Genomic DNA, 56,671 nt, shown 5'->3' on the forward strand with positions numbered 1-56,671 from the left:
CCGATCAGCCGCAGAACCCGAGAGATCGGGACGATAGCGGCTTCAAGCGAGGCCCGCTCGAACGGCGGGAGTGTCTCGTCCGAGGGCCGGTTGCCGTTGTGGAGCCGGGCATCCTCGGCGGCATCGAGAAGGTCGTAGAGACGCCCTTCGAGCCAGGCGACCTGTGCCGAGTTGAACCCGAAGGTCGTGTCTCGTTGCACGAGCACCGCTCGTCGCCAGTGGTCCTTGTTCTTCAGATGGTCGCGGAGCCGCGTCCGAACTCCTGCTGGTGCCTTTCCGACGTAGCAGCCCCAGGACCCGTCAGTAGCGGGTGGGTCCAGCAGGACGTAGACGCCGGGCCGGTCCCATTCCTCGATGCTGATCCGCAGGGCGTAGTCACGCTCAACGATGGCGAACCGGAGTGCTGCGTGTTGGTCGAATAGCACTACAGGGTCCGCCGCCGACTCTGGGAGGAGTGTCGTGATCGGGAGCGCGTCGTCGTGGGTTCCAGACATGTCGTGATTATCGACTTAGTACGAGCGCTTCTGGATGGTGTGCCAGCGTCTCGGCTGCACCTTCATCATCCCGAAGGTCGTCGAGCGCGCTTGATTGCCAGAAGTAGGTCCACCACATCCCGCTGGTATCCCAGATGCGCTGCTCGCTAAGGCGGTCGAAACCTGCGGGAACCTTGACCGCGCTTCCTGTGCTGAATCGAACGTGCCGGTCGTGGGGAAAGCGGCGTCCTTGCGAAGGTGTTCCCAGCAGGACCTCGACTCGTGAGAGTCGCCCTACCTTGAGCGGGGCCCATCGGTCTCGAACTGCTTCAGCAACTTTTTGCGGGTCGAGGCCGCGCGAGTGGCGTGAGTTCGCGAGGAGCCGGACCGTTGCCCCGCCAGCCATGACACTGTCGAGATGCTCCAACATCCAGACAACGTGGTCCCCGCCCCTCGCCTCGTTAGCGAAGAGGTAGCCGTCGAGGATCGTGGCCGTCATGGCTCCCGTTGCCATGGGCTCCAAGACCGTTGACCAGAACTCTTCGCGGTCGCTTCCGTGGGCGGCGACTGGGTGGTCGTGCAGTTGCTGGATACGCGCGAGGGCGGGCGCGGTGGGCGCTGCCGCTGCGACGGCAACATCCGGGGTGCACCCCGGATCGCTGAGGACTCCGGTGTCTCCGGGAACACCGAGCGCTGTCGAGGCGGCCTCGGCTACGACGGCGATCTCGGCGTGGCGACCCCACCCGGCTCGGAGCAGATCGATGGCGTCCACCGTGGCTAGGGAGGTCTCGCTCGGTGGATCCGCGAAAACCACGCGCCCTGATTGTCGGAACTGCCCTAGTAACGCAGTCCACTTGGCGCGTGAGGTCGGAGGTATCCCTCCTGTCTCTTTGACAGCACGAACGAACTCCAATGCCTCCTCGGGGCTTGTGAAGACCAGCCGCCCGTGCGACCGCAGACTTTCAATGAGCGCCCCGTGGAGAGCAGTGGCGACGGGAGGCGGAATTGCGCCCATGTCGAGGGCGTTTGAGGCGACGGCGACGCGTGCGTACATCAGAACTCCCCGAAGAGTTCGTCGAGGCGCTCGTCGAAGAACCCGTGGGGCCATTCGTCCAGGAAGTCACCTTGGTCGTTAAGCCGGAGGGGCTTGACGGTGGTCTCGCCGTGCGTGTTCTGGTCGACGTAGACGACGGACACGTTGCGTGGGTCGAGGCTGCCCTCTCGGATGCGTCTCTGCACCCTCAGCATGAGGTGCTCGCTATGGGTTTCGACGATGAGTTGGTTGCCCTGCCCGCCCTCTTGGGTGGTGTCGATGAAAAGGTCTGCCAGCCGCGCCTGGAGGCGCGGGTGCAGGTGCGTTTCGGGCTGCTCGATTGCGACCACACTGTCACGACGGGAGAGAAGTTCCACGACGATGGGAAGCACTTGGCTGATGCCGAACCCGACATCGGCCGGGGTGACGTTGACGCCACTGCGACTGTCGAACAGGGAAATGGCGACGAGGTCGCCGACGAGGTGGGCGGAGTTGCCTGCGTTCACCGGAACCACGTCGAGCGTGTAAGGCACCTCAAGCCGTTTGAGCCACTCGTTGACCTGGGTGACCACGGTGGCGTGGTCGAACAGGTAGATGGCTACATGGCGACCATCGCCGGGGGTGGAACTGGTGTCGGCGCGGTCGTAGACGCGTTGCGGCGCTGAACGCAAAGGGCCGAGCCAGACGAGACTGTGAAGGAGTTGGGCCACCTCTACGGAGATTCCTCCAGCGAGTTTGGCAGTCCGGTTGACATACGAGTCGACAATGCCTTGTTCATGATTCGAAATGCCGGACCGGGATGGGCGAAGCAGTACATCGCTGGTGGGCATGATGCCGCTAGCGCGAACCTCGATGGCATCAACGCCGTCACGTTCAAGGATGCGCAACGCTCGCTTCGCGTTCTGCTCGCGTCCCCTGAGCCGTCGGGTTTGCTCTGCCTCATCGCCATCTTGGTGATGGCGAGCATCAAAGGGGTAGAGCAGGGTGCCACTCGCGACTCCCTTGAATACCTCCTCCAGTTCCGAGCGGTTGAGAGTAAACCCGGTAGCGCCGGGGTCCTTCCGAAAGGCCAGCCGATAATCGCCGAACTGGATGGATACCTGTGTCACCCCGCCCTGACCGGACGCGTCGGTTTCGAAGACCCATCCCACATGTCTTGCAAGCGTCGGATCTGGAGTGCCGGATTCCGGAATCCAGGTCGGAAGGGTGCCGTAGGTCAGAGCGATACTCACCGGTTTGTCGCCATGTCGGTGAACGAGACCTCGAAATCCGCCCGCGTTGAGCAGCGACCCTTGCGTGACGAGAGCGTCGGCGGCGAGGGATTGCTTCACGAGCAACAGTGACTGCACAAGTGTCGACTTCCCGGCGGAGTTCGCGCCATACACCAGCGTGAGTGGTGCAAGCGGCACTTCCGTCGGTGCCCCGAAAGCCTTGAGGTTGGCGAGCGCGACCTTCGTGAGGAGTGTGCGCTCCGGGGCTGGGTGGGAGATCTGCTCCTCGGGGGGCTCTTCCAAGTAAAGGCCGGGGTTCAGTCCTCGGTCGAGGTGCAGTTCGTTCAGATTGATGCTGCGGGCGACGTGCTTCGGGGCGGCGACGGTGCCGGTCTCGCGGTAGCCGGTAACGATGTCGACAAGTGTGGCGATGGCGTCAGGAGAGATCTGGACCTGTCCGTCGTCGGTGTCCTGAACCAGCGTTTGCGCGTCGATGAGCGCCAGTGACTGTGGGGTGTCGCGCGTTCTGGGTTCGCGGAGCAGCCACAACGCGGTAGGGATGCTGGTGTGCCGGAAGATTCCAGTTGGCAGCGAGACGATGGCCTCGACTGCGCCTCTGCGGAGCAGGTACTCGTAGTTCTCGTGGTTGCGGGGGACCAGGCTGCTACCCGAAAGAACGAGTGCTGCGCGCCCGCCCGGTCGAAGAGCGTCGAGCGCCAGCAGGACCCACGGCATGTCGCCCTTGGATGCTGCCGCCTTACCTGACAGTGTCCCGCCTGCTAGATCACGGATGGTGTCGCGCTGCGGGTCTGTGAACGTCAGGCCCCACGGAGGCTGAGCGAGCACGACATCTGCCAGCCCAGTTTGGGGTTCACTGAAGGCGTCGGCACACCACACTCCGAATCCGCTGCCGGTTTCGACGCCATGAATCATGAGGCGCATCGACGCGCGACGGGCAACTCGTTGGTTGATGTCGAACCCGGAGACGCTGACGTTCGGTTGGACTCGGGCAGCCGTCAACAATCCGGTGCCGTTGCCGCACACGGGATCGAGGACAGAGTCACCCGGACGGACGGTGAGCGCTGCCATCAGGTCCGCGAGGAATTGTGGCGTGTCCGACTCTCCTGACTGCTTCCCGAGCCGCGAGAGAGCCCCCAGTGTTTCGTCGAACGCGTCAGCGATCTCCTCCCGTTGCTTCGCGGTGTCGAGGGCCCACGGGATCGAGTCGTCGATGATGTGCAGGATCTCGCGCAGGGTCTGCCGGTAGGCGTCCGCGTCATCCAGCCGCGATTCGCTGGACGTCTCCCGGAAGATGTCCAACTGGGCGAACCGGTGTGCAAGTTCGTCGTCGTTGCTGGATGCGGCTAGTTCTCGCCAACGCTGCTCGCCGTCGGCCTGCGTGGTGAGCCACCGCACGAACAGTGCGTGCAGCGCGAGGTCAACGCCTCGCTCGACCCCCACCCCTCGGGTCGCGTTCATCAGCGCCCAACTGAGGCGATTCACGTCGCTGCTCACGCGGGCTGCTCCTCGGCTTTGATGTTCTCGTGGACGAGTTCGCCAAGGAGGTGGACGAGAGCCAACTTCACCTTGTCATCGGTGAAGAAGATGTCGGCCATCTTGTTGTGGCTTGTCTGGTTTCCGAGGACCGCTTCGACGACCGCGTCGTTGAGGTCGGGTGACTCCATGAACTGCTTCTTGGAGTTGTTGCTGGCCTGAGTCTGGATGGTGTCGTCATCCATGAGGACGGTCACGACGCCTTCGACCCAGGACTGTTGTTCGGCGGGGGTGAAGTCTTCTCCGGCAAATAGGTCGTTGACCTTGGAGAGGATCTCGGCAAGCCGGACCATGCGGGGGTCGTGGGACTGCCCGGAGCCGGTGGCGGTGATGGGCTTCAGCGCCTTGGCTTCGCCGGTGCCGAGGTCGAGGGCCTGGTCGCCGGTGCGGGATTGCTTGATGTGGGTGAGTTCGACGGTGGAGAAGTCGACTGGCTGTGTGCGGTTCTTGGCTGTGATCTGGCGGGCGAGGAACCGGAGGTAGAGGGAGCGCTTCTCCAGGTCGGTGTCTTGGTAGTTCACGATCTGGGAGAGGAAGTCGTAGAGGCGGACGAAGGACCCGAGGTCCTTGCGGAAGATGTCGAGTTCGTCGATCTTGGCCTTGTCGTCCGCCTCGTCGGCGGCGTCGTACTGGGCGTTGAAGCGGTCCTTCGCGGCCTTCAAAGGCGCTTGGATGGCGGAGTTGCCCTTGCCCCCGACGTACGCCTCGGCGAACGCGTTGACCTCGTCGGTGGTGTAGATACCGGCGTGGTCCAACTTGGTCTGCAGGTCGTGCACGAGGTCGGGGTCGGTCTCCCCTTCGATGGTGGCGGTCTCGTAATACTGCTTGAAGTCGGCGAGGATTTCGGCTGGGTCGTTCACGAAGTCCAGCACGTACGTGGTGTCCTTGCCGCCTGCCGGGAAGATCCGGTTGAGCCGCGAGAGGGTCTGGACGGTCGTGACTCCGGAGAGGCGCTTGTCGACGTACATGGCACACAGGAGCGGCTGGTCGAACCCGGTCTGGAACTTATTGGCCACGAGCATGACCTGGAACTGGTCGGTCGCGAACGCTGTCGGCAGGGACCTGCCCTTGAGTGCGGGGTTGAGGTTGCCCTCGGTGTACGGCGGCGCCGCGCCAGGGAATGTGACGCCGTCGACTTCGATGGATCCGGAGAACGCGACGAGGGTGGCGATGTCGTTGTAGCCGCGCTTCTTGATGTAGGCGTCGATGGCTTCCTTGTACCGGACGGCTGCCTCGCGCGAGGAGGTGACGACCATGGCCTTGGCGTGGCCGTCGAGGAGGTGCCGCACGTTCGTGCGGTAGTGCTCGACGATGATCTGGACCTTCTGGGCGATGTTCGTGGGGTGCAACGACACCCACTTCATCAGGCCCTTAGTCGCTTCGGCTTCGTCGACGACCTTGACGTCGGACAACTTGGTCGTACCGGCGGCAGCGGTTGCCTTGGCCTTCTCGGCAATCCGGAACGCGGTGTCGTACGTGGTGTAGTTCTTGAGGACGTCGAGGATGAAGCCCTCTTCGATGGCCTGTCGCATCGTGTACTCGTGGAAAGCACGGGGGATGCCGTTGGCGTCCTTGCGCCCAAACAGTTCCATCGTCTTCTGCTTCGGGGTCGCGGTGAACGCGAAGAACGACAGGTTCGTCGACTCGGACCGTTCTTCCATTTCGGCAGCGAGGAGCGCCTCGGTGTCGATCTCGCCGCCGTCCGCGAGTTCGGCCTTCTCCTCAGCGGTGAGGACCTTCCGCAACTGCTGGCTGGTTCGACCTGTCTGCGACGAATGCGCCTCGTCGGCGATGATGGCGAACTTCTTGCCCGCGAGGCCCTTGTTGGCGGCGATCTCTGCCATCGCGAACGGAAACGTCTGCATCGTGACGATGATGATCAACTTGCCGTTGACCAACTGCTGAGCGAGCAGCCCGGACTTCGAGGTCTGCCCGGACTTGCGAGCCTCGTCGATGTTGATCCTCGCGACCGTGCCGTCGGTGCCTTCGATCTGCTTGATGGCTGCCTGCAACTGGTCGTCGAGGACGGTGCGGTCGGTGACGACGATGACGGAGTCGAAGACCTTCTCGTTGTTCTCGTCGTGCAGCGTGGAGAGCCCGTGGGCGGTCCACGCGATGCTGTTCGTCTTGCCCGAACCGGCGGAGTGCTGCCCGAGGTAGCGGTGTCCCGGCCCCTCGCCCTTGACCGTGTTGAGGATGTTGGTGACCAACTCCCACTGGTGGAAGCGCGGGAACAACAGGGTGGTCTTCTTCGACTTTGCGCCGGTGATGGGGTCGACGTCGTCTTTGATCTCGACGTGGAGAAACTTCCCGATGATGTTCAACCACGCATCCCGGTCGAGCACCCGCTCCCACATGTACGACGTGGACGAGTTGCCCTCGACGACCGGGTTACCCGCTCCCCCGTCACGGCCCATGTTGAACGGCAGGAAGAACGTCTCCTGTCCCGCCAACTTCGTGGTCATATAGACCTCGTCGTTCGACATCGCGAAGTGCACCAACGCACGAGACCCGAACGCCAGCAGCGGCTCACCCTTCACCGGGCGGTCGTCACGGTACTGCTTCTTCGCGTCCTCGACCGTCTGCGTCGTGTCGGTCTTCAACTCCACCGTCGCGACTGGAAGGCCGTTCACGAAGAACACCAGGTCAATCGACTCAGCCGGGCGCTGCTTCGAGTAGTGCACCTGACGCATCACCCGGACGCGGACCTTGCCGTACCGCTCCAGCGTCGCTCTATTCAGGCTGGTGGCAGGCTTGAACTCGCACATCTGGAACTTGCCCGGCGTTCGCTTGAACCCCTTCCGGAGCACGTTCAGAGTGCCGCCGCCCGACTCCAGTGGAGCGTCGAGGGCCTTCACCAGCCGGTCGAGGAACTGTGTCTTCGACTTCTTCTCGTCCGCCACTGAGGCGCCGGGCTTGATGACCTTCGCCAACTCATCCGGCTGCGTGTCCTCCAGCCAACCGAAAACGTCCTCAGGAAACAGCGCCCGGTCCTTGTCGTAGCCGTCGCCGTTCTTCGAGTACAGCCACCCGTGCGTGGCCAGGTACTCGCAGAGTTCCCGCTCGAACTCGCTCTCGTGCTCCTGAGCCATCGTCAGGCCACCTCTCCCCGAACATCAATCTGACCAGTCACGGCAGCCTTGATCAGTGCTGACCGGCGCTCCTTTGCAACCGCGACAATCCCAGTCGCCTCCTCAATGAGGGCATCAATTCGTTCCACCTGCTCGTTCAGGTAGTCGGCGATCTCTCGCTGCTCATCGACTGGCGGACACGGCATGAGGAACTTCCGAACCTGCCACTCACTGACGTGCGGGATTGACACCCCTGTGAACAGCGGATTCAGGTAGTCGAAGAAGGCGTGCGTCTGAAAGAGGTAGCGGAGATAGGCCCTGTCGGCCGCGTCAGTCGGACGAATTCGCAGCACGCGTTGAAGGAGATATGCCGGAAGGTCGTGTTCGCCAACGAACGCGATCCGCACACCGCCACTAACGAAAGGCCGATCCATGCCCAGCAAGATGTCATCAGTGGCGAGCAAGAATTCAGCCGACGCGCCACTGAAGTCGGGGTCCCACCGCACTACGTCGGTCCAGTCCACCCGTCCAGGCTTGATGTTTATCCCTCGAAGCAGTCTCACATGACTCGCATCGGTGCTGAACCCATCGCTCGGGAAAGCCCACCCGGCGAGCGTGTTCGTTACATGTCCGAGTTGGAGAACCTTCCACGGCGTTGGCACTGGCGGGAGCCAGGCGATGTCGCGATCCGACCGGGGGGCATCTGACAAGCCTCGGAAGACCGCTCGCTCTATGACGGCTGCCCGCCTCTCGCGCAACACATCTACGAGTCCTTGCTGCTCGGCAATCAAGTTGTCAACCTTGGCCGTTTCTCTATCGAGGTAGGCAGCGATCTCTCGTTGCTCGCTGATCGGCGGTACCGGGCAGCGGACCGCCGCGAACTGTGCCCCTGACACCTCCATGAACGTCGTCCCCCGCCCCTGCGCGACGAACTCAGGGGTCGCGGCTACGAGCGCGTACGTCAGGTATCCGGGATCCATCCGGGCCGAGGGGACAAGCGCGCGGCATCCCTGATTGAAGGCAACGGTGGTCACCGTTCTTGCCACGTATCCAATCGGGGCTCGGACGGACATGAGAACCGTTCCAGATGGAACCAATGATGAGTTCGCCTGCGCGGCCCCCAAAGTGACGCTTCGGTCCGTAGTGACTACCTCGGCTCCCACAACAGGGCGGAGGTCCGGCGGTGTGATGAACGGGATCTCACCACCCCAATTCGCATCGTCGGCGGGCGGCGTTCCACCACCCACGACCTGTCCCAGCCTCCGAAGGGGGAGGTAGTTCCAGTCGGCGGGCAGCGACGGGCACCAGTTATCGCCGGTCGACTGCCGGGCCCGTGTCACGACTCGACCTCGCGGAGCAGTTTCAGCACGCGTCCGATTCGGGCTTCGAGATCGTGGTCAATGTCTTCGAGCGTGCGAGGTTCCTGGTACTTATGGAAAATGCGTGTAAACGGAATCTCGTAGCCAACCTTGGTCTTGGACATGTCGATCCATGCATCGGCGACGTGCGGCAGAACCTCGGCGTCGAAGTACCTCGCGACTGTCGGACCGCGCCCGCCAGCACCATCCGTGTTGCCGTCATATGTGAACGGCACGTTCTCGGTGTCGCGGAGCGCCGGGTTTGGTTCGGCTTTGCCGTGCTTGTCGTAGCAGATGTCGGCGTTGTCGTCGTGTTCGCCGAGGGCGAGCCATAGTGCCTTCCGCTGCGACGTCGTGAGGGCGATGTTGTGGTCGCGAAGGTGCGGGTTGAGGGCCTTGAGGAAGATCTCGCGGTTGGAGTAGGTAGCGGTGCCAAACGCTTCTAGGCACTCGCGGAGCCTGTCAAGGTTGAGGGTCTTGGCGGCAAGTGCGCGTTCGATGCGGTCAGGGGTGCAGGTGAAGTTGAGCCGCAGTGGTCGTTCGACGGTGATGGTCCAGTAACCGAACTGGTCGTTGGTGAGAGTCTTGGACCGGTCGTCGTCGCCCGGCATTTCGGCGTAGAGCCGGAGGATGGTTTCGCGATGCTCGTCGGTGAGTTCGCGGTTCTTGGAACCGAGGCTCTTGCGCATCTTGGTGTAGAGGTCGGTGCCGTCCATGAGTTGGACCTTGCCGACGCGCTCGGGCTGCTTGGTGTTGTCGAGTAGCCAGATGTAGGTAGCGATTCCGGTGTTGTAGAACATGTTGGTTGGCAGGGCGACGATGGCTTCGACGAGGTCGTTTTCGAGGAGCCAGCGCCGGATCTCGCTAGGCCCGGATTCCGCTCCACCCGAGAAGAGCGGAGAGCCGTTGAGGACGATTGCTGCCCGTCCGCCGCCATCGCCGACTGGGCGCATCTTGGTGGCTAGGTGCTGGAGGAACAGCATCTGTCCGTCGCTGATAGGCGGAAGCCCTCCTGGGAAGCGGGAGTATGCGCCGCCGTGGGTGTACTCGGCCTTGACGGCTTCTTCACTGGCCTTCCAGTCGACGCCGTACGGCGGGTTCGAGAGGCAGTAGTCGAAGGTCTGCCCCGCGAACAGGTCGTCAGCGAGGGTGTCGCCGCGCTTGATGTTGGCGGCGTTCTGACCCTTGGCGATCATGTCGCTCTTACAGATGGCGTAGGACTGGTCGTTGATCTCTTGCCCGTAGAGGTTGAGGCGGGCGTCGGGGTTGCGGGTCTTGAGGTGTTCGTCGGCGACGGAGAGCATGCCGCCGGTGCCTGCGGTGGGGTCGTAGACGGAGCGGACGACGCCCTTGTCGGTGAGGGCGTCGCTGTCTTCGGCGAAGACAAGGTCGACTGCGAGGCGGATGGCGTCGCGTGGGGTGAAGTGTTCACCGGCAGTCTCGTTGGAGGCTTCGGCGAACTTGCGGATGAGTTCTTCGAAGAGGTCGCCCATCTCTGCGTTGGAGACGACGTCGGGGTGGAGGTCGATGTCAGCGAACTGTGAGACGACGATGTAGAGACGGTTGTTCTCTTCGAGGGTGGCGATCTCGTTCTCGAACTTGAACCGCTCGAACACGTCGATGTTCGAGGAGAACTTCGAGATGTAGTCAATGAGGTTGTCCCGCAGCCCATCGGGGTCCTTCTTGAGCCGGGCGAGGTCGTAGTCCGATGTGTTGTGGAAGTTCAGCCCGAACTGCTTGCGGACCTTGACGTCGAGGATCTCGGGACGGGTTTCGGCGTCTGCGAGCGCTCGCACCTCGTCACGGGTGGGTTCGAGAACGCAGTCGAGGCGGCGGAGGATCGTCATCGGGAGGATGACGTTGCCGTATTGGCTGGGTCGGTACACGCCTCGCAACTGATCTGCGATGCTCCATACGAAGTTTCCGAGGTTGCTCATCTTCTCCCAATCCGTTTCGGCTTGCCGTCCATCTATCGGCACACATGCCGCGTACTGGACGTCGGCCGACTCAGGCGGACACGGTCATACGTGCCGTCAAGTCACATGGAACCCTAGGCAATCTCGCCCACCGTCGCGCGGGAACCGGCGGTACGCCCGCGCATCAACCGGGCACCCGCGAAAGTGAGGGTCAGGAGAGCGTGACGGTCACCGACAGTCCGACAAGTTGCGCGAGGTGGTTGAACGTCCTGAGGTCGACCGCGACTTCGCCGCGTAGGTACCGCGCGACCGTCTCGGCTTCCTTCTTGCCCAGTGCGGCGGCGAGCGTCTGGTCGGTCTTTTGGTTGACGCGCTTCCAGTCGCGGACCTTTAGGGAGAGTTCGTGTTGCTGCTGGGCGGCGGCCAGTTCCCACTCATCTCCGGGTGGTGCGGGGTTCCAGGCGGGGTGGAGTGCGTTGCCGAAGTGACCTGGTTTGCTGAGCCAGGTGTACGGAGCGGGCACGGCAGCACGCTAGGACGCATCTAGGGTCGGACCACACTGAAACCAGGACATACTGCTTTGCAAGTGGCCTGCACCTCTTCTAGTGTGGCAACTTCCCGAGTTGGTGCGGGATGGATCGATGTCCCGGCTCGTGAGAATCCATGACACGTCCCGAGGGACATCAGCCGGGGCCGCCGAGGTCGGCCACCGGTCCACCAACGTTCGAATGTTTGTTCGACACGTCCTGTCCTTGTGTGGTAGGACGTCGACATGCGTCAGCGAGTCGAGCACAGATGGGGGCCGGGTCTCCCCGGCAGTCGTTCTGTTCTCGGCCCTGTCGTGTCTGTGCCCTAACACGAGGCGCTTCTGGGTCGTCGGTGTCTTCCAGGAGTTCTGCCCGTGCCTTCACGCGACCCGTCGGGTCGTGGGGGCCGTCGGTTGCGTCTTGTCGACCTCCACGAGCCCGCTCCTCAACCTGCCGTCCCATGCTCTGACGACGAGCGCGCCGATGCGCCGCGCCCGTACTCGTCAGGTCCTGCGCCACGCCCTCTGCCTCAGCCTTCGGTCCCCGCTGGTGTCGATGGTCGCCGGGGCGACGTCTCTGACCTCGACTGGCCTTCGCGTTGGTGGGCCGAGCACGAGTGCCCTGACCGTCGCCGCTGCCCTCACGACCTTCCGTTGCCGGGTTGGTGGGTTCTGATGGCGAAGCGTGGTGTGCCGTTCCACCCGGACTCCGAGCAGGCGTTCCAGATGGCACTGAAGCGGATCCGGAAGTACAAGGGTTCGCAGCCGGTGTTCGATGAGGCGACCCGGTTGATGGTGCAGGGCATCGTGATCGATGCGCTGGTGATTGCGCCGCAGCCGGTCACCGAGGGTTGGGTGCACACGACCCTGATGACGGTCGGCAGGTTGGTGCGGTGGGCTCGGACGAACTCGGAGCCGTTGGAGCGTGAGCACCTGCTGGACCTCCACACCCGGAACCGGTTCCTGAACCTCGGTCTCGGGCACATGGAGGACACCTCGGTGAGGAACTACCGGACTCGGCTGGATCTCATCGCGACTGCGTTGTCGGGTGTGCCGGTCGGTCCGGCGACGACGCGGAAGTTGTCCAAGGGTGAGCCGGTTGACCCGCTCACCTCGTCCGAGGTGGCAACGCTGTGGGTGTGGGCGCTGGGGCTGCGTCCGATCACCCGCCGTCAGCGGGTCGTGGCGTCGATTGTTCTTGGCCTCGGGTGTGGCCTGCGGTCGAGCGAGCACGTCCGGGTGGGCACCGAGGACGTGACGGTGGATGCCGACGGTGTGCACGTGCTGGTGCACGGCGATCATGGCGACCGACTCGTGACCTGCGACCAGGCGTGGGAGGAACGGCTCCTGGACTTGCTCGTGGCGACACCTGCCGGGCACCTGCTGAACAGCCCGTGGCGGACCATGCCCGCGTCTGGTCCTGGCCTGTTGAATGCGATCCGGGAAGCGCAGGCGGCATACCCGCCGCCGGTGCGGTTCTCGCCCCGGTCGCTGCGGAACACGTGGTTGGTGTCGCGGCTCGAAGCGGCCGCCGTGCCAACCCTGATGGAGGCAGCAGGAGTCGAGACGCTGGAGGCGTTGCGCCCGTTCCTCGGGCTGGTAGCGAAGCCCTCGCCTGCGGCACGCGCTACTTCGCTGCGTGGCAACTTCGGGGGTGCACGATGAGCCGCCGCAAGAGCACCCGCCGCCCGCTGAGCAGGGCCAAGCGGCTTCCGAAGTTGCCGGACGGGCACGTCACAGTTCGGGAGATCCGACAGGTGCTGGGCACGGGCACTGTCGCCGACGTCGCTGCGCTCCTGCCACCGCAGCCCGACACCAACGAGATCGGCCTCGACGCACCCGAGGAGGTCATGACTCGGATTCCCGACCGAACGGTCGAGGTCGCCGACCGGTTCGTCGCCAAGTCCGGCATCTGCACCTTCGTCGACACCGCCTACGACGCCATGAAGGAGAAGTCTGGACGCGAGATCGTGCTCACGAGTCGTGCGATCTTCGTCGCGATGCGGCTCGCGACCCGGGACTCCCGTCCCCTGCTCCTAGTCGAGATTCGCGACATCCTCTACCGCCGCTTGTCGACCCCTATGCGGCGACTCCTTGACATTCCCGACGACCCCTTCCCGACCGACCCCGACGAGGCCCGCAAGTGGCGCGCTCGGACCGTCGCACAGGTCAAGCGCGCCTTCCACCGGATTCTCGCGCCCATCGACCCATCGGTCATGCCGAAGAACCGCATCATGACCGCCGAGCGCGCGAATCAGTTGAAGAAGGACCTCTCGCTGTCCGAGCAGCACGAACGCGCCGTGGCACTGGACTGGGTTACGGGTCAGGTCCTCGAAGCCGCCTACCAGCAACTGCCCGAGCGGGTCCGCGCCCGCCGAGAGCAGCGGGAGACGTACTACTGCATCGACGGCACTCCCCTGCAGTCGTTCGCGCGTGCACGTGGACTCAAGAGTGGCTACATCTCCACCGACCCCGACAGCGGGCGTTACTTCCGCCTCGGCGACCACGCTGAACCGGGAGATGCAAACGCCTCAGCAGGCAAGAGCACCACGGGGCAGAAGGCCGTTGTCTTGAAGTCCATGTGGGCCCGCGAGTTGAACCTCATCACCACCGCCGACGCGTCCCACCCCACCCGGCTGTACATGCCGACCATCGGCATCGCTGCCACCACGGACCGTCCCGGCGTCGACCCTGCCGGAGCAGCCCGCCGTCTCTTCGCCGACCTCGCAGGCCGCGATCACCAGCCCGGGAAACTCGCCGGAGACATCCTCTACACCAACCAGAACGAAGCGAAGTTCCAGTCTCCCGCTCGTGAGGCCGGATACGACCTTGTGCTCGGCTACGGCAAGGACCAGACCGGACTCCAAGGCACCCACGAGTCCGGAGCGATGATGGTCGACGGCGCGTACATGGCGCCCTGCCTCCCAGACGACCTCATCGGCATCATGACTGATCGGCGCAATGGCGAAATCACCCAGAAGGAAGCCGCCCAGAAGATCAAGGCCCGCGCCGAGTACCGGATGCGCACCAAGCAGAAGGCCGACCCCTCGACCGGCGTCCGCGAACGACTCTCGTGCCCAGCGGCTGGACCCAGCCCCACCGCCATCTGTGAACTCAAGTCCAAGTCCAAAGAACCTCGACCCACCAGACAGCCCGACGGTGCGGTCGTCGACGTGCGCCGCAAGATCAAGCACAAGAAGGTCCTCACCAACGGCGTCGCCCCGAAGGTATGCCAGCAGGAAGCGATCAGCCTCGCGCCAGCCGATGGCGCGAAGTTTCGTCAGTCGATGACCTACGGCTCCGACGAGCACACTGCCGTCTATCACCGGCTCCGCCAGTCTCAGGAAGGGTTCCACGGATCTGCGAAGGACGACGCACAGGTAGCGCTCGCCAACCCCGGCCGTCGTCGCGTTCGCGGCTGGGCCGCCCAGCAACTCTTCGCTGCCTTCCTCATCGCCGAGACCTCCACCCGACGCATCCTGACCTTCCTGCGCAACGCCAAGACCGACCACAACGGCGACCTCTACGTCGACCGACGCCCCATTCCAGGCGTCGAATACGACCCCACGGTCCTGACGACCGGCAGCCTTCCCGGTGCACCACCCATCGGCGAACCCGACGACGGAGAGGCGGCCTGACCGCCCGAGAGCCACCACACCAGCAACACCCCAAGCGCCCTGTACCAGGTGACCCCTGGAACAGGGCGCTTGAGGCATTTTCGGCCCGGTGCACAGTGCACCGGCACCGGGCGGCCGGGCTCCGACTCCTCGATCTGACCCAGAAATGCCGAAAACCGCCTCCGGGTCCCGAGTTCTCGGGCCGGAAGCGGTTCTCGTTGACTTTCGTCTTCCAGGATCTCGACTTTCGTCTTGACCCCCTGGCGGTGGCGGAGGGATTTGAACCCTCGGTGGGCTTGCACCCACAAACGCTTTCGAGGCGTTCTCCTTAGGCCGCTCGGACACGCCACCGCCGGAGAGAGTACCGGAGGCGGTCGGAGCGGACGAAATCGCCCGGGTCCGGATGAGCCACCACGTGTAACGGGGTGTTGTGGCTTCTTCCGGCCCGTTGTGACGGGTCAGCAGCTGCCACAACACCCCGTTACAGCTGTGGCGGCGCCCAGCCCGGATCGCGTCCCGTGGCGCCGAGCAGCCGGTCGAGCGCGGGCGCGTCGGCCGGGACGGGGACGGGCGGGCCGAAGGGCCCGTCGCCGGCGTCCGGGGGCGTCTCGAAGCTCTGCGCGAAGGCAAGGCACGCCTGCACGGCGGCCTCGTCCTGCTCGTAGCCCTGGCCGGTGGCGCGGGCGATGTCCCAGCCGTGCACGACGACCTCGTCGAGCGCGACGAGCACGGCCACCTCGGCGGGCAGCTCGATCGGCCCGGCCATCGTCATGCCGTCGTACGCCGCAGGGTCGGCCCACGCGATCGCGAGCCGGTCGAGCGCCTCCGGGATCTCGGCGCGCCAGCCGACGCCGAGGCGGGAGCCGTCGAACGTCGCCCGGCCGCCGCCGGGCGGCTTCTCCTTCGTGGCCGCGAGCGTGAACGCGAGGGACAGGCCGTCGAGGTGATGGAGCAGGTCGGCGACGTTGAGGCCGGTGCACGGCGTGGGAGCGGTGAGCTGGGCGTCGTCGATGTCCGTGACGACCTTGATCACCGTGCGGACGACAGGCGTGAAGTCGATCGGGTCCATGCACCTCTGACCCGCCGCGTACCCCGGATTCATCGCGGCGTTGTCATGACAACGGCGCAGGTGTTGACACGACAACCAGCAGCCAAGAGGCTGGCGGGCATGCCGGAAGCACTGCTGAGCGACGACGACGGCGCCCTCTGGGAGGCCTGGCGGGTCGCCGCCGACGCGTTGGCGCAGGTCGGCGCCGACGTCGCCCGCGAGACGGGGCTCTCGGAGCCCGACCTCCTGGTGTTGACACGTCTACACGATCTCGGCCGCGGCCGGCTCCGGCAGAGCCACCTGGCCGCGTCCGTCGGCTGGCACCGCAGCCGGCTCTCCCACCACCTGCACCGCATGCAGGAGCGCGGCCTCGTCGAGCGCGCCGAGGTGTCCGGCGGCGTCGACGTGTCACTGACCACGATGGGCCGCGCAGCGCTCGCGCGGGCCCGGCCGGTGCACGCCGACGCCGTACGCCGTCACCTCGTGGCGGCGCTCCCCGCCCGCGACCGGCAGCGGCTGCGCGCGATCCTGGAGCGGCTCACAGCGCGGGGATCGTGAGCATCGACGGGTACTGCTCGGAGTTGTGGATCGTCAGGCCGGCCAGGTGCGCCGGCAGGTCGGGGACGGTCGGCAGCAGGTGCGGCACGTCGAAGGCCTGCACGGCGATGCGGAGCCGGTGACCCTTCGCCAGGCGCGCAGCGGTCGGGAAGACCTCGACGTCGACCGGCGCGATCTCGCCGCTCGCGAGCGGCTTCTTCGCCTCCCGCGTGAACGGGTGGAAGGGCTGGATCACCTGGCCGTCGAGGTAGCGGGTGCGCCCCTCGTCGAGCGCGCGGTGCGACACGACCTGCCAGCCACCGGTCAGCCGGGTGACGGTGCCGTCGGGAGCGACGTCGGACACCGAGACCGACAGCATCCCGTCGCCGCTGGCGCTGGAGGTGTAGAGCCGCGCGTTGATCGGGCCGCGCAGCCGGAGCGGCTTCGTCAGCGGGTCGGACTGGAACACGACACCGGTCTTGTCGTTGGGCGCGTTGTCGCTCCAGCACGGCAGGTCGGCCAGCACGGTCTGCGGCAGCCCGGCCGTCCACTGGTTCGTCGACCGCGAGCAGAGGCCCGAGACCGGGACCGGCGGCACGTAGGCGCGGCCGGCCACGACCGCGCTCTGCGTGATCTTGCCGATGCCGCCACCGGCCGCGGCCGAGCCAGTGAGCCGGAACGTCTCGGCGTGCTGCCGCCCCATCCACTGCCGGCCGGTCGTCCACCGACCGCTGCCCTGCTCGTAGTAGGTCAGCGGCGGGATGTCCCGGTCGAGCGTGGGGTCCTCGACGCCGCGCACGTAGCGGTCGAACCACCGCAGCTGCAGCTCCTCGAGCGTGCCGTAGCCGGCCTGGTCGATGTCGGCCGCCGACGACCCCTCGAGGTGGTCCCAGGGGCCGATGACCAGCTTCGTCGGCACGCCGCGGCGCCGGAGGTTCTCGAAGAGCAGAGGCGTGCCGCGCTGGAAGATGTCGAACTCGCCGCCGACCAGGAAGGTCGGCACCTGCACGCGGTCGATGACCCGCGCCGGCGACCGGTCGTCGTAGAACTCGCCGTCGAAGGCCGCGTCACCGCCGAGGATCGCCTCGAGCATCAGCGGCAGCGTGAACGTGCCGGCGGCCGTCAGGTGGTCGACCAGCGCGCCGAAGCCCGACTGCGGCTCGGTCGCGGTGACCGCCGGCGGGATGATGCCCGTCGTCGTGACCAGCCCGAGCCACAGCGGGATGAAGCCCACGTCGACGGCGCCGCCCGACGCGACCACGTCGCGGTAGACGTCGTACCCCGGCACCTGCGGGAAGATCGCCTTGAGCCCCGCCGGACGCGAGCCGGCGGCGAAGATCTGGCTGATGCCGAGGTACGACGGGCCGCTCATGCCGACCCGGCCGTTGCTCCACGGGCGCTGGCGCGAGTGGGCCCACTCGACGATCTCACCGGCGTCGGCGTTCTCGCGCCGGCTGAAGGCCGCCCACTGACCCTCGGAGCTGCCGGTGCCGCGCGCGTCGACGGTCAGCTGGGCGTAGCCGCGCTGCACCAGGTAGTGGCCGCTGCCGCCCATCAGCCCGCCGGCGAAGCCGTTGGCCATCTTGTTGTACGCCGTGATCGTGACGATCACCGGGAACCGCTTCTCGACCACGTCGCCGTCGGCGTCCGCCGGGAGCGTGAGGTCGCCGCGCAGCACGGTGCCGTCGGACATCGGGACCGCCACGTCGCGCCGGGTGACGACGCCGGGGTAGGTCTCCGGGCGCGGCTCCCACGCGGCCCTGCGCTCGGCCGGCGCGGCCCCGTGGCTCGGCGCCGACGTCAGCGCGGGCAGCGGGCTCAGCAGGGCGCCGACGGCGAGGGCGGCGGCGAGTCGGACGAGGAACGGGCGACGGCTCATGCCGTCCCAACGAGATCCTGTAACAGCGGGTTACGAATCAGCCGACCAGCAGCACGTGCAGCGTCCGCGGTCCGTGGACGCCCTCGACGCGCCGGAGCTCGATGTCGCTGGTCGCGGAGGGGCCACTGATCCACGTGTGCGGTCGGCGCGGGTCGAGCAGCGGGAGGGCGTCGGGGACGTCGGGGACGACCTGGTCGGTGCGCACGATGCAGACGTGCAGGTCGGGCACGAGCGAGATCGCCCTGCGTCCCTGGCCGGGGCCGTGGTCGAGCACGATCGTGCCGGTCTCCGCGATCCCGACCCGAGCCTCGGTGACGACGGCGTCGCAGGCGTCGAGCTCGGCGGCCGAGAGGCCGGTGTCCTCCACGCTGCCCGCCACGGCGACCGACAGCCCGGCGGGGACGACGACGCGCGCGCCGTCCGGGAGCGCGGCCACGACCCGCGCGGCGAGCTCGTCGGGGGCGCATCGCTCGACGACCGCCCGGTAGTCCGCGACCCGCTCGGCGAAGTGGGCGACCACGTCGGGGACCGGCGCGATCCGGGGCGAGGGCGGTACGTCGTACCCGGGCTCTACGCCGGCGAGCGCGCGGCGCACCCGGTCGAGGACCTCCTCGCGCGCGCTCATCGTCGACCTCCGTCGGTGCGCTTCCACCAGGCCCGGAACGACTCACGGGGCGCCGGCGGCAGCTCGCGGGCGGACGTCCACTTCGAGGCACCGAAGCGGCGGGCGACCCGCAGGCCGAGGCCGGTGAAGCGCTCACCGAGGCCGAGCTTTCGGGCGTCGGAGAGCGCCGTCGACGCGCCCTTCATCGCGAGCGCCTCCAGCTTGGGCCGGCCGCCGCGGTGGGCGTCGACCACCTTCGCGCGCTGGTCGACGAGCACCGACGGGATGTCGATGCGCACCGGGCAGGCTTCGAAGCAGGCGCCGCAGAGCGACGACGCGTAGGGCAGGGAGTCGACCTGGTCGTCGTGGCCGACGCCCTTCAGCAGCGGGTTGAGGATCGCGCCGATGGGACCGGGGTAGACCGAGCCGTAGGCATGGCCGCCGGTGCGCTCGTAGACGGGGCAGACGTTGAGGCAGGCCGAGCAGCGGATGCACCGCAGGGCCTGGCGTCCGACCTCGTCGGCCAGCGCGTTCGTGCGACCGTTGTCGAGCAGCACGACGTGCACCTCCTGCGGTCCGTCACCCGGGGTGACGCCGGACCACGTGGAGGTGTAGGGGTTCATCCGCTCGCCCGTCGAGGAGCGAGGGAGCAGGCGCAGCAAGGGATCCAGGCCGTCCCAGGTCGGGACGACCTTCTCGATGCCGACGACCGAGATCAGCACCTCGGGCAGCGTCAGGCACATCCGGCCGTTGCCCTCCGACTCGACCACGACGAGCGTGCCGGTGTCGGCGACGGCGAAGTTGGCGCCGGAGATCCCGACCTTCGCACGCAGGAACTTCTCGCGCAGGTGCGCCCGGGCCGCAGCGGCCAGCACCGTCGGCTCGTCGGTCAGGTCGTCGGGCGCGGGCCGGCCGACGGCGGCCATCCTCGCCAGGAAGATCTCGCGGATCTCCGCGCGGTTGCGGTGGATCGCCGGGACCAGGATGTGGGAGGGCAGGTCGTCGCCGAGCTGCACGATGAGCTCGGCGAGGTCGGTCTCCCAGGCCGCGATGCCCGCGGACTGGAGGGCCCCGTTGAGGTCGGTCTCCATGGTGACCATGGACTTGACCTTGACGACCTCGTCGACCTGGTGGGCCTTCGCGATCGAGACCACGATCGCGTTGGCCTCGGCCGCGTCGCGCGCCCAGTGCACGGTCGCGCCGTTGGCTGTCAGCGTCTCCTCGAGACGTTCGAGGTGAGTGGCGAGGTCGAGCAGCGCGGACTCCTTGACGCCGGCGCCGGCGAGCCGCAGCTCCTCCCAGTCGCTGTTCTCGTTGACCTCGTCGACGAGCCGCTGACGCTTGGCACGGATGGTGCCTGTCGCGTGGGCGAGGTTGTGCCGCAGCTGCGAGTTCGCGAGTGCTTCGTGCGCCGCGGCCGGGAAGGCCGGCATGCCGACGAAGGTGGCGCTCATGCGGTCGCTCCCTCGGTCGCGGCCAGGATCTCGGCGAGGTGCACGGGTCGTACGCCGGACTGCTGGCGGGTCAGCAGGCCACCGATGTGGGTCAGGCAGGAGTTGTCGCCGGCCGCCAGCACCTCGGCGCCGGTCTCGCGCACGTGCCGCGCCTTGTCGGAGCCCATCGCGACCGACGTGTCGGCGTTCTTGAGGGCGAACGTGCCGCCGAACCCGCAGCACTGCTCGGCCGCGGGGAGCTCGAGAAGCGTGAGGCCACGGACGTTCTCGAGCAGCCGACGCGGGCGGTCGCCGACCCCGAGCATCCGCAGCGAGTGGCAGGTCGGGTGGTAGGTGACCGTGTGCGGGTAGTAGGCGCCGACGTCCGTCACGCCGAGCACGTCGACGAGGAACTCCGAGAGCTCGTGGACCCGGGGCGAGGTCTTCTCGACCGCCGCGGACAGAGCGGCGTCGCCCGAGCGGCGGGCCACGATCGAGTGCTGGTGCCGGGCGCAGCCCGCGCACGACCCCGACGGCGTGACGACCGCGTCGTACCCCGCGAACGTGTCGACGAAGTTCCGGACCACCGGCACGGCCTCGTCGAGGTAGCCGGTGTTGACCATCGGCTGCGCGCAGCAGGTCTGGGACTCGGGGAACTCCACGTCGACGCCGAGCCGGCGCAGCAACGTCACGACCGCCTGACCCGTCCCCGGGTAGAGGGCGTCGTTGATGCAGGTGACCATCAACGCGACCCGCACGGTGACGCCCCTCTCGGCTCGTGGATTGATGAAACGTTACAACAGGTGAGCGCCCGCGTCACGCGCCGCGCGCCGAGGCGGCCGCGGCCGCCGCGATCCGGGCGTCCGGGATCCGGTAGAACCGGCGCGCCGTACCCGCCCACACCTCGGCCCGGTCGTCCTCGTCGAGCCCGGACAGCACCTCGCCCAGCCCGGCGACGACGCGGTCGTAGCCACCGGCCGCGACCGAGATCGGCCAGTCCCCGCCGTACATCAGCCGGCCGGGCCCGAACAGCTCCAGCGCGCGCTCGACGAACGGCCGGATCGACGCGGGCGTCCAGGTGTCGGGCGCCTCCCCCGGGTAGAGCCCCGACAGCTTCGCGTGCACCAGCGGCCCCTCGGCGGCCGCCGCGAGCAGGCTCCACCACGGCTCGACGTCGGCCGCGCCGATCGGCGGCTTCGACAGGTGGTCGATGACGATCCGGAGGTCCGGGTGGCGCTCGACGAGCGTGGGCACGTGCTGGAGGTGCCGCGGCAGCACGGACACGAGGTCGAAGGTGACCCCGGCCTCCTCGAGCACGGACAGTCCCTCGTCGACCTCGGGCCGCAGGATCCAGTCCGGGTCGGGCAGGTCGTGGATCAGGTTGCGGACCCCGACTACGCGGTCGTCGCGCCGCAGCTCGGCGAGCCGCGCGGCCGCCTCCTCCGGCCGGTCCAGCGGCACGTAGGCCACGATCGCGGCGATCTCCGGGTGCCGGTCGGCGACCTCCAGCATCAGGTCGGTGTCACCGTCGTGGTCGTCCGACTGCACGATCACCGTGGCCGTGACGCCGTTGCGCGCGAGCTGCGGCTGGAGCTCGTCGAACGTGAACGTGCGGTTCCACTGCGGCACGTGCGGGCCGAGCCAGGAGTACGGCGAGCGCTCGAGGTCCCACACGTGCTGGTGTGCGTCGATGATCATCGGCACCAGCCTCACACGGCGGCGGGTCGGGGGTGCCGCGTCGCCCAGTAGGAACCGTCGGGGTAGGCGTACTCCGCGACCGACGCGTCGTGCATCTGTGCGCTGTAGCCCGGCTGCGAGGGGAGCACGTAGGCGCCGTTCTCCACGATGCACGGGTCGGCGAAGTGCTCGTGCAGGTGGTCGACGAACTCGGTGACCCGGTCCTCGGTGGTGGCCGAGACCGCGACGTAGTCGAAGGCCGACAGGTGCTGGACGAGCTCGCAGAGCCCCACCCCGCCCGCGTGCGGGCAGACTGGTACGCCGAACTTCTTCGCCATCAGGTAGACCGGGACGATCTCGTTGATCGACGCGAGGCGGGCGGAGTCGAGCTGGCAGAAGTCGATCGCCTCGGCCTGGAAGAGCTGCTTGAAGAGCACCCGGTTCATGCCGTGCTCACCGGTGGCGACCCCGATGGGAGCCACGGCCCTCCGCACCGCCGCGTGCCCGAGCACGTCGTCGGGGCTGGTCGGCTCCTCGATCCACAGTGGCTTGAACTGCGCGAGCGCCTTGACCCACTCGATCGCCTCGGGCACGTCCCAGACCTGGTTGGCGTCGATCATCAGGTGCGCGTCCCATCCGATGACCTCGCGGGCGATCGAGCAGCGCCGGATGTCGTCGTCGAGGTCGGCGCCGACCTTCAGCTTGATGTGCCGGTAGCCGTCGGCGACGGCCTCCGCGGCCAGCCGGCGCAGCTTGTCGTCCGAGTAGCCCAGCCAGCCGGCCGAGGTCGTGTAGCACGGGTAGCCGGTGCGCTCGAGGTCGGCGATGCGCTCGGGCCGGCTCGGGATCGTCTCGGCCAGCATCGCGATCGCCTCGTCACGGGTGAGGGCGTCGCTGAGGTAGCTGAGGTCGAGCGTGTCCACGAGCTCCTCGGGGTCCATGTCGACGAGCAGGCGCCACAGCGGCTTGCCGGCGGCGCGCGCCGCGAGGTCCCACACCGCGTTCATGACCGCGGCCATCGCCAGGTGCTCGACGCCCTTGTCGGGGCCGAGCCAGCGCAGCTGCGAGTCGGACGCGAGCTCGCGGTAGGTGCCGCCGAGGTCGCCGACCAGGTCGGCGACCGCGCGGCCGACCAGGGGCTCTGCGCGGCGCTGCGCGGCGAGGGTGCAGATGTCGTTGCCGCGCCCGATGGTGAAGGTGAACCCGTATCCGGCGAGCTCCGGGTCGTCGGTGCGCAGCACGACGTACGTCGCCGAGTAGTCGCCGTCCTTGTTCATGGCGTCGGACCCGTCCATCGAGAGGGAGGTCGGGAAGCGGACGTCGGTGACGTCGACGGCGGTGATGCGGGTCATGGCAGCTCCTGGCTCGGGGCGTGGTGGGGGCGGGCGGCGTGCTCGGAGAGGAGACCCGCCGTGGCGAGGTCGTCCCAGAGCGCGTCAGGGACCGGACGTCGGTAGCGGTCGACCGCGTCGGCGACCTGTCCGGGACCCGCCGCACCGACGACCACGGAGACGACCGCGGGGTGGCGCAGCGGGAAGGCGACGGCGGCCTCGGGGAGGGTGACGCCGTGTGCCTCGCACACGTCCGCGATCGCGTGGACGCGGGCGACGAGCTCGGCGGGGGCCGGCACGTAGTTGTAGAGCGGAGTGGGCCCGGGGCGCGGCCGAGCGAGCAGGCCGGAGTTGTAGACCCCGGCGACGGCGACGCCGACCCCGCGCTCGAGCGCGGCGTCGAGCAGCTCGTCGGCCTGCTCGAGGAGCGTGTAGCGGCCTGCGCACATGACGATGTCGACGTCGTGCTCTCGGACCAGCTGGGTCAGGTGGCCGGCGAGGTTCATGCCCGCTCCGACCGCGCGGACGACGCCCTCGTCGCGGAGCTCGACCAGCGCCGGCACCGCCTCGTGGAGCGCCTGCTCCCAGCGATCCTCGGGGTCGTGCAGGTAGGCGATGTCGATGCGCTCCAGGCCGAGTCGGTCGAGGCTCTCCTCGATCGAGCGCCGGATGCCGGCGCGGCTCAGGTCCCACTGGCGCCGGGTCGTGGCCGGCACCGCGAAGCCCTCGTCGTCCATCCGGCCGGCCCCGTCCGGGTTGGGGACGAGCAGCCGGCCCACCTTGGTGGAGAGCACGAGCTCGTCGCGCGGCCGCTCCCGCAGGAGGGCGCCGAGGCGGCGCTCGGACAGGCCGAGGCCGTAGTGGGGCGCGGTGTCGAAGTAGCGGATGCCGGCGTCCCACGCCGTCGCGAGCGTGGCGGCGGCGGTCTCGTCGGACACCTCGCGGTGGAGGTTGCCGAACTGGGCGCCGCCGAGCCCGAGCTCGGTCACCCGGACTCCGCGCGCCGTGCGGTCGGGGATCATCGCCGGACCTCCAGGAGGTCGGAGACCCCGCGGTCCGCGACCGCGAGCGCGGTGTCGATGGCCTCGCCGCGCCAGACCACCGCGTCGACGAGCTCGCTCAGGACGTCGACGACCTGCGGCAGCTCGGCGATCCGGGGCAGGGGGCGCGAGTGCGCGTGGGCGGCCTCGAAGAGGGCGTGCTCGGGCGCCTGGGCGAGCACCGCGGCGTCCGCCCACGTCGTACGCCGTGAACCGGAGGCCCCGGCGCGCGTGGTCTCGAGGTCCATCGACGCGGACGCGGCGTGCCGCAGGTAGTCCCACGCACGGTCGGGGTCCGGGCAGTCGCTGGTCAGGCAGGCGACCCAGAACGCGTTGACGGTGGTCGTCGGCGTGCCGTCGTCGTGCGTCGGCGCCACCGCGCACGCGTAGTCGCCGGCCACGGCACCGGCCGCGGCAAGAGCGGCGTAGCCGGCCCAGTTGACCGCGACGCCGACCCGGCCGTCGGCGAAGGCGAACCCGCTGCCGTTGCTGTCCAGGTCGTGCGCGTCGGCGGGCACGACCGTCGTGGCGACGCCGCGCAGGAAGGCCAGCGCCTCGCGCATCGGCGCGGTGTCGACGACCACCCGTCCGTCGGCGTCGACGAGGTCGCCGCCGAGGCGCCACAGGTGCAGCGCGAGGTCGTAGACGTTGTTGTGCCCGTCGGGCGCGCCGGCGAGCACAGTGCCCGCGCGCCCGTCGGGAGTGTGGAGGATCGCGGCTTGCGCGAGGAGCTCGGACCAGGTGTCCGGCGCGGTGAGGTCGTGGGAGGCCAGCAGCGACGGCCGGGTGAACAGCAGCTGGGGCCCGTCGTGGAAGGGCAGGCCGTAGACGTCGCTGCCCCAGGTGACGCCCTCGTGGAAGGACGGCGCCCACGCGTCCGGCCAGTCCTCCGGCGGAGCGGTGGCGACGTGCTCCGTCAGCGGCCGGATCCGTCCCGCCGCGGCGAGCGCCGGCAACCAGTCGGCCGGCACCACGAGCACGTCGGCGTCCGGGACGGCGGGCCCGAGGACGGCGCCCTGGAGCTCGGGCAGCCCGAACCACCTGGCCTCGACGACGCCACCCGGCCACGCATCGGCGTGCGCGGCCACCGCCCTCCGGAAGCCGTCGAACTCACGGCCCCAGAGACGGATCGGGGCGGGCTCGTTCATCCGCCCCTCTTGTTGGTGAGGTAGAGGTGCGTGAGGACCAGCACGGTCTCGTCGCGCTGGTTGGTGACCGTGACGAGCTCGTGGACGTAGCCGTGGGTGTCGGCCATCCGCTTGTGGTCGGACTTCTCCGTGATCGCGGCGGTGACGGTGATCGTGTCGCCGATGAACACCGGCTTGATGAACCGGATCTTGTCGTAGCCGTAGGACATCGACTGCGGGTTGATGTCGCCCGCGGTCATGCCGACAGCCACGGAGAGGACCAGGGTGCCGTGCGCGATCCGCTGCCCGGCGGGCTGGGTCTTCATCCACTCGGCGTCCATGTGGTGCGGGAAGAAGTCACCGGTCTGGCCCGCGTGCAGCACGATGTCGGCCTCGGTGATCGTCCGCCCGACCGAGGTGCGGCTCTCGCCGATCTCGTAGTCCTCGAACCAGCGGTCCTCGGTCCTCATGCGTGGTCCTCCTCGACCAGCAGCCGGGCGGCGAGGTCGCCGGCCCGACGTACCAGCTCGTCGTCGGTGAGCTCGCCGCGCAGGGTCGCGGTGACCCACGGCGAGACGGTGTCCTGGAACTCGATGAAGCCGGCGGTCCGCGGCCGGACCCAGGCCCCCTCGAGCGTCCTCCGGGTCCCGCTGAAGAAGTCCCACGAGTCGGCGTTGAGCCGCTCGTCCTCCCACGAGGCGCCGTAGCCGGGCTGGCCGCCGGCGTCGTAGTAGACGCCGGACTGGACCTCGGGCGAGGCCACCCAGAGGGCGTAGGCCCGGGCCGCGTCGACGTCGGAGGCGCGGGCGGACACGGCGACCCCGGCGCCACCCAGCTGCGAGCCGGCGACGCCGCGCGGGCCGGCCGGCATGTCGACGTACCGGAGCCGGTGCGGCCGGAAGCCGGCGCGGGAGTAGTTCGTGTAGCCGTAGAGCAGCGGTGCGTACGCCCAGCCCTCGTCGACACCCGCCGCCAGCGCCTCGGCGACCTCGATCGGATTGGCGTCGAGGCACCACGCCGGCACTCGCTCGGTGAGGCGGTGCAGCAGGTCGAGCACGGGCGCGGCCTCGGCGGCGCTGAGGAACTCGCCCGGCCGGGCGTTGACCGGGGTGCCGAGGTTGGCGGCGATCGTGCACAGGCTCGACCAGGAGTCGACGGGCTTCGCCGGCCACAGCACGCGGCCCTCGCCGGCCAGCGCGAGCACCTCGTCCCAGCCCGACGGCGGCGTCGGCAGCAGGTCCGGCCGGTGCACGGCGACCTGGGTGGCCGAGTCGGTCGCGAGGCCGTACTGGTGGCCGGCGTGCGCGTACGTCGCGTGGCTCGGCCCGACCGAGTCGGCGGCGAGGGCGGCGAGCTGGTCGTCGTACCCGGCGCCGTCGAGGGGAGCCAGCAGGCCCTCCGCCGCGGCGAGCGGCACGTGCGGGTGGTCGATGACCAGCAGGTCGTAGCGCGCGGTCAGGTCGTCCAGCGGCGCGTCGGCGAAGGCCTGGAGCGAGCGGAGCTCCCACTGGACCTCGACGCCCGTGAGGAGCGCGTACTCCTTCGCCGCCGCGACCTGGCAGTCGTAGCCGCGCGGGTGCTCCCACGTGATTCCGCGAAGGACGGTCATGCCCACTCCTCCACCGTGTCGGGACGGAAGCTCGCGTCGTGCTCACCGAGCCGCGGCGCCGGCCGCGGGCTGGTCAGCACCTGTCCGTCGATGCGGATGGGGCTGCGGGTCGTCGTCAGGCGGAGGCCGTCGCGGGCGATCTCCTGGGTCATGTCGATCGCGCGGAAGCCGTCGTGCTCGACGAGCTCCTCGAGGGTCAGGACCGGAGCGCACCAGACGTCCTCGGCGTCGAGCACCGCGAGCCACTCGTCGCGCGTGCCGGTGCGGAGGCGCTCGGTGATCAGCTCCTCGATCTCCTCCTGGCGCTCCCACCAGGCACTCGGGTCAGTCATCGAGGACAGCGTGTGCAGGTCGAGGAGCCGGCCGATGGTCGGGACCGGGTTCATCGCGATCGCGAGGTAGCCGTCCTTGCACGGGTAGATCCCGTACGGCGCGGGGAGGAACGCGTGCGCGGACCGGGGGCCCTTGCGCTGCACGGCCAAGGTCGGGTCGTTGAGGCGCGCGGTGAGCAGCTCGAACTGCAGGTCGAGCAGCGCCTCGAAGAGGCTGGTCTGCGCGAGCCCGCCCTGCCCCGTGCGGAAGCGGCGGACCAGGAGCGCGGTGATGCCCTGGGCGAGGTGGCAGCTCGCGAGGTGGTCGGCGACGGCGAGCCCGACGGGCACCGGCGGGTCGTCGTGCGAGCCGTTGAGCCAGGGCAGGCCGGCGATCGACTGGGCGAGCAGGTCCTGGCCGGGGCGGTCCTTGAACGGCCCGCTGTCGCCGTAGCCGCTCACGCTGCCGTAGACGATCGCGGGGTTGAGCTCGCGCACCGACGCGTAGTCGAGGCCGATCCGCTCCATCACCCCCGGACGGAAGTTCTGGATGACGACGTCGGCCCGAGCCACCAGGTCGCGCACCATCGCTAGGTCCGCCGGGTCCTTCAGGTCGGCGGAGATGCTCTCCTTGTTGCGGTTCATCGCGTGGAAGGACATCGAGGAGTCCCCGGCCATCCGGCCGCCGAAGGCGAGCTGGCGGCCCAGGTCGCCGCCGCCGGGGCGCTCGACCTTGACGACCCTGGCGCCGAGGTCCGCGAGCCGCATGGCGGCCACCGGCCCGGCGAGGAACTGGCTGAAGTCGAGGACGGTGACGCCCTCGAGCGGAAGGTCGCTCACTGTCCCGCTCCCGTCTCGGCGGTCTGGACGGAGCGCACGCGCAGGTGGGTGACGCCGCCGTCGACCTCGAGCGCCGTACCCGTGGTGGAGCCCGAGCGCGGGCTGGCGAGGTAGGCGACCGCGTCGGCGACCTCCTGCGGGGTGACCATCCGCCCGGTCGCCTGGCGGGCGTCGAGCGCAGCCTTCTCCGTCGCGGGGTCAGGGAACTTCGCGAGCATCCGGTCGACGAAGCCCGTGTGCACGGTGCCGGGCGACACGCAGTTGACGCGGACGCCGTCCGCGACGTGGTCGGTCGCCATGGCGTAGGTCAGCGCCAGGACCGCACCCTTGGAGGCGTTGTAGGCCACGCGCTGCGGGAGTCCGTTGAGGGCGCCGATCGAGCAGAGGTTGACGATGGCCGCGTGGTCGGAAGCACGCAGGTGCGGCAGCGCGGCGGCCGAGGTCCGGGCCGCGCCGACGACGTTGACGTCGAGCACGCGGTGCCAGTCGTCGTCGCTGAGGTCCTCGACGGTGCCGACCGCGCTGATGCCGGCGTTGTTGACGAGCACGTCGATCCCGCCGAGCCGGTTGACGACGGTCGCGACCGCCACGTCCACGGACTCGCGGTCGGTCACGTCGCAGGGGACGCCCACGAGGTGGTCGGGGAGGTCGTCGAGGTGGAGGTCGAGCGCGGCGACCTGTGCGCCGCGGGCCGCGAGCTCCTCGGCGATCGCGAGGCCGATGCCGGCCGCACCGCCCGTGACGACCGCGACCAGCCCGTCGTACTCGGGTCCGCGCGTCATCGCGTCGCCTGCTCGAAGGTCTGGCGGGCCCGGCCGAGGCCGGTGATCTCCAGCTCGACGACGTCGCCGGCCCGCAGGTACGGCGCGTCGGGCAGGCCGAGGGCCACGCCGGCGGGGGTGCCGGTGTTGATGACGTCACCGGGCTCGAGGACCATGAACTGGCTCAGGTACCAGATCACGTGGTCGACGCCGAAGACCATGTCGGCCGTGGTGCCGTCCTGCCGCTTCACGCCGTTCACCGAGAGCGACAGCCGCAGGTCCTGCGGGTCGGCGACCTCGTCGGCCGTCACGAGCTCAGGGCCGAGCGGGTTGAAGGTCTCGCAGCTCTTGCCCTTGTCCCACTGGCCGCCCCGCTCGAGCTGGAACTCCCGCTCGGAGACGTCGTGGGACAGCACGTAGCCGGCGACGTGTGCGCGCGCCTGCTCCGGCGACTCCAGGTAGCGCGCCGTCGAGCCGATCACGACACCGAGCTCGACCTCCCAGTCGGTCTTGGTCGAGCCGATCGGCACGAGCACCGTGTCGAAGGGGCCCACGACGGTGCTCGGGTCCTTCATGAAGACGACCGGCTCCTCCGGGATCGCGGCACCCGTCTCGGCCGCGTGGTCGCGGTAGTTGAGCCCGATGCAGACGACCTTGCCCGGCCGCGCGACCGGCGCGCCGACCCGCAGGTCGGCCGCCCCGGGGAGCTCCTCGAGGGATCCGGCGGCGACGGCGTCGGCCACCTTCGCGAGCCCGCCCCCCGCGAAGAAGGCCGCGTCGACGTCCGGTCCGTCCAGGACGGGGCGCAGGTCGAAGTGGGTGCCGTCCACGACGACGGTGGGGATCTCGGCTCCCGCGGGCCCGAGGCGGGCGATTCTCATCGGTGTTCCTTCCAGGCTGGTGCGTGGTTCAGGGTGCTGCTGCAGGTCTCAGTCGTCGTACGGCGGAGGCTCACCGCCGGTGCTGGCCGACCGGTACGCCGCCTCGACGACCGCCATCGTGCGGAAGACGTCCTCGACGGAGGTCGGGAGCGACGGGATGGATCCCTCGAGGTGGCGCTGGAGGACGCTCATCGACCCGATGAACGCGTCGGGGAACCAGGATCCCTCGAACGGCACCGGCCGCCAGCCCTCGTCGAGCCGGTCGTCGGTGACCAGGTCGAGCCGGTCCTCCCCGCCTCGCGGGTAGTCCAGCAGGAGGCCCATCTGGGCGCGGATCGCGCCCTTCGTGCCCTCCCACTTGATGTAGCTCTCCTCGTGGCGCTCACCGAAGTGGTGGTCGTGGTTGGTCGAGACCACCACCCGGATCGGGCGACCGCTGTAGTGGAGCGCGATGTCGGAGCGACTGTTGGCGTGGCTCTTCGCCGGGTGCTCCACGGTCACGGCGGAGACGCCGGTGGGGTCGCCGAGGAACGACCGCACCAGGTCGAGGTAGTGGATGCTGTGCATGTTGATCTCGAGCCGGTCGAGGTCGAGGACGTAGGGGAACATCTCCCAGGGCGTGTTGACCGAGACCCGGATCTCGAGGTCGTACAGCTCCCCGATCGTGCCGGCGGCGATGAGCTCTCGCGCGGCCGCGACGTACGGCGCGAAGCGGAGCTGGGTGTTGACCGCGGCCACGAGACCCTTGCGGCGACAGGCCTCCCGGGTTCGCACCCCGTCGGCGAGGTGGTTGCCGAGCGGCTTCTGCAGCAGCACGGCCGCGCCGTCGGGGAGCTGCTCCAGGACGGGGATGTGCGCCTCGGGCGGGAGCGCCACGTCGTACACCGCGTCGTCCGGCGCCGCGGCGACGGCCTCGGCGACGTCGGTGTAGGTCGCGGGGACGCCGTACTCCCGCGCGAGCTCCTTCGCCCGCTCGGGCCGGAGGTCGGTGATGCTGACGACCTCGAAGCCCGCCTTCGCGTACGCCGGCAGATGGGCGTCGCGCACAATGCCGCCCGCGCCGACCAGCACGATCGGGCGCGGCCGCTCCGGCAGCGCGAGCGCGTAGCCCGGGTGCGGGTGCAGCTCGGCCAGGTCGTAGCCGGTCATCAGCCCTTCACCGCCCCCACGGTCTCACCGCGGATGAGGTAGCGCTGGGCGCACAGGAAGACCAGCAGCAGCGGCAGCATCGACAGGAACGTCGCGAGCGCGAGCTGCGGCATGTAGAGCTTGACGTCCAGGCCGGCCGCGACCGTCGGGTTGAAGAGCGGGCTCGCCCCGATGAGCTGCTGCAGGCCGATCGGCAGCGTGTTGTTGTCCTGGTTGGACGACAGCAGCGCGAGCGGCAGGAAGAAGTTGGTCCAGTTGGCGACGAACGCGAAGAAGCCGACGAGCACGACTGCCTGCTTGGAGATCGGTACGCCGATCCGCCAGAAGATCGAGACCTCGCCGAGCCCGTCGATGCGGGCCGCCTCCACCAGCTCGCGGGGCATGGTGGTCATGAAGTGGATGTAGGAGAGGTACACGCCGAACGGGAAGAAGCCCATGATCAGGGCCACCGGCCAGAGCTCACCCACGGCGCCGACGGCGTTGACCTCCAGGAAGAGCGGGATCACCAGCACCGTGTTCGGCATGACCATGGTGACCAGCGTGATCAGCAGGATCACGCGGCGCAGCCGGAACCGCAGGCGGGCCATGGCGTAGCCCGCCGGCAGCGCCGCGATCAGGGCGAGCAGGGCGCCGCCACCGGCCACCGCGATGGAGTTGAGCATCCAGCGCGTGAACAGGCCGCCGTCCGGCCCGAAGCCGTTCACCTGGGACCAGCTGTACTGGGCGTTGCTCCACGAGACGTCGCCGAGACCGAGGAAGCCGCCGGTGCCGGCGTCGACGCCCTCGTTGGACCGGAACGCCATCGCGATGAACCCGACGATCGGGAAGATGAAGATCGCCGCGACGAAGAGCATGGTGACGACGCGGGCCAACCGGCCGACGCTCCAGCTCTCGACGCCCCGGCGCCGGCCGTTCCGACCGGGCTTCGCCGTCGCCTCGACTGCGACCTGGGCCATCAGTGCTCCTCCTCGCCGAAGAGACCGCTGCGGAAGACGATGAGGAGTCCGATCGCGAGCGTGATCACCAGGAGGATCAGCGACATCGCGGCCGCGGCGGGGAAGTTGTAGTTGCTGAACGCGAACGCGTAGCCGAGCTGCGTGGGCGTCCACTGGTCGGGCAGCGCATTGCTCGACACCTGGTCGAGCAGCTGGGGCTCGAGGAAGAGCTGGAAGCCGTACGCGAGGTTCATCAGCGCGGCGTAGCCCACCCAGGGCCGGATGATCGGCAGCTTCACGTGCCACGCGAGCTGCCACGCGCTCGCGCCGTCGAGGCTCGCGGCCTCGAGCACCTCGTCGGAGATCCCGTTGAGGCCGCCGTTGACGACGATGATCCAGGAGCCGACGCCCTGGAAGAACATCATCGCGGCGAGGATCAGGGGGAGGTGGTTGGGCGACGCGACCGCCTGCTTGATGGTGTCGATGCCGAGCGCGTGCCAGAAGCCCTCGATCGGGGACTGGCTCGGGTTGAGCAGGTAGACCCAGAGGACCAGGTTCGCGATGCCGGCGAGCGCGCCGGGGATGTAGTAGACGAAGCGCATCGTCGAGCCGAATCGGCCCGGGCTGGCGTGGATCAGGAGGGCCAGGCCGACGATCCCGAGCATCATGATCGGCAGCCAGATCAGCAGCGTGGCGAACACGTTCATGAACGTGTCGACGAAGCGGTAGTCCTCGATCACCGTGCGGAAGCTGTCGACGCCGCCGAAGCCGGTCGACGGGTCGAGCGGCGTGGGCGCCTTCTGCAGCGACGTCTTGATCGCGTAGCCGACCGGGATGATGCCGCCGATCAGGAGCAGGATGATGTACGGCGTCATCAGGGTCCATGCGCCACGGACCTCGCTGCCGCGGGACATCGCCTTGCGTCGCGGTCGTCGGCCCTTCTGGGGCGGCGCGGGCGGCGCGCTGATGGCGCGCTCCTCGGTCAGCCCGGTCGTCATCGTCGACTCCTCATGCTCGTGCGTGCGGGGCGGGGCCGGGCCGCGGATCGCGCGGCCCGGCCCGTCAGGCGCTCCGCTACTTGATCGTGTAGCCCATCGCCTTGGCCTGGTTGTTCAGCTCACTGTCGAACTTCGACCAGGCGTCGTCCATGCTCTGGCCGTCGACGAGCGCCGGGGCCATCGTCTCCGTCCAGACGCTGCCGGTGTTGTAGAGCATGTACGCGTGGTCCGGCTGGACGTAGCCGATCGCCGACTTCATCGCCGCGAACGTCGTGTCGTTGTCGGCGAAGTAGTCGGCCTTGGCCTGCTTGGCTGCCCACGCGTCCTGGACCGGGCCGTACGCCGGCAGACCGGTCGAGAGCTCGACCTGCCAGGCCGGGTCGGTGGCGACGAACTTCGCGAAGGTCAGCGTGTTCTCCAGCTGCTTGCCGGTGATGTGGTTCGAGACGCCCCACAGGCCGCCACCCTCGTTGCCCGTGGCGGGCTCGCTCTCGCCCTCCCAGGCCAGCGGCTCGACCGCGGTCATCTGGCCGGCCGGGATCTTCCAGGTCTGGTTGAAGAGGTAGTCACCCCACCAGGCTGCACCGGGGCTCATCACGAGGTTCTTGCCGACCTTCGCGGCATCGGCGTCGAAGATGCCGAGCGTCGAGACGGCCTTGCCGTCGACGAGCGTCGAGAGCAGGTCCTTGGCGCGCGTGCAGGTCGAGTCGTCGAGGTCGATGTGCACCTCGGTCTCCGACTGACGGGCGTTGGTGGGGCAACCCGACGCCCACAGGTAGCGGTCGGGCGCGTAGGCGTCGCCGACGAAGCCGCTGATCTTGTCGGGGTGCTCCTCGGAGATCTGAACCGCGAGGTCGGCGTACTCCTCCCACGTGGTGGGCGGCTCGTAGCCGTTGTCGTCGAAGAACTTCTTGTTGTACCAGAACACGTCCGGCGCGGCGTCGTTGCGCAGGCAGCGGATCTGGCCGTCGATGTTGCAGGGCGCGATGACGGCGTCCTCGTAGCCCTCGATGACGTCGGGCAGCTGGTCCGTCAGGTCGGCGGCGTAGTTGATCTGCGCGCCGGTGGCCCAGGCGATGTCGTCGTTCGACGGGAAGAAGATCGCGTCCGGCCAGCCCTTGCCGGCCTCGTTGAACTGCGCGAACTGCTGCTGCAGCGACTTGCCACCCACGGTGCCGTCGATCTGGTTGATCGTGATGTCGATCTCCGGGTGCGCCTTCTCGAACGCCTCGGCGGCCGGCACCCGCGGCGGGTCGACCCACACGGTGATGGCACCGCCGGAGTCGGTCTGCTTCGGCGTGTCGGCGGAGGCACCACCGCCGTCGTCACCTCCACAGGCAGCCAGCAGGAACAGCGCTGCCGCGGTCGCGGCAGCGGCGGCAGTGCGCTTCTTCCGAAGGCCGACACTGGGTGACTTCATGGACAAGCTCCTTAGGTTCTTGGTCCCGCGACCGCGGCTCGTGACGTCCGCGACTGCTCAAACGTTAGACCTGCTTGATCAATTGGTCAATCGTTTGACGTGACGGCCTTCACGAGACGGTCCGAGGCGCCCCGATCAGCGCCACGATCGCCGACTCAGCGGCGCTTGATGCGGGCGCTCGACTCGCGGACCACGAGCTCCGGCGAGGGGTCGGTGATGACCTCGTCGGCCATCCGGCCGGTCTCGATCCGGTCGATCACCTGCTTCACCGCGGTGCGTCCCATCGCGTAGAACTGCATGCGCACGGCGGTGAGCGGCGGCCAGGTGTTCTCGGCCGTCCAGGAGTCGTGGACGCACACGACCGAGAGGTCGCGGGGCACGCGGACCTTCATCGCCCGGGCTTCGGCGAGGAGGCCGACGGCCGCGTTGACGTTGGCCACGACGACGGCGGTCGGCCGCGGCTCGAGCTCCATCAGCCGGTGCAGCGCCGACCGGCCGTTGCCCTCGGTGTAGCCGAGACGCGTCTCGTAGCCGGGCAGCACCGGAATGCCGGCGTCCGCCATCGCCTTCTTGTAGCCGACCCGGCGTCGCTTGGCGGTGTACGACCGCGGGAGGCCGTTGGCGAAGGCGATGCGCTCGTGCCCGAGCTCGATCAGGTGCTCTGCCGCGACCCGCGCTCCGGCCTCGTCGTCGAGCGCGACGGATCCGACGTGGCCGGGGTAGGCCGAGTTGATGAGCACGATCGGAGCCTGCGACGCGAGGAGCTCGCCGAGCCCGGCCGGGGGGACGCCGTCGCCCACCTGCACGACCATGCCGTCGACCCTGCCCTCGCCGATCAGGCGGGCGATCACCTCGCCGCCCGGCCGCACGTCGTCGGCGCGTCCGAGCAGGACGGTGTAGTCGTGCGCCGCCGCCTCGTCCTCGGCGCCGTGCATCAGCTCGGTGAAGAGCGCGTTGGTGAGGTCGGGGACCACCAGGCCGATGACCTGGGTCCGCGCCGACTTCAGGGCGCGTCCGGCGAAGTTGGGCCGGTACTGCAGCTCGCGCGCGGCCTCGAAGATCCGCTCGCGGGTCGCGTCGCTCACGCGCGCCGACGGCGCGTTGCTGAGCACCCGCGAGACCGCCGAGATGGACACACCGGCGCGCGCAGCAACGTCTCCCAGGGTGGCCATGCTGCGCAGCCTACTGTCGCGCGACCGCGCGGACGCGCCGTTCTGCACACCCGCGGCGTCGGGCCGGAGGTCGGTCACGAGTCGCCCCCTCCCGCCTCGTCGACGAGCGGGTCGGCCCCGTCCGCGAGGGCGCCCTGCGCGCCCAGTCGGGGCGCGGCGCGCCCGGATGCGAGCACCTCGCCGTCCAGCCGGATGGGGCTGCGCGTGGTGAGCAGCCGCACCGGCTCGTCCTCCGGCGACCGCGGCGGCCGGACGACCTCCTGCGTCATCCCGATCGCCTCGAAGGCGGGGTGCTCGACGAGCTCGTCGAGGGTGAGGACGGGAGCGCACCACACGTCGGCCGCGTCGAGCACACCGAGCCAGTGCTCGGTCGGGGCGGTGCGCAGCACGCTCGCCAGCAGCCGCTCGATCTCCGCGCGGTCCGACCACCACGTGGCCGGGTCGTCGTACGCCGCGAGCTCCGGGCTGTCCAGCAGCCGGCCGAGCAGGTCGACGGGCGCCATCGCGATCGCCAGGTGCTTGTCCGCCGTCGGGTAGATTCCGTACGGCGCGGACAGGTAGGCGTGCGCGGAGTGCGGGCCGCGTCCGGTCGCGACGTCACCGTCGCTGAGCTGCGCCGTGAGGAGCTCGAACTGGAGGTCGAGCATCGCTTCGAGCAGGCTCGTCTCGACCAGGCCGCCCTGCCCGGTGCGCACCTTGCGGACCAGCAGGGCGGTGATGCCCTCGGCCAGGTGGCAGCTCATCAGGTGGTCCGCGATCGCGAGCCCCACGGGCACGGGGCGCTCGGTGGTCGCGCTCACCCACGGGAGGCCGCTGACGGACTGGGCCAGCAGGTCCTGCCCGGGGCGCGTGGCCCACGGCCCGCTGTCGCCGTAGCCGGAGGCGCTGCCGTAGACGAGACCCGGGTTGATCTCCCGGACCGAGGCGGGGTCGAGGCCGATCCGCTCCATGACCCCGGGGCGGAAGTTCTGGATCAGCACGTCCGCGCGGGCGACGAGCGCCTTGACCCGGGCCAGGTCCTCCGGATCCTTGAGGTCGGCGACCACCGCCTCCTTGTTGCGGTTCATCGCGTGGAACGACAGTGTGTCGCCGTCCGCCCAGCGACCGCCGAACGCCAGGGTCCGACCGATCTCGCCGGTGACCGGCCGCTCGACCTTGATGACGCGCGCGCCGAGGTCGGCGAGGCGCAGCGCGGCGACCGGGCCGGCCAGGAACTGGCTGAAGTCCAGCACGACCATGCCGTGCAACGGGAGGTCCCGCGGGTCGAGCATGAGAACCCCCTTCACCCTTGACAGGTGCTCAATCGTTTGCGCAACAATAGGCCCCCGTCGCGTCCGGGGCAACACCGTCCTGGTGGCACGCCGACCAGAGGCGCGGCTCATCCTCGAGGAGCAGCATGCTGACCGCGGCGTACGTCGGAGACCGGACCATGAGCGTGGAGGAGGCCGAGCCGCGACCGCCGAGCCCCGGCGAGGTGCAGGTGGAGGTCGCGTACGTCGGCATCTGCGGCACCGACCTGCACATCCTCCACGGCGCCATGGACGCGCGCGTCACGATGCCCGCGATCATCGGCCACGAGATGTCGGGCCGCGTGGTCGCGCTCGGCGACGGCGTGACCGGGTGGTCGGTGGGCGACCCGGTGACGGTGATGCCGCTCGACTGGGACGGCACCTGCCCGGCCTGCCTCGCGGGCAACGAGCACATCTGCCAGCACCTCGACTTCGTCGGCATCGACTCGCCCGGCGCGCTGCAGGGACGCTGGAACGTGCGCGCGGACCTGCTCGTGCCGCTCCCCGCCGACCTCCCGCTCGATCGTGCGGCGCTCGTCGAGCCGGTCGCTGTCGCGGTCCACGACGTACGCCGCTCGGAGCTGGCCGCCGGGGACCACGTGGTCGTGCTCGGCGGCGGGCCGATCGGCGTCCTGATCGCCGTCGTCGCCCGCGACGCCGGTGCCACGGTCCTGGTGTCCGAGCCCGACGCCGGCCGGCGCGCGATGGTCGACAAGCTCGGCATCGAGGCCGTCGACCCCTCGGCGACCGATCTGGTCGCCGAGGTCGAGTCGCGCACCGGCGGTGCCGGCGCGGACGTGGTCTTCGAGGTCTCCGGCGCCGCTCCGGCGGTGCTCGCGGCGACGTCGGTGGCGAAGGTCCGGGGCACCGTCGTGGTCGTGGCGATCCACCCGAAGCCCACGCCCGTCGACCTCCAGCGCGTCTTCTGGCGCGAGCTGCGCCTGCTCGGCGCCCGGGTCTACCAGCGCACGGACTTCGAGCGCGCCGTCGAGCTCGTCGCGAGCGGGGTCGTGCCGGCCGACGACCTCATCACGGAGATCGTCGGCATCGACCGGGTCGCCGACGCGTTCTCGGCGCTCGAGGCCGGCCAGGCCATGAAGGTGCTCGTCGACTGCCAGGGGGTCCGGGCATGAGCGCGTCTCCCTTCGACCTGACCGGACGGCTCGCGGTCGTCACCGGCGCGCGTCGCGGGATCGGTCGCGCCATGGCCGAGGCGCTGGCCGCAGCAGGTGCCGACGTGATCGGTGTCAGCGCCCAGCTGGAGGACGACAGCGAGGTCGGCGCGGCGGTCACCGCGCTCGGCCGGACCTTCGAGGCCGTGCGGTGCGACTTCGCCGACCCCGCGGCCGTGGCCGAGCTCGGCCGGACGCTCGCGCAGCGCGCCCCCGACATCCTCGTCAACAACGCCGGGACGATCCGCCGGCAGCCGGCGGCCGAGCACGCGCGGGAGCTGTGGGACGAGGTCATCCAGGTGAACCTCTCGTCCCAGTTCAGCCTCACCCAGGCGCTGGCGGGTCCGATGCTGGAGCGCGGCTCCGGCAAGGTGGTGTTCACGGCCTCGCTGCTGAGCTTCCAGGGCGGCATCAACGTGCCCGGCTACACCGCGTCGAAGTCCGGGATCGCCGGCCTCACCAAGGCGCTCGCCAACGAGTGGGCGCCGCGTGGCGTCAACGTCAACGCGATCGCCCCGGGCTACATCGCCACCGACAACACGCAGGCCCTGCAGGACGACCCGGACCGGTCCCGCTCGATCCTCGAGCGGATCCCCGCGGGTCGCTGGGGGCGCGCCTCGGACCTGGCCGGCGCCACGGTCTTCCTGTGCAGCGCGGCGTCCGACTACGTCGACGGCGTCGTGCTCCCGGTCGACGGCGGCTGGCTCGGGCGGTGACCGGGTTCCGGGACCTGCTCGCGCGTGACCGCGCGCTGCCGCTGCTGACGCCGCGCCGCCCCGACGACGCCGTCGCGGCGGCCGCGGCGCTCGCGGCGGCCGGCCTCGGCACGCTCGAGGTCGCGCTGCGCAGCGAGGCCGCACTGGAGGCCCTCGCCGCCGCCGCGAGCGGTCCCGTGCTGGTCGGCGCCGGCACGGTGCGGCGGGTCGACCAGGTCGACGAGGTCGTGGCCGCCGGGGCCCGGTTCGTCGTCACACCCGGCTTCCACGCGCAGGTCGTCGAGCGCTGCCTGGAGCTCGAGGTCCCGGTCCTGCCGGGGATCGCGTCTCCCGGCGAGGCGATGGCCGCGATGGAGCTCGGGCTCGACGCGGTCAAGCTCTTCCCGGCCGCACAGCTGGGCGGACCGGCCGTGGTCCGGGCGCTCGCCGGGCCGTTCCCCGACCTGCGCGTCGTGCCCAGTGGCGGCGTGACGCGCGACGACGCGGCGGACTACCTGGCGCTGCCCACCGTGCTGGCCGTGAGCGGCAGCTGGATCCTGGAGGACCTGACGTGACCGGGCTGCTCACCTTCGGCGAGACGCTGGCGCTCGCCTCCTCGACCACGCCCGGCAACCTCGCCCAGGCCACCACGCTCGACCTCGGCATCGGGGGCGCGGAGAGCAACGTCGCGATCGGCGTACGCCGCCTCGGCGGACGGGCGACCTGGGTCGGCCGGGTGGGGGCGGACTCCCTCGGCACGCGCGTGGTGCGCGAGCTCCGGGCGGAGGACGTCGACGCGCGCGCCCTGGTCGACGACGCCGCGCCCACGGCCCTGATGATCAAGGAGCGCCGCACCACGGAGGCCGGGAAGGTCTGGTACTACCGCACGGGCAGCGCGGGCAGCCGCCTCTCGTCGGGCGACCTGCCCGAGGAGCTGGTGGCAGCGGCCGGCGTCCTGCACCTCACGGGGATCACGCCTGCCCTCTCGGACACCGCCCTCGCCGCGACACGGCACGCTGTGGCGACCGCCACCGCTGCTCGGGTGCCGATCTCCTTCGACGTCAACCACAGGCTCGCCCTCTGGCGCGGGCGCGACGCCGCCCCGACGTACGCCGAGCTCGCCCGCGCCGCCGCGGTCGTCTTCGCCGGCGAGGACGAGGCCCGCCTCCTGACGGGCTGCCGGACCGACGAGCCGGACGAGCTGCTGGCGGCCCTCGCCGCCGCGTCCGGCGGCGACGCGGTCCTCAAGCTCGGTGCGGACGGGTGCCTCGCGCGCATCGACGACGTCACGCATCGCGTGCCGGCCGTGCCGGTCACCGTCGTCGACACGGTCGGGGCGGGCGACGCGTTCGTCGCCGGCTACCTCGCCGAGCTGTTGCTGGACCGACCCGCCGACGAGCGGCTCGCCACCGCCGTCCGCTGTGGCGCGCTCGCGTGTGCGAGCAGCGGCGACTGGGAGGGGCTCCCGACGAGGGCCGATCTCTCCCTCCTCGACGGCGGCGAGTCCGTCACACGCTAGGGCCGCCGATGCGCGCCTCGGCGGCCTCCCAGTCGAGGCCGCTGCGCGGCTCGTAGCGGCGCACGTCGTGGGTACGACGGATCAGCGCGCGCATCGCGGCCAGGTCGGGCAGGTCGGCGCCGAGGGCGCGCGCCTGCACGAGGCCGTTGCCGAGAGCGGCGGCCTCCGCCGGCCCGGCGAGCACCGGCACGCCGAGCGCGTCGGCCGTCAGCTGGCAGAGCAGCTCGTTCTGCGACCCACCGCCGACGACGTGCACGACGTCGACGTCCCGGCCGGCGAGCGCGGCCGCCTGCCGGACGTTGCGCCGGTAGGCGAGCGCGAGGCTGTCCAGGATGGTGCGCGTGATCGTCACCGGGCCGCGCGGGACGGGCTCGCCGGCCTCCTGCGCCAGCTCCTGGATGCGCGCGGGCAGGTCGCCCGGGGCCAGCAGTCGCGGGTCGTTGATGTCGACCACGGTCGCCAGCGGCGGCGCCGCGGCGGCGCCGGCGAGCAGGGAGGGCAGCGTCACGTCGCGCAGCCGCCGGTCGGCCCACGTGCGCAGCGACTCCGAGAGCACCCACAGCCCCATGACGTTCTTGAGGAAGCGGATCGTGCCGTCGACGCCGGTCTCGTTGGTGAAGTCGGCAGCGCGGGCGTCGGCCGAGAGCACCGGAGCATCGAGCTCGAGCCCGACCAGAGACCAGGTGCCGGAGGAGATGTACGCGAACGACTCCTCCCCCGCCGGGACGCCGACCACCGCCGACGCGGTGTCGTGGGACCCGACCGAGACGACCGGCACGCCGGGCACCCCGACGTACTCCGCGACCTCGTCCAGCACCGGGCCCACCACGTCACCCGGCTCGCGCAGCGGGGGCAGGATCGACCACGGCAGGCCGACGCGCTTCGCCAGGTCGAGGGACCAGTCCCCGGTCCGCACGTCGTAGAGACCGGTCGTGGAGGCGTTGGTGCGCTCGGCGCCGGCCTCGCCGGTCAGCCAGTAGGTCAGCAGGTCGGGCAGCAGCAGCATCCGCTCGGCCGCCTCCATCGCGGGCGAGCCGAGCTCGGACACGAGCTGGTAGACGGTGTTGAACGGCAGCTGCTGCAGCCCCGTCACGTCGTACAGCTCGGCGTCGGAGACCAGCTCGCGCACCCGCGCGGGCACGCCGTCGGTGCGGCGGTCCCGGTGGCTGCGTGGGTTCGCCAGCAGCTGTCCGTGGCGGTCGAGCAGGCCGTAGTCGACGGCCCACGAGTCGATGCCGATGCCGTGCAGCCGCCCGGTGCGGGCGACCTCGCGGATGCCGGTCAGCACCTCGCGGTGGATGCCGAGCACGTCCCAGAAGAGGGACCCGCGCACCGGAACACCGCCGTTGGGGAACCGGTGCAGCTCCTCCAGGTGCAGTGTCCGTGCGCCGACCCGGCACGCCATCACCCGGCCGCTGGTGGCGCCCAGGTCGACGGCGGCGACGCGGATCGGCTCAGACATGGAGCCCACCCGCTGGTCGAGCAGCGAGCGCCAGCGAGCGTCGTCGAGACCCCCGCAGGCAAGGCAGCGCGTCAGCTGCGGGGGTCTCGACAAGCTCGACCAACGTGGGGCTCGTCATCGCAGGAACGCCGCCGCAACTCCCGCGTCGACCGGGATGTGCAGGCCGGTGGTGTGGCTGAGCTCGTCGGAGCAGAGCACGAAGACCGCGTTGGCGATGTTCTCCGGCAGCACCTCGCGCTTGAGGATCGTGCGCTGCGCGTAGAACTTGCCCAGGTCCTTCTCCTTCACGCCGTAGACCGCGGCGCGGTTGGCGCCCCAGCCGCTGGCGAAGATGCCGGAGCCCTGCACGACGCCGTCCGGGTTGACGCCGTTGACCTTGATGCCGTGCTCGCCGAGCTCGGCGGCCAGCAGCCGCACCTGGTGGGCCTGGTCGGCCTTCGCCGCGCCGTAAGCGACGTTGTTGGGGCCGGCGAAGAGCGAGTTCTTCGACGAGATGTAGACGATGTCGCCGCCCATCCCCTGGTCGATCATCGCCTTCGCGGCGGCCTTCGAGACCAGGAACGAGCCCTTGGCCATCACGTCGTGCTGCAGGTCCCAGTCCTTCTCGGTGGTCTCGAGCAGCGAGCGCGAGAGCGAGAGGCCGGCGTTGTTGACGACCAGGTCGACGCCACCGAACGCCAGGACCGCCGCGTCGACCATCGCCTGCACGGCGTCGGCGCTCGACACGTCGACCTGCACGCCGACGGCGACGTCGGTCGAGCCGATCTCGGCTGCGGCGGCCTGGGCCTTCTCCAGCGACAGGTCGGCGATGACGACGCAGGCGCCCTCCGCCGCTAGCTTCTCCGCGGTCGCCTTGCCGATGCCGGACGCGGCGCCGGTGACCAGCGCGACGCGGGTGGCGAGCGGCTTCGGCTTCGGCATCCGCTGGAGCTTGGCCTCCTCCAGCGCCCAGTACTCGATGCGGAACTTCTCCGACTCGTCGATCGGCGCGTACGTCGAGAGGCCCTCGGCGCCCCGCATCACGTTGATCGCGTTGACGTAGAACTCGCCGGCGACGCGGGCGGTCTGCTTGTTGGCGCCGTACGAGAACATGCCGACGCCGGGCACCAAGATGATCAGCGGGTCGGCGCCGCGCATCGCGGGCGAGCCCTTCACCTTGTTGCGTTCGTAGTAGCCGGCGTAGTCGGCGCGGTAGGCCTCGTGCAGCTCGGCGACTCGGGCCTTGACCTTCTCCAGCGGCGCGTCCGCCGGGAGGTCGACGACCATCGGCTTCACCTTGGTGCGCAGGAAGTGGTCGGGGCACGACGTGCCGAGCTCGGCGAGACGCGGGTGGTTGCGGCTGGCGAGGAAGTCGAGCACGACCTTGTCGTCGGTGAAGTGGCCGACCACAGGCCGGTCCTGAGACGCGACGCCGCGCAGCGTCGGGGCGAGCTCGGCGGCGCGGGCGCGGCGCTTGGCGGGGCTCAGCGGCTCCCACTTCCTCACGCGGGCACCGAACGGGTTCTTCCTCGAGTTCGCCTTGATGTACTTCTCGGCGGTGCGGATGATCCAGAGCGAGTTCTTCTCGCACTTCGCACTGGTCTCGCCCCAGGCGGTGATGCCGTGGCCGCCGAGGATGCAGCCGATCGCCTGCGGGTTCTGCTCCTTGATCGCGGCGATGTCGAGGCCGAGCTGGAAGCCCGGGCGGCGCCACGGCACCCACACGACCTTGTCGCCGAAGATCTTCTGCGTGAGCTCCTCACCGTCGGCGGCGGTCGCGATCGCGATGCCGCTGTCGGGGTGCAGGTGGTCGACGTGCGGCGCGTCGACGAGGCCGTGCATGGCGGTGTCGATCGACGGGGCGGCGCCGCCCTTGCCGTGCAGGCAGTAGTCGAACGCCGCCACCATCTCGTCCTCGCGGGCGACGCCCGGGTAGACGTCGACGAGCGCGCGCATCCGGTCGAGCCGCAGTACGGCGAGGCCGGACTCCTTCAGGGTGCCGAGGTCGCCACCGGAGCCCTTCACCCAGAGCAGCTCGACCGGCTCACCGGTGACCGGGTCGGTCTCGGTGCCCTTGGCGGAGGTGTTGCCCCCGGCGTAGTTGGTGTTCTTCGGATCCGCGCCCAGTCGGTTGGACCGGGCGATCAGCTCCTGCGGCGTGCTCACGTTCAGCTCCATCCTGCCTGCGTCCCGCCCACGCGGTCCGCCTCGATCTGCTCCTGGTAGCCGCTCTCGAGGTAGGCCCGCATCGGGTTCGCGGGCAGCCCCCGGCCCTCGCGCCACGTGGCGAGGTCGGCGCGGACGTCGGTGTAGAAGGCGTCCATGAAGATCTCGTTGGCCAGCAGGACGTCGCCGTCCTCCTGCGCCTTCGCGAGTGCGTCCCGGTCGACGAGCAGCGCGCGCGCCGTCATCTCCTGGACGTTGAGCACCGACCGGATCTGGCCGGGGATCTTCTTCTCGATGTTGTGGCACTGGTCGAGCATGTAGGCCACGTCGCTGTCCGGTCCGAACGCGCCGCCGCGGATGCACTCGAAGAGGATGCGGAAGAGCTGGAACGGGTCCGCCGCACCGACGATGAGGTCATCGTCGGCGTAGAAGCGGCTGTTGAAGTCGAACGAGCCGAGCTTCCCGAGCCGGACCAGCTGGGCGACGATGAACTCGATGTTGGTGCCCGGCGCGTGGTGGCCGGTGTCGAGGCAGACCAGGGCGCGGTCGCCGAGCGCGGCGACCTGCGTGTACGCCGTACCCCAGTCCGGGACGTCGGTGTGGTAGAACGCCGGCTCGAAGAACTTGTACTCGAGCACCAGCCGCTGGTCGTCCGACAGCCGCTCGTAGATGGTGCGAAGGCTCTCGGCGAGGCGGTCCTGGCGGCCGCGCAGGTCGGCCTGACCCGGGTAGTTCGAGCCCTCGGCGAGCCAGATCTTCAGGTCGCGCGAGCCGGTCGCGTCCATCACGTCGATGCACTCGAAGTGGTGGTCGATCGCCTTCTGCCGGATCTTCCGGTCCGTGTGGGTCAGGGCGCCGAGCTTGTAGTCGTCGTCCTGGAACGTGTTGGAGTTGATCGTGCCGAGACGGATGCCGAGGTCCTCGGCGTACGTGCGCAGCGCGGTGTAGTCGTCGTGGAGGTCCCACGGGATGTGCAGGGCGACCGACGGCGCGAGACCCGTGAACCGGTGCACGGTCGCGGCGTCGGCGACCTTCTCCTCGACCGTGCGCGGGGTGCCGGGGGTGCCGAAGACCTTGAACCGGGTGCCGGAGTTGCCGTACGCCCACGAGGGCACCTCGATCGCCTGGCCCTCCAGCAGCGGGGCGATCTCGCTGAACGTCTTCATGTCACGTCACTTCTCTTGAGTCGGTGCGAGCTGGTCCTCGAGGTGGAAGACCTCCTCGAGCAGCAGGAGGCCCTCGTCGGGGGCACGGCCGTCGAGCTCCTCGAAGAACTCGGACATCTCGGCCTGCCAGCGGGAGTTGACCTCCGTGCGGGCCATCGCGGCCTGCGCCTCCGCGATCGAGGACGGCGTCTCGACGTAGCCGATCAGCAGGCCGTCGTCGCGGAGGAAGAGTGAGTAGTTGTGCCACCCGGTCTCGTGCAGGGCACGGAGCATGTCCGGCCAGACCGCGGCGTGCCGGGCCTTGTACTCCTCGATCCGGTCAGGCTTGACCTGGAGCTGGAAGCAGGCGCGAGGCATGACCGGGCCTTCCTTTTCGTGGGTGTGTTTCGACTTCCGGTGGTCGAGCTTGTCGAGACCCCCGCACCTGAGGCAGGCGCGGAAGTCACCGGTCTCGACACGCGGGTCACGGCTTCGCAAGCTCAGCCGTGCCGCTTGCTCGACCACCATCAGCGAGTCCGCTGGCGCGTCCTCGCTAAAAGTCGAAGTCGTCGATGTTGGACTTGTCGAAGACGAACGGGTCGCCGAGCAGCACGCTGCCGTCGGCGTCGACGGTGAACTCACCGAGCCGGCCGGCCTCGAAGGTGTCGCCCTCCTCGCCGGAGATGTCGCCGTCGACGAGCGCCTTGGCGGCGAACGCCGAGAGGTAGCCGAGGTCGCCCGGGTTCCACAGGGCGAACGCGGTGACGGTGCCGTCCTTGACGTACTCACGCATCTGGTTCGGCGTACCGAGGCCGGTCAGCGCGACCTTGCCCTTGAAGTCGGAGGTCGACAGGTAGCGCGCCGCAGCGGCGATGCCGACGGTGGTCGGCGAGATGATGCCCTTGAGGTTCGGGTGCGACTGCAGCAGCGCGGCGGTCTTGTCGAACGACGTCTGGTCGTCGTCGTCGCCGTAGACGGTGTCGACGAGCTCGATGTCGGGGTGGTTCGCGGCGAGCTCCTCCTCCATCATCTTGATCCACGCGTTCTGGTTGGTCGCGTTCGCCGCGGCCGACAGGATCGCGATCTCGCCGGCGTCGCCGATCTGCTCGGCGATCAGGTCGACCTGGGCCTTCGCGATGCCCTCGGCCGAGGCCTGGTTGACGAACAGGTCGCGGCACTCCGGGTTGGTGTCGGAGTCGAAGGTGACGACGGTGGTGCCGGCGTCACGCGCCTCGTTCAGCGCGTCGCAGATCGCCTCGGGGTCGTTGGCGGACACGACGAGGGCGTTCACGCCCTGCTGCGCGGCGGTGTTGATGAACTGGACCTGCGCGTCGGGCGACGCCGTGTCGGGGCCGACCTCGTCGAAGGTGCCGCCGAACTCGTCGACGGCCTCCTGGCCACCGGCACTGCTGGTGTCGAAGTAGGGGTTGCCGAGGTTCTTCGGCAGGAACGTCACGGTCGTGGCGTCGCCGCCGCCGTCACCGCCGCCGCCCTCGCTGCCGCCGTCGTCGTCACTGCCGCAGGCGGTCAGCGCCAGGCTGGCGACGAGCGTCACCGCAGCCAGGGCGGAGAGCCGCCGGTTCCGGATCTTCATGGTGCTCACCTTTCGTTGGTGCTTTCACTGGCAGCGGCCGTACGTCGGCGCTGGCCGTCTCCCGAGCCTGTTGTCGATCCACGCAGGGCTCCTCGGCCGCGCCGGGCCCACAGGGCGTGCGCCCAGCCGAGGAGGGTCGTGGAGATCACCGAGAGCACCAGCAGCGCTCCGATGACGATGTTGATCTTGTTGACCGTCTGGTTCTCCAGCCGCATCGAGCTGGAGATGACGCCGATGAGGACGACGCCCGCGATGACGCCGTGCAGGGCACCGCGGCCGCCGAAGATCGAGACGCCGCCGAGCAGCACCGCCGCGATCACCTGGAGCTCGAGCCCGTTGGCGTTGTCGCCCCGGGCGCTGCCGAAGCGCAGCGTGAAGTAGATGCCGGCGAAGGCGGACACGGCGCCGGCCATCACGAACAGCAGGAGCTTGGTGCGCTCGACGTCCACGCCGCTGAAGTGCGCGGCCTCGTCGTTGAGCCCGATCTCGTAGACACCGCGGCCGAAGTTCGAGAAGTGCAGCAGCCAGGTGAAGAGGACGAGCAGGACCACGAAGGGGATGAGGATCATCGGGTAGCTGGAGCCGTCGCCGAAGATCCGCTCCTTGGCCAGGTCGGTCCACTTGTCGGGGAAGTCGGTGATCGCCTTCGTGCCGAGCAGGCCCTGCGCGATGCCCCGGTAGAGCGCCAGCGTGCCGATGGTCACCGCGAGCGACGGCAGCCCGACGTACGCCACGAGGAAGCCGTTGAACGCGCCGCAGACCGCGCCCACCACGATCGCCGCCAGCGCCGCGGCGGGCAGCGACCAGCCGGCGTCGGCGTGCAGGACGCCGACCAGCGCGCTCGACAGGCCCATGACGCTCGCGACCGACAGGTCGATCTCGCCGGTGATGATCACGAGCGTCATCGGCAGCGCGATCAGCAGGATCGGGGCGATGTCGAGGAAGAGGTAGTAGAGCGTCAGCGGGCCGTCGAAGTTCGGCACGTTGCCGTAGGAGTAGAAGTACACCGCCACGAGCAGCGCGATCACCGCGAACTCGCGGGTCAGCAGCACCCGCCGCCACAGCGGCTTCGAGTACGCCGGGTAGGTGCGGGTCGCCGGGGCCTCCGGCCGGTCCAGGAGGGTGCTCATCTGGCGCTCCTCATCTCTTCGCGGGCGGCCACGAGCCGGCGTTCCTGACGTGCGGCGAACACCCGGTCGAGCACGACCGCGGCGATGATCAGCGCGCCGACGACGGCCCGCTGCCAGAAGTCCGAGATGCCGACCACGGGGAGCGCCCGATTGATCGTCACCAGCAGGAAGGCGCCGATGGCGGCGCCCCACACGGTGCCGGAGCCGCCGAAGATCGCGACGCCTCCGATGACCGCGGCGCCGACGGCCTGGAGCTCCATGCCGAGACCGGCGCCGGAGCTGACCGTGCCGTAGCGCGCGGCGTACACGACGCCGGCGAGCCCGGCCAGCGCGCCGCAGAGCACGAATGCACCGACGATGCGCCGGGTGACCGGGAGGCCGCAGAGCACGGCCGCGTCGGGGTCGGAGCCGATCGCGTAGAGCTCGCGACCGCCGCGGGCGGTGTAGAGGTAGTAGCCGACGGCCGCCAGCACCACCAGGCCGACGAGGGTCAGCACCGGGATGGTGAGGACGGTCTTCGTGCCGAGCGCGAGGAAGTCCTTGGGCATGTCGCCGGCGTTGATCCGGTCACTGCCGGCCCAGGTGAGGAAGATGCCGCGGTAGATGTAGAGCGTGCCGAGCGTGATGACCAGCGCCGGCACCTTGAAGAAGGCGACGAGTGCGCCGTTCACCAGGCCGAGCACGGCGCCGAAGAGCACGCCGAGCACGACCACCGCCACGATCGGCAGTCCGGGGTGGTCGCTGAAGAGCCGGCCGGTGAAGTACGCCGTGAGGCCGAGGATCGATCCGACGGACAGGTCGACGTTGCGGGTGATGATCACGACGGTCTGCCCGGCCGCGAGGATCAGCAGCAGCGCAGGGGTGAGCAGCAGGTCGCGCCAGCCGTCGCTGCTGAACAGGAAGCTCGGGCTCTTGATGGTGGTCAGCGCGATCACGAGGACGAGCACGGCCGCGACCGAGATCTCGCGGGAGCGCAGCAGGCCCCCGAGGATGCGCCGGGTCGGCGAGACCGCGCTCGGCTCGACGAGAAGGGTGTCGCTCATGCCGTCGCCTCCTCGACGACGAGGTCGCCGGTGTGGTGGATGGTGGCGGTGGCGGCGTGCATGACCGCCTCCGGCGTGGCCTCGTCCCGCGGGAGCTCCGCGGTGATGCGGCCCTCGCAGACGACGAGCACGCGGTCGGCCATGCCGAGCACCTCGGGGAGCTCGGACGAGATCATCAGGATCGCGAGTCCCTGGCCGGCAAGGTCGGAGAGGAGGCGGTGCACCTCGGCCTTGGTGCCGACGTCGATGCCGCGGGTGGGCTCGTCGATGATCAGCAGCCGCGGCTCGGTGGCCAGCCACTTGGCGAGCACGACCTTCTGCTGGTTGCCGCCGCTCATCGTGGTGGCGTGCATGTCCAGCGCGCTGGTCTTGACCTCGAGTCGTGCGGCCCACGGACCGGCGGCGCGGTTCTCGTCGCGGCTGGTGAGGATCCCGGCGTGGGTGAGCCCACGGCGGATCACGGCGGCGACGTTGCGCGCGACCGAGGCGTCGGTGACCAGGCCCTGCTTGCGCCGGTCCTCCGGGACGAACGCCATGCCGGCCCGGATCGCGGCCCGCGGCGAGCGCGCCGGCACCCGCTTGCCGGCCAGGCGCACCGAGCCTGCGTCGTACCTGTCGACGCCGAAGACGGCCCGGGCGATCTCGCTGCGGCCGGCGCCGACGAGGCCGGCCAGGCCGACGATCTCGCCCGCGCGGACCGAGAAGGAGACGTCGTGGAAGGTGCCCAGCGACGAGAGGCCGTCGACCTCGAGGACGACGTCGCCGATCTCGGCGGGGGTCTTCGGGAAGAGCTCGGCGACCTCGCGGCCGACCATCCGGGAGACGATCTGGGCGACGGAGGTGTCGGCGACCGCGTCGGTGGAGACGTACTCGCCGTCGCGCATCACGGTGACGGTGTCGCAGAGCTCGAAGACCTCGTCGAAACGGTGGGAGATGAAGACCAGCGCCCGGCCCTCGTCGCGCAGCCCGCGGGCGACGGCGAACAGCCGCTCGACCTCGACGCCGGAGAGCGCGGCGGTCGGCTCGTCCATGATCAGCACGCTCGCGTCGAGCGAGATCGCCTTGGCGATCTCGATGATCTGCTGGTCGGCGATCGAGAGCCCCTGGGCAGGGCGGCGCGGGTCGATGTGGACGCCCAGGCCGGCGAAGAGGCGCTCCGCCTCGGCGTACATCGCGGCGCGGTCGATGCGCCGTCCGCGGCCGAGCGGCTGGCGGCCCATGAAGATGTTCTCGGTGACCGAGAGGTCCGGGAAGAGGGTCGGCTCCTGGTAGATGACCGCGACCCCGGCCGCCTTGGACTCGGCGGTCGAGCCGAAGTCGACGTCCTCGCCGTGCAGACGGAGTACGCCGGAGTCGCGGCGGTGCACGCCGGCCACGATCTTCACCAGCGTCGACTTGCCCGCGCCGTTCTCACCGACGAGCGCGTGGATCGACCCGGGCCGGACCGCGAGGCTGCCGGAGCGCAGCGCGGCGACGGTGCCGAACGACTTCGCGACGTCGCGCAGCTCGAGGGCGATGTCCTCGGGCATCGGTGCTCCATTCGTGATTGAAAGGTTTCAAATCAGTTGCCGCCAACGTAGGTGACTGCCGTCACAGGCGTCAAGGACCTTGCAGGAATCTCTTGGTCACGGATTCGCAACTTCCGCTTCCCGCACCGCCGAACACGGCAGGGCCTACCCTGTGCCTTGATCGTTTCATCCGCCGACCGCACACCCGGGAGGGGTCGTGGCCCGCAGTGCCTCCGTCAAGGACGTCGCCGCCTCCGCCGGCGTGTCCCTCGGGACGGTCTCCAACGTGCTCAACCGTCCGGACCGGGTCAGCCCCGAGACGCGCGAGCGGGTGCTCCGGGCGATGGCCGAGCTCGGCTTCGTCCGCAACGAGTCGGCCCGCCAGCTCCGGGCCGGCACCAGCAGGACGCTGGCCTACGTGATGCTCGACGCCAGCAACCCCTTCTTCACCGACGTCGCGGCCGGCATCGACGCCGCCGCCGAGGCCGTCGACCTGTCGCTGGTGCTGTGCAACAGCCGCAACTCGGAGCACCGCGAGCTCTCGCACCTCGCCCTCCTCGAGCAGCAGCGCGTGCAGGGCATCCTGGTCACGCCGGTCGACCCCGACTCCCCCGCGCTCGACGAGGTGGCCCGGCGCGGCACCCCGGTCGTCGTCGTCGACCGCACCCGCGCCGACCAGTCCTTCTGCTCGGTCGCCGTCGACGACGTGCTCGGCGGGCGGCTGGCGGTCGAGCACCTCCTCGACCGCGGGCACACCCGCATCGCGTACGTCGGCGGCCCGCCCCACCTCGGCCAGGTCCGCGACCGGCTCCAGGGCGCGCGTGCCGCCTGGACCGCCGCCGGCCGCGCCGAGGACGAGCTGGTCGTGATCGAGACCGACGCGCTCACCGTCGCCGAGGGCCGCGAGGCCGGCGCGCGGCTCGCCGGGATCACGACCCGACGCCGTCCGACCGCGGTGTTCTGCGCGAACGACCTGCTCGCGCTCGGCCTGCTCCAGCATGCGATCTCGTCGGGCGTCCGCGTCCCGGAGGACCTGGCGATCGTCGGCTACGACGACATCGACTTCGCCGCTGCCGCCGCGGTCCCGCTGACCTCGGTGCGGCAGCCGCGGCAGCTGCTCGGCCGCACCGCCGCCGAGCTCCTCCTCGACGAGGCCACCAACACCGAGCACACGCACCGGCAGGTGCTCTTCACCCCCGAGCTCGTTGCCCGGGTCTCGACGATGGGCCAGGCAGGCGCGCGCACCGGCTGACCGTTGCGGCGCCGGGAGGGCTTCCCTCCCCCTCCGCTGGGTACCGCCCGGGCATGAGGAAGAGCCTGGCGATCCCGGCCGCCGCGCTCGGCGCGGTGGCGACCCACGACCTCCTGCAGAAGCGGCACGCGATCCTGCGCAACTTCCCGGTGATCGGCCACGCGCGCTACTGGCTGGAGCGCATCGGCCCCGAGCTGCGGCAGTACATCGTGGCGAGCAACGACGAGGAGCGGCCGTTCAGCCGCGACCAGCGGCGCTGGGTCTACGCGTCGGGGAAGCTCCAGAACAACTACTTCGGCTTCGGCACCGACAACGACCTCGAGCACGGCGAGGGCAACGTCATCGTCCACCACCGCACGTTCGGGCGCGCCCACCCGACCCACGGCGCGGTCGGACAGGAGGCGAGGCTGCCGTCGGCGAAGGTCCTCGGCGGACCGCGCGGCCGCCGGCACGCCTTCCGGCCGGAGTCGGTCGTCAACGTCTCCGGCATGAGCTTCGGGTCGCTGTCGGGCAACGCGATCGAGGCGATCAACCGGGGCGCCGCCGCGTCCGGTTGCCTGCACAACACGGGCGAGGGCGCGATCTCGCCGTACCACCGCCACGGCGCCGGCCTGATCTTCCAGATCGGTACGGCGTACTTCGGCTGCCGCGACGAGGACGGGCGGTTCAGTCTGCCGCGGCTGAAGGCGCTCGTCGAGCGCGAGCCGGTGAAGGCGCTGGAGATCAAGCTCAGCCAGGGCGCCAAGCCGGGCCTCGGCGGCGTGCTGCCCGGCCCGAAGGTCTCCCGCGAGATCGCCGAGACCCGCGGCGTGCCCGAGGGCGTCGACTGCCTGAGCCCGTCGCGGCACGCGGAGTTCGACGACGTCGACTCGATGCTCGACTTCGTCGAGCTCCTGGCCGCCGAGACCGGCCTGCCGGTCGGCATCAAGTCGGCCGTCGGCGACCTGGAGTTCTGGCAGGACCTCACCGACGCCATGGCCGCCGGCGACCGCGGCGTCGACTTCGTGACGATCGACGGCGGCGAGGGCGGCACCGGCGCCTCGCCGCTGATCTTCACCGACGCGGTGTCGCTGCCGTTCCGGCCCGGCTTCGCGCGCGTGTACGCCGAGTTCGCCCGCCGCGGCCTGCACGAGGACGTCACGTTCATCGGGTCGGGCAAGCTCGGCCTCCCCGACAACGCCGTCGTCGCGTTCGCGCTCGGAGCCGACCTGGTCAGCGTCGGGCGCGAGGCGATGCTGGCGGTCGGCTGCGTCCAGGCGCAGAAGTGCCACACCGGCGAGTGCCCCACCGGCGTCGCCACCCAGAACCCGTGGCTGGCTCGCGGCCTCGACCCGCACGAGAAGTCCGAGCGGGTCGCGAACTACGTGAAGACCCTGCGGCGCGACCTGCTCAAGGTCGCCGAGACCTGCGGCGTCGAGCACCCCGCGCTCATCGGACCGGAGAGCGTGGAGGTGCTCGACCAGCTCGCGCACGGGCGGCTGCTCGACGAGGTCTACGGCTACCAGCCGGGCTGGGGCTTCCCGTCCGCGACCGACCGGGAGGAGATCGCCCGGATCATGGCCGCGACCGAGGAGGACGAGACCCGCACCGAGGGCCCGCCTGAGACGGCCGAGGAAGGCGTCGCCGACGACCAGCACGCCGGCGAGGGAGGCGCCGAGGCGGTCGACGTCTGACCCGTCTCCGATCGTGGTCCTCGCGGCACTGTCGGAGCCGGGTGTCCGGGTCTACAGTGAGTTCACGACGACCGCCTCGTCCAGACCTCGGGCGGCGGCAGCTGATCAGCCTGGGATCTGCGATGGAAGTCTGGATGCGGGAGGTCGAGCTCCCACCCTCACCCCGTAGCGTGAGGCTCGCGCGCGACTTCGCGACGTCCGGGCTCCTGGAGCTGAGGCTGTTCCACCTCCTCGACGATGCCCGCCTGGTCGTGAGCGAGCTCGCGAGCAACGCGGTCCGCCACGCGCGGACGCCGTTCACGCTGCGCCTGGAGTCATACGCGGGCGACCTGTGGGTCAGCGTCCGCGACGGGTCGCCGCACCAGCCGACGCGGCCGGGCAGCATGAACACGCTCTCGGATCGCGGCCGCGGACTCCTGCTCGTCGAGGTGCTCAGCTCCGACTGGGGCGTCGCACCGCAGGCCGGTGGGGGCAAGTCCGTGTGGGCCCTCATGCGCACGGACCCGGACGGATCGGGGGATCTCTCGGGGGAGGGGAGCGTCGCGACGAGACGGCGACGCGACGCTCCTTCGTCCGTTCCCTGCCTGATGGCAGGGAGCGGACGCCCCCCGGTCGTCGTGCGGACGTACCGTGGCAGTCGTGACCACCCCGCCACCGGACGACACCTTCATCGACTCCCTCGTCGGCCGCCCACTCGACGAGGCGACCCGGATGGCGATCGACGGCGGCTGGCTGGTGCGGCCGTACGCTCCGGGCTCGCCGCTGACCATGGACTACCGCCTGGAGCGGGTGAACCTCGAGCACGAGGGTGACGTGGTGACCCGGGCCTGGGTCGGTTGAGCCCGCGCCTCAGCGCCGGTCGTTGAAGAACTCCTCCAGCAACGCCGCCGACTCGGCGGACCGCACCCCGCTGATCACCTCGGGCCGGTGGTTGAGTCGCCGGTCGCGCACGACGTCCCAGAGGCTGCCGACCGCGCCGGCCTTCGGATCCCAGGCGCCGAAGACGACCCGCGCGACCCGGCTGAGCACGGCGGCGCCGGCGCACATCGTGCAGGGCTCGAGGGTGACCACGAGCGTGTGACCGTCGAGCCGCCACTCGCCGCGGTCCCGGGCCGCCTCGCGCAGCGCGACCACCTCGGCGTGCCCGGTCGGGTCGTGGTCGGCCTCGCGCACGTTGCGGCCACGCCCGACCGGCGTACCGTCCGGGGCGAGCACGACGGCGCCGATCGGTACGTCGCCGGTCGCCAGCGCGGCGCGCGCCTCGTCGAGGGCGGCGCCCATCGCGCCGTCCCAGGGCCCTGCGTTCACGGGCGGGTGGTCACGCCGAGGTCAGGCCGACGGCGTCGTCGAAGAGCTCGCCGAAGCCGAGCTTGCGGGCCACGTCGGAGAGCATCTCGTCGGGGTAGAGGTCGACGTCGTCGAGCAGCACACCCATGTCCATGGCGTGCATCCCGAGGTCGCCGAGCAGGTCGAGGTCGCCGGCGGGGACCTGGTCGTCCTCGTCCTCGGGCGGGGGCAGGCCGAGGAAGTCGATCGCCGAGCTGGCGAGCTCCCACTCGTCCGCGGCGGTGATGTCGGACAGCAGCACCCGCGTGCTCGGGCCCGCGACCCGCACGATCACGAAGAAGTCCTCGTCGACGGCCACCATGCCGACGGCTCCCCCGTCGCCCGGGAACCGACGCAGTGCGTGGGACAGCGCGTCGACGTCCTCGATCACGTCGTGGGCGAGCTCCGCGACGGTCCAAGAACCTTCCTCGCGATAGGCCGCGAGGGCGAAGTCCACTGCCTCGATCTGGTCGGCCACGGCGCTCCTCCGTTCCCCCAAGGCTTCCGTCCACGACGTCGGTGCTTCCCAGAGTGGCAGACCGCGGGGTAGCGGCCAACCCCCTTTCGACTGGTAGCCACTAGGGTTCGGGGCATGCGCACGCACGTCGTCGACCACCCGTTGGTCGCCCACAAGCTCACCCACCTCCGCGACGAGCGCACCGACTCGCCGACCTTCCGACGGCTCGCCGACGAGCTCGTCACGCTGCTGGCCTACGAGGCGACGCGCGACGTCCGCGTCTCCCCCTCCGACATCGTCACCCCGGTGGCGCCGACGACGGGTGTCTCGCTGGCGACCCCGAAGCCGCTGGTGGTCCCGATCCTCCGCGCCGGCCTGGGCATGCTCGACGGGATGATGCGGCTGCTGCCGACGGCCGAGGTCGGCTTCCTCGGCATGATCCGCAACGAGGAGACGCTGGAGGCCTCGACGTACGCCGAGCGCCTGCCGGAGGACCTCTCCGGCCGCCAGTGCTACGTGCTCGACCCGATGCTCGCGACGGGCGGCACGCTCGCCGCGGCGATCAAGTTCCTCACCGATCGCGGCGCCGACCACATCACCGCGATCTGCCTGCTGGCCGCACCCGAGGGCTGCGCCCGCCTGTCGCAGGATCTCGACGGGCTCGACGTGCCCGTCACCGTCGTGACCGCTGCCATCGACGAGAAGCTCAACGACAAGGGCTACATCGTGCCCGGTCTGGGCGACGCGGGAGACCGGCTGTACGGCGTCGCCGGCTGAGCCTGGACCCACTCCGGAAAGCCGTGGGTTTGACGCGGCGATGGCGTGCCCATGATCACGCCATGACCGTTCTCGGGGGAGCAAGCCGTCCATCGCGCCGTCTGGCGCTGTCCGCCGTCGTCTCGCTCGTGGCGCCACTCGCCGTCGCCTGGGCGGCGACGCCCGCGGGCGCAGCGCCCGCCGACGTCCTGTGCCAGGGCAAGCCGTCGGACAAGATCGCCACCGCCGCGGGACAGACGATCGAGGGCACGCCCCAGCGCGACGTCCTCTCCGCGAACGGGTTCACCAGCGTCACGATCGTCGGACTCGAGGGCGACGACGTCCTGTGCGGCAGCCCGTCCGGCTCGGTGACGGCCCCGGCCGCGGTGCGCGGCGGCCCCGGCGCGGACGCGATCGAGGCAGGCCCCGGCGTACGCATCCACGGCGGCGACGGCAACGACTCCATCACCGGAGCGTCCGCGGTGATCCGCGGCGAGGGCGGCAACGACCAGATCCGGGCGTCCGGCGGCGGCGACACGTTCGCGTACGGCGACGAGGGCAACGACACCCTCGACTCCACCGGCGGCGACGGGCAGCACCTCTTCGGCAACGAGGGCGACGACACGCTGTCCGCACCCGGGGGCACCGGACACGTGCTCACCCCCGGCGCCGGCAACGACGCGGTCGCCGGCCAGCCGACCGCGATGCTCGACTACGACGGTCCCGAGCCGGTCACGTTCGACGTGGCGACGGGTACCGCGGTCGGGCAGGGCACCGACACGTTCACCGGCATCCGCCGCTTCGACGGCGGCACCGGCGCCGACGTCTTCCTGGGCACCGACGAGACCGAGTACTACGTCGGCGTCGACCTGCCCACCACCGGCACGCCCGGCGTCGACGCCGTCTGGAGCGCCGGTGGCGACGACCACCTGACCGTGGCGTACGGCGACGTCCACGCCGGCGCGGGTCGCGACTACGTGCGCATCCTCGGCGG

At 69.9% G+C, this 56,671-nt stretch carries 49 protein-coding genes, 1 tRNA gene and 1 pseudogene (2 of these 51 running past the window's edge); 13 read left to right on the forward strand and 38 right to left on the reverse strand.

All coding sequences use genetic code 11. The features are described from left to right. The 7 genes from ACFQQI_RS22755 to ACFQQI_RS22785 all read right to left on the reverse strand — a co-directional run. Window positions 1–494, reverse strand: partial view of a hypothetical protein gene (locus ACFQQI_RS22755; protein WP_378568876.1) — the 5' portion only. Its footprint begins 355 nt before the window's first position; the window shows 494 of its 849 coding nt (coding positions 1–494); the start codon lies at window positions 492–494; the stop codon falls past the left edge of the window. 7 nt (window positions 495–501) lie between these two features. Next, the gene (locus tag ACFQQI_RS22760; protein ID WP_378568878.1) at window positions 502–1,527 is read right to left on the reverse strand and encodes a hypothetical protein; all 1,026 of its coding nucleotides are present in this window, start codon (window positions 1,525–1,527) and stop codon (window positions 502–504) included. Beyond that, entirely contained in the window at window positions 1,527–4,232 is a 2,706-nt protein-coding gene (locus ACFQQI_RS22765) for a DUF3696 domain-containing protein (protein ID WP_378568880.1), read from the reverse strand. The genes ACFQQI_RS22760 and ACFQQI_RS22765 overlap by 1 nt, the downstream gene beginning before the upstream one ends. Next, on the reverse strand, window positions 4,229–7,363 hold the full coding sequence (locus ACFQQI_RS22770) for a type I restriction endonuclease subunit R (protein WP_378568882.1): 3,135 nt from the start codon (window positions 7,361–7,363) through the stop codon (window positions 4,229–4,231). Before ACFQQI_RS22770 ends, ACFQQI_RS22765 begins: the two co-directional genes overlap by 4 nt. A 2-nt stretch (window positions 7,364–7,365) precedes the next feature. Further along, on the reverse strand, window positions 7,366–8,682 hold the full coding sequence (locus ACFQQI_RS22775) for a restriction endonuclease subunit S (RefSeq protein WP_378568884.1): 1,317 nt from the start codon (window positions 8,680–8,682) through the stop codon (window positions 7,366–7,368). Then, window positions 8,679–10,637 carry an N-6 DNA methylase gene (locus ACFQQI_RS22780; RefSeq protein WP_378568886.1) on the reverse strand — a complete coding sequence of 653 codons (1,959 nt, stop codon included), beginning with the start codon at window positions 10,635–10,637 and terminating at the stop codon, window positions 8,679–8,681. Before ACFQQI_RS22780 ends, ACFQQI_RS22775 begins: the two co-directional genes overlap by 4 nt. Before the next feature lie 190 nt (window positions 10,638–10,827). Then, on the reverse strand, window positions 10,828–11,139 hold the full coding sequence (locus ACFQQI_RS22785; RefSeq protein ID WP_378568888.1) for a hypothetical protein: 312 nt from the start codon (window positions 11,137–11,139) through the stop codon (window positions 10,828–10,830). 678 nt (window positions 11,140–11,817) lie between these two features. On the opposite strand from ACFQQI_RS22785, the gene ACFQQI_RS22790 reads away from it, so the two are divergent. Next, window positions 11,818–12,807: a hypothetical protein gene (locus ACFQQI_RS22790; RefSeq protein ID WP_378568890.1), complete on the forward strand. Its 990-nt coding sequence runs from the start codon at window positions 11,818–11,820 to the stop codon at window positions 12,805–12,807. Further along, on the forward strand, window positions 12,804–14,780 hold the full coding sequence (locus tag ACFQQI_RS22795) for a hypothetical protein (RefSeq protein ID WP_378568892.1): 1,977 nt from the start codon (window positions 12,804–12,806) through the stop codon (window positions 14,778–14,780). The genes ACFQQI_RS22790 and ACFQQI_RS22795 overlap by 4 nt, the downstream gene beginning before the upstream one ends. Window positions 14,781–15,020: 240 nt before the next feature. Here the strand turns inward: ACFQQI_RS22795 and ACFQQI_RS22800 are convergent. Further along, window positions 15,021–15,110: transfer RNA gene (locus ACFQQI_RS22800), tRNA-Ser, on the reverse strand. Between the two features lie 130 nt (window positions 15,111–15,240). Beyond that, on the reverse strand, window positions 15,241–15,828 hold the full coding sequence (locus tag ACFQQI_RS22805; protein ID WP_378568894.1) for a TIGR03086 family metal-binding protein: 588 nt from the start codon (window positions 15,826–15,828) through the stop codon (window positions 15,241–15,243). A 99-nt stretch (window positions 15,829–15,927) separates the two neighbouring features. On the opposite strand from ACFQQI_RS22805, the gene ACFQQI_RS22810 reads away from it, so the two are divergent. Continuing rightward, window positions 15,928–16,365 carry a MarR family winged helix-turn-helix transcriptional regulator gene (locus ACFQQI_RS22810; protein WP_378568896.1) on the forward strand — a complete coding sequence of 146 codons (438 nt, stop codon included), beginning with the start codon at window positions 15,928–15,930 and terminating at the stop codon, window positions 16,363–16,365. Here the strand turns inward: ACFQQI_RS22810 and ACFQQI_RS22815 are convergent. The 19 genes from ACFQQI_RS22815 to ACFQQI_RS22905 form a co-directional block, all read right to left on the reverse strand. Next, window positions 16,346–18,223, reverse strand: coding sequence for a CocE/NonD family hydrolase (locus tag ACFQQI_RS22815; RefSeq protein ID WP_378568898.1), 1,878 nt, complete (start codon window positions 18,221–18,223; stop codon window positions 16,346–16,348). The genes ACFQQI_RS22810 and ACFQQI_RS22815 overlap by 20 nt on opposite strands. A gap of 37 nt (window positions 18,224–18,260) precedes the next feature. Beyond that, window positions 18,261–18,848 carry a lactate utilization protein C gene (locus ACFQQI_RS22820; RefSeq protein ID WP_378568900.1) on the reverse strand — a complete coding sequence of 196 codons (588 nt, stop codon included), beginning with the start codon at window positions 18,846–18,848 and terminating at the stop codon, window positions 18,261–18,263. After that, on the reverse strand, window positions 18,845–20,281 hold the full coding sequence (locus ACFQQI_RS22825; protein WP_378568901.1) for a lactate utilization protein B: 1,437 nt from the start codon (window positions 20,279–20,281) through the stop codon (window positions 18,845–18,847). Before ACFQQI_RS22825 ends, ACFQQI_RS22820 begins: the two co-directional genes overlap by 4 nt. Continuing rightward, on the reverse strand, window positions 20,278–21,003 hold the full coding sequence (locus tag ACFQQI_RS22830) for a (Fe-S)-binding protein (RefSeq protein WP_378569055.1): 726 nt from the start codon (window positions 21,001–21,003) through the stop codon (window positions 20,278–20,280). Before ACFQQI_RS22830 ends, ACFQQI_RS22825 begins: the two co-directional genes overlap by 4 nt. A gap of 73 nt (window positions 21,004–21,076) precedes the next feature. Beyond that, on the reverse strand, window positions 21,077–21,958 hold the full coding sequence (locus ACFQQI_RS22835) for an amidohydrolase family protein (RefSeq protein WP_378568902.1): 882 nt from the start codon (window positions 21,956–21,958) through the stop codon (window positions 21,077–21,079). An 11-nt stretch (window positions 21,959–21,969) separates the two neighbouring features. Beyond that, window positions 21,970–23,289 carry an L-fuconate dehydratase gene (locus tag ACFQQI_RS22840; RefSeq protein ID WP_378568903.1) on the reverse strand — a complete coding sequence of 440 codons (1,320 nt, stop codon included), beginning with the start codon at window positions 23,287–23,289 and terminating at the stop codon, window positions 21,970–21,972. Next, window positions 23,286–24,290 (reverse strand): aldo/keto reductase, encoded by a 1,005-nt coding sequence (locus ACFQQI_RS22845; RefSeq protein WP_378568904.1) that lies wholly within the window; start codon window positions 24,288–24,290, stop codon window positions 23,286–23,288. The genes ACFQQI_RS22840 and ACFQQI_RS22845 overlap by 4 nt, the downstream gene beginning before the upstream one ends. After that, window positions 24,287–25,456 carry an ABC transporter substrate-binding protein gene (locus ACFQQI_RS22850; protein WP_378568905.1) on the reverse strand — a complete coding sequence of 390 codons (1,170 nt, stop codon included), beginning with the start codon at window positions 25,454–25,456 and terminating at the stop codon, window positions 24,287–24,289. Before ACFQQI_RS22850 ends, ACFQQI_RS22845 begins: the two co-directional genes overlap by 4 nt. Beyond that, window positions 25,453–25,905, reverse strand: coding sequence for a MaoC family dehydratase (locus ACFQQI_RS22855; protein ID WP_378568906.1), 453 nt, complete (start codon window positions 25,903–25,905; stop codon window positions 25,453–25,455). Before ACFQQI_RS22855 ends, ACFQQI_RS22850 begins: the two co-directional genes overlap by 4 nt. Then, window positions 25,902–27,044: an extracellular solute-binding protein gene (locus tag ACFQQI_RS22860; RefSeq protein WP_378568907.1), complete on the reverse strand. Its 1,143-nt coding sequence runs from the start codon at window positions 27,042–27,044 to the stop codon at window positions 25,902–25,904. The genes ACFQQI_RS22855 and ACFQQI_RS22860 overlap by 4 nt, the downstream gene beginning before the upstream one ends. Then, window positions 27,041–28,195, reverse strand: coding sequence for a CaiB/BaiF CoA transferase family protein (locus ACFQQI_RS22865; RefSeq protein WP_378568908.1), 1,155 nt, complete (start codon window positions 28,193–28,195; stop codon window positions 27,041–27,043). Before ACFQQI_RS22865 ends, ACFQQI_RS22860 begins: the two co-directional genes overlap by 4 nt. Further along, window positions 28,192–28,977, reverse strand: coding sequence for an SDR family NAD(P)-dependent oxidoreductase (locus ACFQQI_RS22870; RefSeq protein WP_378568909.1), 786 nt, complete (start codon window positions 28,975–28,977; stop codon window positions 28,192–28,194). The genes ACFQQI_RS22865 and ACFQQI_RS22870 overlap by 4 nt, the downstream gene beginning before the upstream one ends. Next, entirely contained in the window at window positions 28,974–29,837 is an 864-nt protein-coding gene (locus ACFQQI_RS22875) for a fumarylacetoacetate hydrolase family protein (protein ID WP_378568910.1), read from the reverse strand. The genes ACFQQI_RS22870 and ACFQQI_RS22875 overlap by 4 nt, the downstream gene beginning before the upstream one ends. Before the next feature lie 48 nt (window positions 29,838–29,885). Continuing rightward, a complete protein-coding gene (locus ACFQQI_RS22880; RefSeq protein ID WP_378568911.1) occupies window positions 29,886–30,986 on the reverse strand; it encodes a Gfo/Idh/MocA family protein in 1,101 nt (366 codons plus the stop codon). Continuing rightward, the gene (locus ACFQQI_RS22885; RefSeq protein ID WP_378568912.1) at window positions 30,986–31,942 is read right to left on the reverse strand and encodes a carbohydrate ABC transporter permease; all 957 of its coding nucleotides are present in this window, start codon (window positions 31,940–31,942) and stop codon (window positions 30,986–30,988) included. The genes ACFQQI_RS22880 and ACFQQI_RS22885 overlap by 1 nt, the downstream gene beginning before the upstream one ends. Beyond that, window positions 31,942–32,919, reverse strand: a complete 978-nt coding sequence (locus tag ACFQQI_RS22890; protein ID WP_378568913.1) for a carbohydrate ABC transporter permease — start codon at window positions 32,917–32,919, stop codon at window positions 31,942–31,944. The genes ACFQQI_RS22885 and ACFQQI_RS22890 overlap by 1 nt, the downstream gene beginning before the upstream one ends. A 76-nt stretch (window positions 32,920–32,995) precedes the next feature. Further along, a complete protein-coding gene (locus ACFQQI_RS22895; protein ID WP_378568914.1) occupies window positions 32,996–34,339 on the reverse strand; it encodes an ABC transporter substrate-binding protein in 1,344 nt (447 codons plus the stop codon). Window positions 34,340–34,494: 155 nt separating this feature from the next. Further along, window positions 34,495–35,511: a LacI family DNA-binding transcriptional regulator gene (locus ACFQQI_RS22900; protein ID WP_378568915.1), complete on the reverse strand. Its 1,017-nt coding sequence runs from the start codon at window positions 35,509–35,511 to the stop codon at window positions 34,495–34,497. Window positions 35,512–35,585: 74 nt separating this feature from the next. After that, window positions 35,586–36,782, reverse strand: a complete 1,197-nt coding sequence (locus tag ACFQQI_RS22905; protein ID WP_378568916.1) for a CaiB/BaiF CoA transferase family protein — start codon at window positions 36,780–36,782, stop codon at window positions 35,586–35,588. A gap of 125 nt (window positions 36,783–36,907) precedes the next feature. On the opposite strand from ACFQQI_RS22905, the gene ACFQQI_RS22910 reads away from it, so the two are divergent. The 4 genes from ACFQQI_RS22910 to ACFQQI_RS22925 are packed head-to-tail and all read left to right on the forward strand — an operon-like array spanning window position 36,908 to window position 40,186. After that, window positions 36,908–37,933 (forward strand): zinc-binding dehydrogenase, encoded by a 1,026-nt coding sequence (locus ACFQQI_RS22910; RefSeq protein WP_378568917.1) that lies wholly within the window; start codon window positions 36,908–36,910, stop codon window positions 37,931–37,933. After that, a complete protein-coding gene (locus ACFQQI_RS22915; protein ID WP_378568918.1) occupies window positions 37,930–38,688 on the forward strand; it encodes an SDR family oxidoreductase in 759 nt (252 codons plus the stop codon). Before ACFQQI_RS22910 ends, ACFQQI_RS22915 begins: the two co-directional genes overlap by 4 nt. Next, on the forward strand, window positions 38,685–39,242 hold the full coding sequence (locus ACFQQI_RS22920) for a bifunctional 4-hydroxy-2-oxoglutarate aldolase/2-dehydro-3-deoxy-phosphogluconate aldolase (RefSeq protein ID WP_378568919.1): 558 nt from the start codon (window positions 38,685–38,687) through the stop codon (window positions 39,240–39,242). Before ACFQQI_RS22915 ends, ACFQQI_RS22920 begins: the two co-directional genes overlap by 4 nt. Next, window positions 39,239–40,186 carry a sugar kinase gene (locus ACFQQI_RS22925; protein WP_378568920.1) on the forward strand — a complete coding sequence of 316 codons (948 nt, stop codon included), beginning with the start codon at window positions 39,239–39,241 and terminating at the stop codon, window positions 40,184–40,186. Before ACFQQI_RS22920 ends, ACFQQI_RS22925 begins: the two co-directional genes overlap by 4 nt. On the opposite strand, the gene ACFQQI_RS22930 is transcribed toward ACFQQI_RS22925, so the two are convergent. The 8 genes from ACFQQI_RS22930 to ACFQQI_RS22965 form a co-directional block, all read right to left on the reverse strand. After that, window positions 40,176–41,648, reverse strand: a complete 1,473-nt coding sequence (locus ACFQQI_RS22930; protein WP_378568921.1) for a rhamnulokinase family protein — start codon at window positions 41,646–41,648, stop codon at window positions 40,176–40,178. The two genes, ACFQQI_RS22925 and ACFQQI_RS22930, sit on opposite strands and share 11 nt — an antisense overlap. A gap of 114 nt (window positions 41,649–41,762) precedes the next feature. Further along, on the reverse strand, window positions 41,763–43,793 hold the full coding sequence (locus ACFQQI_RS22935) for a bifunctional aldolase/short-chain dehydrogenase (protein WP_378568922.1): 2,031 nt from the start codon (window positions 43,791–43,793) through the stop codon (window positions 41,763–41,765). 2 nt (window positions 43,794–43,795) lie between these two features. Next, on the reverse strand, window positions 43,796–44,959 hold the full coding sequence (gene rhaI / locus ACFQQI_RS22940) for an L-rhamnose isomerase (protein ID WP_378568923.1): 1,164 nt from the start codon (window positions 44,957–44,959) through the stop codon (window positions 43,796–43,798). Window positions 44,960–44,965: 6 nt separating this feature from the next. Continuing rightward, window positions 44,966–45,316 (reverse strand): L-rhamnose mutarotase, encoded by a 351-nt coding sequence (locus ACFQQI_RS22945; protein ID WP_378568924.1) that lies wholly within the window; start codon window positions 45,314–45,316, stop codon window positions 44,966–44,968. A 175-nt stretch (window positions 45,317–45,491) separates the two neighbouring features. Next, a complete protein-coding gene (gene rhaS / locus ACFQQI_RS22950) occupies window positions 45,492–46,532 on the reverse strand; it encodes a rhamnose ABC transporter substrate-binding protein (RefSeq protein ID WP_378568925.1) in 1,041 nt (346 codons plus the stop codon). 5 nt (window positions 46,533–46,537) lie between these two features. Next, window positions 46,538–47,662 carry an ABC transporter permease gene (locus ACFQQI_RS22955; protein WP_378568926.1) on the reverse strand — a complete coding sequence of 375 codons (1,125 nt, stop codon included), beginning with the start codon at window positions 47,660–47,662 and terminating at the stop codon, window positions 46,538–46,540. Further along, window positions 47,659–48,705 carry an ABC transporter permease gene (locus ACFQQI_RS22960; protein ID WP_378568927.1) on the reverse strand — a complete coding sequence of 349 codons (1,047 nt, stop codon included), beginning with the start codon at window positions 48,703–48,705 and terminating at the stop codon, window positions 47,659–47,661. Before ACFQQI_RS22960 ends, ACFQQI_RS22955 begins: the two co-directional genes overlap by 4 nt. Then, window positions 48,702–50,234, reverse strand: coding sequence for a sugar ABC transporter ATP-binding protein (locus tag ACFQQI_RS22965; RefSeq protein WP_378568928.1), 1,533 nt, complete (start codon window positions 50,232–50,234; stop codon window positions 48,702–48,704). Before ACFQQI_RS22965 ends, ACFQQI_RS22960 begins: the two co-directional genes overlap by 4 nt. A 196-nt stretch (window positions 50,235–50,430) precedes the next feature. Here ACFQQI_RS22965 and ACFQQI_RS22970 point away from each other — a divergent pair, with 196 nt between their 5' ends. The 4 genes and pseudogenes from ACFQQI_RS22970 to ACFQQI_RS22985 all read left to right on the forward strand — a co-directional run bounded on the left by ACFQQI_RS22970 (window position 50,431) and on the right by ACFQQI_RS22985 (window position 53,978). Next, window positions 50,431–51,465 carry a LacI family DNA-binding transcriptional regulator gene (locus ACFQQI_RS22970; protein WP_378568929.1) on the forward strand — a complete coding sequence of 345 codons (1,035 nt, stop codon included), beginning with the start codon at window positions 50,431–50,433 and terminating at the stop codon, window positions 51,463–51,465. Window positions 51,466–51,518: 53 nt separating this feature from the next. Further along, a complete protein-coding gene (locus ACFQQI_RS22975) occupies window positions 51,519–53,138 on the forward strand; it encodes an FMN-binding glutamate synthase family protein (RefSeq protein WP_378568930.1) in 1,620 nt (539 codons plus the stop codon). A gap of 134 nt (window positions 53,139–53,272) precedes the next feature. After that, window positions 53,273–53,611: pseudogene (locus tag ACFQQI_RS22980) on the forward strand (ATP-binding protein); the annotation flags it as partial. Window positions 53,612–53,777: 166 nt separating this feature from the next. Next, entirely contained in the window at window positions 53,778–53,978 is a 201-nt protein-coding gene (locus ACFQQI_RS22985) for a hypothetical protein (RefSeq protein WP_378569060.1), read from the forward strand. A gap of 9 nt (window positions 53,979–53,987) precedes the next feature. Here the strand turns inward: ACFQQI_RS22985 and ACFQQI_RS22990 are convergent, their stop codons facing one another. Together ACFQQI_RS22990 and ACFQQI_RS22995 are read right to left on the reverse strand one after the other, a co-directional pair. After that, a complete protein-coding gene (locus ACFQQI_RS22990) occupies window positions 53,988–54,419 on the reverse strand; it encodes a nucleoside deaminase (RefSeq protein WP_378569056.1) in 432 nt (143 codons plus the stop codon). A 37-nt stretch (window positions 54,420–54,456) separates the two neighbouring features. Beyond that, complete coding sequence (locus ACFQQI_RS22995) at window positions 54,457–54,942, reverse strand: tRNA adenosine deaminase-associated protein (RefSeq protein WP_378568931.1); 486 nt, start codon at window positions 54,940–54,942, stop codon at window positions 54,457–54,459. A gap of 114 nt (window positions 54,943–55,056) precedes the next feature. Between ACFQQI_RS22995 and upp the strand changes: the two genes are divergently transcribed. Together upp and ACFQQI_RS23005 are read left to right on the forward strand one after the other, a co-directional pair. After that, the gene (upp, locus tag ACFQQI_RS23000) at window positions 55,057–55,698 is read left to right on the forward strand and encodes a uracil phosphoribosyltransferase (protein WP_378568932.1); all 642 of its coding nucleotides are present in this window, start codon (window positions 55,057–55,059) and stop codon (window positions 55,696–55,698) included. Window positions 55,699–55,760: 62 nt separating this feature from the next. Next, window positions 55,761–56,671, forward strand: partial view of a calcium-binding protein gene (locus ACFQQI_RS23005; protein ID WP_378568933.1) — the 5' portion only. Its footprint extends 589 nt past the window's final position; the window shows 911 of its 1,500 coding nt (coding positions 1–911); its start codon is at window positions 55,761–55,763; its stop codon lies off the right edge, out of view.

The organism is Nocardioides sp. GCM10030259 (genome assembly GCF_042666375.1).
Taxonomy (GTDB): domain Bacteria; phylum Actinomycetota; class Actinomycetes; order Propionibacteriales; family Nocardioidaceae; genus Nocardioides.

Bases quoted from the DNA above. Each gene is read 5' to 3' on its own strand.
- ACFQQI_RS22760 (WP_378568878.1), bottom strand. From the start codon at position 1,527: ATGTACGCACGCGTCGCCGTCGCCTCAAACGCCCTCGACATGGGCGCA.
- ACFQQI_RS22770 (WP_378568882.1), bottom strand. From the start codon at position 7,363: ATGGCTCAGGAGCACGAGAGCGAGTTCGAGCGGGAACTCTGCGAGTAC.
- ACFQQI_RS22780 (WP_378568886.1), bottom strand. From the start codon at position 10,637: ATGAGCAACCTCGGAAACTTCGTATGGAGCATCGCAGATCAGTTGCGA.
- ACFQQI_RS22790 (WP_378568890.1), top strand. From the start codon at position 11,818: ATGGCGAAGCGTGGTGTGCCGTTCCACCCGGACTCCGAGCAGGCGTTC.
- ACFQQI_RS22795 (WP_378568892.1), top strand. From the start codon at position 12,804: ATGAGCCGCCGCAAGAGCACCCGCCGCCCGCTGAGCAGGGCCAAGCGG.
- ACFQQI_RS22805 (WP_378568894.1), bottom strand. From the start codon at position 15,828: ATGGACCCGATCGACTTCACGCCTGTCGTCCGCACGGTGATCAAGGTC.
- ACFQQI_RS22810 (WP_378568896.1), top strand. From the start codon at position 15,928: ATGCCGGAAGCACTGCTGAGCGACGACGACGGCGCCCTCTGGGAGGCC.
- ACFQQI_RS22815 (WP_378568898.1), bottom strand. From the start codon at position 18,223: ATGAGCCGTCGCCCGTTCCTCGTCCGACTCGCCGCCGCCCTCGCCGTC.
- ACFQQI_RS22820 (WP_378568900.1), bottom strand. From the start codon at position 18,848: ATGAGCGCGCGCGAGGAGGTCCTCGACCGGGTGCGCCGCGCGCTCGCC.
- ACFQQI_RS22825 (WP_378568901.1), bottom strand. From the start codon at position 20,281: ATGAGCGCCACCTTCGTCGGCATGCCGGCCTTCCCGGCCGCGGCGCAC.
- ACFQQI_RS22830 (WP_378569055.1), bottom strand. From the start codon at position 21,003: ATGGTCACCTGCATCAACGACGCCCTCTACCCGGGGACGGGTCAGGCG.
- ACFQQI_RS22835 (WP_378568902.1), bottom strand. From the start codon at position 21,958: ATGATCATCGACGCACACCAGCACGTGTGGGACCTCGAGCGCTCGCCG.
- ACFQQI_RS22840 (WP_378568903.1), bottom strand. From the start codon at position 23,289: ATGACCCGCATCACCGCCGTCGACGTCACCGACGTCCGCTTCCCGACC.
- ACFQQI_RS22845 (WP_378568904.1), bottom strand. From the start codon at position 24,290: ATGATCCCCGACCGCACGGCGCGCGGAGTCCGGGTGACCGAGCTCGGG.
- ACFQQI_RS22850 (WP_378568905.1), bottom strand. From the start codon at position 25,456: ATGAACGAGCCCGCCCCGATCCGTCTCTGGGGCCGTGAGTTCGACGGC.
- ACFQQI_RS22855 (WP_378568906.1), bottom strand. From the start codon at position 25,905: ATGAGGACCGAGGACCGCTGGTTCGAGGACTACGAGATCGGCGAGAGC.
- ACFQQI_RS22860 (WP_378568907.1), bottom strand. From the start codon at position 27,044: ATGACCGTCCTTCGCGGAATCACGTGGGAGCACCCGCGCGGCTACGAC.
- ACFQQI_RS22870 (WP_378568909.1), bottom strand. From the start codon at position 28,977: ATGACGCGCGGACCCGAGTACGACGGGCTGGTCGCGGTCGTCACGGGC.
- ACFQQI_RS22875 (WP_378568910.1), bottom strand. From the start codon at position 29,837: ATGAGAATCGCCCGCCTCGGGCCCGCGGGAGCCGAGATCCCCACCGTC.
- ACFQQI_RS22880 (WP_378568911.1), bottom strand. From the start codon at position 30,986: ATGACCGGCTACGACCTGGCCGAGCTGCACCCGCACCCGGGCTACGCG.
- ACFQQI_RS22885 (WP_378568912.1), bottom strand. From the start codon at position 31,942: ATGGCCCAGGTCGCAGTCGAGGCGACGGCGAAGCCCGGTCGGAACGGC.
- ACFQQI_RS22890 (WP_378568913.1), bottom strand. From the start codon at position 32,919: ATGACGACCGGGCTGACCGAGGAGCGCGCCATCAGCGCGCCGCCCGCG.
- ACFQQI_RS22895 (WP_378568914.1), bottom strand. From the start codon at position 34,339: ATGAAGTCACCCAGTGTCGGCCTTCGGAAGAAGCGCACTGCCGCCGCT.
- ACFQQI_RS22900 (WP_378568915.1), bottom strand. From the start codon at position 35,511: ATGGCCACCCTGGGAGACGTTGCTGCGCGCGCCGGTGTGTCCATCTCG.
- ACFQQI_RS22905 (WP_378568916.1), bottom strand. From the start codon at position 36,782: ATGCTCGACCCGCGGGACCTCCCGTTGCACGGCATGGTCGTGCTGGAC.
- ACFQQI_RS22910 (WP_378568917.1), top strand. From the start codon at position 36,908: ATGCTGACCGCGGCGTACGTCGGAGACCGGACCATGAGCGTGGAGGAG.
- ACFQQI_RS22915 (WP_378568918.1), top strand. From the start codon at position 37,930: ATGAGCGCGTCTCCCTTCGACCTGACCGGACGGCTCGCGGTCGTCACC.
- ACFQQI_RS22930 (WP_378568921.1), bottom strand. From the start codon at position 41,648: ATGTCTGAGCCGATCCGCGTCGCCGCCGTCGACCTGGGCGCCACCAGC.
- rhaI (WP_378568923.1), bottom strand. From the start codon at position 44,959: ATGAAGACGTTCAGCGAGATCGCCCCGCTGCTGGAGGGCCAGGCGATC.
- ACFQQI_RS22945 (WP_378568924.1), bottom strand. From the start codon at position 45,316: ATGCCTCGCGCCTGCTTCCAGCTCCAGGTCAAGCCTGACCGGATCGAG.
- rhaS (WP_378568925.1), bottom strand. From the start codon at position 46,532: ATGAAGATCCGGAACCGGCGGCTCTCCGCCCTGGCTGCGGTGACGCTC.
- ACFQQI_RS22955 (WP_378568926.1), bottom strand. From the start codon at position 47,662: ATGAGCACCCTCCTGGACCGGCCGGAGGCCCCGGCGACCCGCACCTAC.
- ACFQQI_RS22960 (WP_378568927.1), bottom strand. From the start codon at position 48,705: ATGAGCGACACCCTTCTCGTCGAGCCGAGCGCGGTCTCGCCGACCCGG.
- ACFQQI_RS22965 (WP_378568928.1), bottom strand. From the start codon at position 50,234: ATGCCCGAGGACATCGCCCTCGAGCTGCGCGACGTCGCGAAGTCGTTC.
- ACFQQI_RS22975 (WP_378568930.1), top strand. From the start codon at position 51,519: ATGAGGAAGAGCCTGGCGATCCCGGCCGCCGCGCTCGGCGCGGTGGCG.
- ACFQQI_RS22990 (WP_378569056.1), bottom strand. From the start codon at position 54,419: ATGGGCGCCGCCCTCGACGAGGCGCGCGCCGCGCTGGCGACCGGCGAC.
- upp (WP_378568932.1), top strand. From the start codon at position 55,057: ATGCGCACGCACGTCGTCGACCACCCGTTGGTCGCCCACAAGCTCACC.